50 protein-coding genes and 1 riboswitch are annotated in these 51811 nt (G+C 70.5%); of the genes, 27 read left to right on the forward strand and 23 right to left on the reverse strand.

Going from position 1 to position 51811, the window contains the following annotated elements; genetic code table 11:
- The 3 genes from TSO221_RS12250 to ccmI all read left to right on the forward strand — a co-directional run.
- A partial coding sequence (locus TSO221_RS12250) for a cytochrome c-type biogenesis CcmF C-terminal domain-containing protein (protein ID WP_199229462.1) occupies positions 1-1292 on the forward strand: 1292 nt, incomplete at its 5' end.
- Positions 1293-1295: 3 nt separating this feature from the next.
- Positions 1296-1760: a cytochrome c-type biogenesis protein gene (locus tag TSO221_RS12255; protein ID WP_109118779.1), complete on the forward strand. Its 465-nt coding sequence runs from the start codon at positions 1296-1298 to the stop codon at positions 1758-1760.
- Positions 1757-3133 (forward strand): c-type cytochrome biogenesis protein CcmI, encoded by a 1377-nt coding sequence (gene ccmI, locus TSO221_RS12260; protein ID WP_109118780.1) that lies wholly within the window; start codon positions 1757-1759, stop codon positions 3131-3133. Before TSO221_RS12255 ends, ccmI begins: the two co-directional genes overlap by 4 nt.
- A gap of 58 nt (positions 3134-3191) precedes the next feature.
- Here the strand turns inward: ccmI and bluB are convergent, their stop codons facing one another.
- Both bluB and TSO221_RS12270 read right to left on the reverse strand, forming a co-directional pair.
- The gene (bluB, locus tag TSO221_RS12265) at positions 3192-3902 is read right to left on the reverse strand and encodes a 5,6-dimethylbenzimidazole synthase (RefSeq protein ID WP_109118781.1); all 711 of its coding nucleotides are present in this window, start codon (positions 3900-3902) and stop codon (positions 3192-3194) included.
- Between the two features lie 45 nt (positions 3903-3947).
- Positions 3948-4131, reverse strand: a riboswitch (cobalamin riboswitch).
- A gap of 28 nt (positions 4132-4159) precedes the next feature.
- Positions 4160-4834, reverse strand: a complete 675-nt coding sequence (locus TSO221_RS12270; protein WP_109118782.1) for a hypothetical protein — start codon at positions 4832-4834, stop codon at positions 4160-4162.
- Positions 4835-5223: 389 nt separating this feature from the next.
- On the opposite strand from TSO221_RS12270, the gene TSO221_RS12275 reads away from it, so the two are divergent.
- Both TSO221_RS12275 and TSO221_RS12280 read left to right on the forward strand, forming a co-directional pair.
- Entirely contained in the window at positions 5224-6678 is a 1455-nt protein-coding gene (locus TSO221_RS12275; protein ID WP_247878023.1) for a 4Fe-4S binding protein, read from the forward strand.
- Between the two features lie 41 nt (positions 6679-6719).
- Positions 6720-7283, forward strand: coding sequence for an iron transporter (locus tag TSO221_RS12280; RefSeq protein ID WP_109118783.1), 564 nt, complete (start codon positions 6720-6722; stop codon positions 7281-7283).
- 75 nt (positions 7284-7358) lie between these two features.
- On the opposite strand, the gene TSO221_RS12285 is transcribed toward TSO221_RS12280, so the two are convergent.
- On the reverse strand, positions 7359-7715 hold the full coding sequence (locus TSO221_RS12285) for a hypothetical protein (RefSeq protein ID WP_109118784.1): 357 nt from the start codon (positions 7713-7715) through the stop codon (positions 7359-7361).
- Between the two features lie 177 nt (positions 7716-7892).
- On the reverse strand, positions 7893-8984 hold the full coding sequence (locus tag TSO221_RS12290; RefSeq protein WP_109118785.1) for a M48 family metalloprotease: 1092 nt from the start codon (positions 8982-8984) through the stop codon (positions 7893-7895).
- Positions 8985-9136: 152 nt separating this feature from the next.
- Here TSO221_RS12290 and TSO221_RS12295 point away from each other — a divergent pair, with 152 nt between their 5' ends.
- Positions 9137-9622 (forward strand): hypothetical protein, encoded by a 486-nt coding sequence (locus tag TSO221_RS12295; protein WP_146208787.1) that lies wholly within the window; start codon positions 9137-9139, stop codon positions 9620-9622.
- Here the strand turns inward: TSO221_RS12295 and TSO221_RS12300 are convergent.
- Positions 9619-12921 (reverse strand): PAS domain S-box protein, encoded by a 3303-nt coding sequence (locus TSO221_RS12300; RefSeq protein ID WP_158284066.1) that lies wholly within the window; start codon positions 12919-12921, stop codon positions 9619-9621. The genes TSO221_RS12295 and TSO221_RS12300 overlap by 4 nt on opposite strands.
- Positions 12922-13373: 452 nt before the next feature.
- Here TSO221_RS12300 and TSO221_RS12305 point away from each other — a divergent pair, with 452 nt between their 5' ends.
- On the forward strand, positions 13374-13649 hold the full coding sequence (locus tag TSO221_RS12305; protein WP_109118788.1) for a hypothetical protein: 276 nt from the start codon (positions 13374-13376) through the stop codon (positions 13647-13649).
- A 163-nt stretch (positions 13650-13812) separates the two neighbouring features.
- Here TSO221_RS12305 and TSO221_RS35360 read toward each other — a convergent pair whose 3' ends face one another.
- Positions 13813-13986, reverse strand: coding sequence for a hypothetical protein (locus TSO221_RS35360; protein WP_158284067.1), 174 nt, complete (start codon positions 13984-13986; stop codon positions 13813-13815).
- Between the two features lie 265 nt (positions 13987-14251).
- On the opposite strand from TSO221_RS35360, the gene TSO221_RS35365 reads away from it, so the two are divergent.
- From TSO221_RS35365 to uraH, 7 genes are all read left to right on the forward strand, one after another.
- The gene (locus tag TSO221_RS35365) at positions 14252-14422 is read left to right on the forward strand and encodes a hypothetical protein (protein ID WP_158284068.1); all 171 of its coding nucleotides are present in this window, start codon (positions 14252-14254) and stop codon (positions 14420-14422) included.
- Positions 14423-14437: 15 nt separating this feature from the next.
- Positions 14438-14629 carry a hypothetical protein gene (locus TSO221_RS12310; RefSeq protein ID WP_109118789.1) on the forward strand — a complete coding sequence of 64 codons (192 nt, stop codon included), beginning with the start codon at positions 14438-14440 and terminating at the stop codon, positions 14627-14629.
- 21 nt (positions 14630-14650) lie between these two features.
- Positions 14651-15388, forward strand: a complete 738-nt coding sequence (locus TSO221_RS12315; protein WP_109118790.1) for a helix-turn-helix domain-containing protein — start codon at positions 14651-14653, stop codon at positions 15386-15388.
- The gene (locus tag TSO221_RS12320) at positions 15385-15783 is read left to right on the forward strand and encodes a hypothetical protein (protein WP_109118791.1); all 399 of its coding nucleotides are present in this window, start codon (positions 15385-15387) and stop codon (positions 15781-15783) included. Before TSO221_RS12315 ends, TSO221_RS12320 begins: the two co-directional genes overlap by 4 nt.
- Positions 15784-15966: 183 nt before the next feature.
- Positions 15967-16701 (forward strand): transporter substrate-binding domain-containing protein, encoded by a 735-nt coding sequence (locus tag TSO221_RS12325; RefSeq protein ID WP_109118792.1) that lies wholly within the window; start codon positions 15967-15969, stop codon positions 16699-16701.
- A 67-nt stretch (positions 16702-16768) separates the two neighbouring features.
- Positions 16769-18319 (forward strand): HAMP domain-containing methyl-accepting chemotaxis protein, encoded by a 1551-nt coding sequence (locus TSO221_RS12330; RefSeq protein ID WP_109118793.1) that lies wholly within the window; start codon positions 16769-16771, stop codon positions 18317-18319.
- Between the two features lie 36 nt (positions 18320-18355).
- Positions 18356-18829, forward strand: coding sequence for a hydroxyisourate hydrolase (uraH, locus tag TSO221_RS12335; protein ID WP_247878024.1), 474 nt, complete (start codon positions 18356-18358; stop codon positions 18827-18829).
- Between the two features lie 29 nt (positions 18830-18858).
- On the opposite strand, the gene TSO221_RS12340 is transcribed toward uraH, so the two are convergent.
- The 4 genes from TSO221_RS12340 to TSO221_RS12355 form a co-directional block, all read right to left on the reverse strand.
- Positions 18859-21168 (reverse strand): nucleotidyltransferase family protein, encoded by a 2310-nt coding sequence (locus TSO221_RS12340; protein WP_109118795.1) that lies wholly within the window; start codon positions 21166-21168, stop codon positions 18859-18861.
- Complete coding sequence (locus tag TSO221_RS12345; protein ID WP_146208788.1) at positions 21165-22436, reverse strand: O-antigen ligase family protein; 1272 nt, start codon at positions 22434-22436, stop codon at positions 21165-21167. The genes TSO221_RS12340 and TSO221_RS12345 overlap by 4 nt, the downstream gene beginning before the upstream one ends.
- On the reverse strand, positions 22433-23584 hold the full coding sequence (locus TSO221_RS12350) for a glycosyltransferase family 4 protein (protein ID WP_109118797.1): 1152 nt from the start codon (positions 23582-23584) through the stop codon (positions 22433-22435). The genes TSO221_RS12345 and TSO221_RS12350 overlap by 4 nt, the downstream gene beginning before the upstream one ends.
- A 69-nt stretch (positions 23585-23653) precedes the next feature.
- Positions 23654-24919, reverse strand: coding sequence for an oligosaccharide flippase family protein (locus TSO221_RS12355; protein WP_109118798.1), 1266 nt, complete (start codon positions 24917-24919; stop codon positions 23654-23656).
- Between the two features lie 283 nt (positions 24920-25202).
- On the opposite strand from TSO221_RS12355, the gene TSO221_RS12360 reads away from it, so the two are divergent.
- Positions 25203-26414 carry a glycosyltransferase family 4 protein gene (locus TSO221_RS12360; RefSeq protein WP_158284069.1) on the forward strand — a complete coding sequence of 404 codons (1212 nt, stop codon included), beginning with the start codon at positions 25203-25205 and terminating at the stop codon, positions 26412-26414.
- Here the strand turns inward: TSO221_RS12360 and TSO221_RS12365 are convergent.
- The 5 genes from TSO221_RS12365 to TSO221_RS12385 all read right to left on the reverse strand — a co-directional run bounded on the left by TSO221_RS12365 (position 26411) and on the right by TSO221_RS12385 (position 33001).
- Entirely contained in the window at positions 26411-27604 is a 1194-nt protein-coding gene (locus tag TSO221_RS12365) for an acyltransferase (RefSeq protein ID WP_109118800.1), read from the reverse strand. The two genes, TSO221_RS12360 and TSO221_RS12365, sit on opposite strands and share 4 nt — an antisense overlap.
- 76 nt (positions 27605-27680) lie before the next feature.
- Complete coding sequence (locus TSO221_RS12370) at positions 27681-28403, reverse strand: hypothetical protein (RefSeq protein ID WP_146208789.1); 723 nt, start codon at positions 28401-28403, stop codon at positions 27681-27683.
- On the reverse strand, positions 28393-30621 hold the full coding sequence (locus TSO221_RS12375; RefSeq protein ID WP_109118802.1) for a polysaccharide biosynthesis tyrosine autokinase: 2229 nt from the start codon (positions 30619-30621) through the stop codon (positions 28393-28395). Before TSO221_RS12375 ends, TSO221_RS12370 begins: the two co-directional genes overlap by 11 nt.
- A 50-nt stretch (positions 30622-30671) precedes the next feature.
- Positions 30672-32048 (reverse strand): outer membrane beta-barrel protein, encoded by a 1377-nt coding sequence (locus tag TSO221_RS12380; RefSeq protein ID WP_109118803.1) that lies wholly within the window; start codon positions 32046-32048, stop codon positions 30672-30674.
- Positions 32049-32188: 140 nt separating this feature from the next.
- Complete coding sequence (locus TSO221_RS12385; protein WP_199229463.1) at positions 32189-33001, reverse strand: metallophosphoesterase family protein; 813 nt, start codon at positions 32999-33001, stop codon at positions 32189-32191.
- Between the two features lie 146 nt (positions 33002-33147).
- On the opposite strand from TSO221_RS12385, the gene TSO221_RS12390 reads away from it, so the two are divergent.
- The 8 genes from TSO221_RS12390 (at position 33148) to TSO221_RS12425 (ending at position 42146) form a co-directional block, all read left to right on the forward strand.
- Complete coding sequence (locus tag TSO221_RS12390; protein WP_109118804.1) at positions 33148-33747, forward strand: polysaccharide biosynthesis/export family protein; 600 nt, start codon at positions 33148-33150, stop codon at positions 33745-33747.
- A 142-nt stretch (positions 33748-33889) separates the two neighbouring features.
- Positions 33890-35011 carry a hypothetical protein gene (locus TSO221_RS12395; protein ID WP_109118805.1) on the forward strand — a complete coding sequence of 374 codons (1122 nt, stop codon included), beginning with the start codon at positions 33890-33892 and terminating at the stop codon, positions 35009-35011.
- Between the two features lie 22 nt (positions 35012-35033).
- Positions 35034-36416, forward strand: coding sequence for an O-antigen ligase family protein (locus tag TSO221_RS12400; RefSeq protein ID WP_109118806.1), 1383 nt, complete (start codon positions 35034-35036; stop codon positions 36414-36416).
- Complete coding sequence (locus tag TSO221_RS12405; protein WP_109118807.1) at positions 36413-37888, forward strand: sugar transferase; 1476 nt, start codon at positions 36413-36415, stop codon at positions 37886-37888. The genes TSO221_RS12400 and TSO221_RS12405 overlap by 4 nt, the downstream gene beginning before the upstream one ends.
- A complete protein-coding gene (locus TSO221_RS12410) occupies positions 37885-38748 on the forward strand; it encodes a WecB/TagA/CpsF family glycosyltransferase (protein WP_199229464.1) in 864 nt (287 codons plus the stop codon). Before TSO221_RS12405 ends, TSO221_RS12410 begins: the two co-directional genes overlap by 4 nt.
- A 160-nt stretch (positions 38749-38908) precedes the next feature.
- The gene (locus TSO221_RS12415) at positions 38909-39883 is read left to right on the forward strand and encodes an NAD-dependent epimerase/dehydratase family protein (protein WP_109118809.1); all 975 of its coding nucleotides are present in this window, start codon (positions 38909-38911) and stop codon (positions 39881-39883) included.
- Between the two features lie 100 nt (positions 39884-39983).
- Positions 39984-41711, forward strand: a complete 1728-nt coding sequence (locus tag TSO221_RS12420) for an ABC transporter ATP-binding protein (RefSeq protein ID WP_158284070.1) — start codon at positions 39984-39986, stop codon at positions 41709-41711.
- A 126-nt stretch (positions 41712-41837) separates the two neighbouring features.
- Positions 41838-42146 (forward strand): hypothetical protein, encoded by a 309-nt coding sequence (locus TSO221_RS12425; RefSeq protein WP_109118811.1) that lies wholly within the window; start codon positions 41838-41840, stop codon positions 42144-42146.
- Positions 42147-42198: 52 nt separating this feature from the next.
- On the opposite strand, the gene TSO221_RS12430 is transcribed toward TSO221_RS12425, so the two are convergent.
- Genes TSO221_RS12430 through TSO221_RS12445 form a run of 4 tightly spaced genes read right to left on the reverse strand, consistent with a single transcriptional unit; the run spans position 42199 to position 44439 of the window.
- A complete protein-coding gene (locus tag TSO221_RS12430; protein ID WP_109118812.1) occupies positions 42199-42747 on the reverse strand; it encodes a GNAT family N-acetyltransferase in 549 nt (182 codons plus the stop codon).
- Entirely contained in the window at positions 42747-43277 is a 531-nt protein-coding gene (locus TSO221_RS12435) for a tail fiber protein (RefSeq protein ID WP_109118813.1), read from the reverse strand. The genes TSO221_RS12430 and TSO221_RS12435 overlap by 1 nt, the downstream gene beginning before the upstream one ends.
- A 15-nt stretch (positions 43278-43292) precedes the next feature.
- Entirely contained in the window at positions 43293-43859 is a 567-nt protein-coding gene (locus TSO221_RS12440; RefSeq protein ID WP_109118814.1) for a tail fiber protein, read from the reverse strand.
- Positions 43860-43893: 34 nt separating this feature from the next.
- A complete protein-coding gene (locus TSO221_RS12445; protein ID WP_199229465.1) occupies positions 43894-44439 on the reverse strand; it encodes a tail fiber protein in 546 nt (181 codons plus the stop codon).
- Between the two features lie 350 nt (positions 44440-44789).
- On the opposite strand from TSO221_RS12445, the gene TSO221_RS35370 reads away from it, so the two are divergent.
- Together TSO221_RS35370 and TSO221_RS12450 are read left to right on the forward strand one after the other, a co-directional pair.
- The gene (locus tag TSO221_RS35370; protein WP_158284071.1) at positions 44790-44960 is read left to right on the forward strand and encodes a hypothetical protein; all 171 of its coding nucleotides are present in this window, start codon (positions 44790-44792) and stop codon (positions 44958-44960) included.
- Between the two features lie 70 nt (positions 44961-45030).
- Complete coding sequence (locus TSO221_RS12450; RefSeq protein ID WP_109118816.1) at positions 45031-46977, forward strand: asparagine synthase-related protein; 1947 nt, start codon at positions 45031-45033, stop codon at positions 46975-46977.
- Between the two features lie 15 nt (positions 46978-46992).
- On the opposite strand, the gene TSO221_RS12455 is transcribed toward TSO221_RS12450, so the two are convergent.
- The 3 genes from TSO221_RS12455 to TSO221_RS12465 are packed head-to-tail and all read right to left on the reverse strand — an operon-like array spanning position 46993 to position 48616.
- Positions 46993-47895 (reverse strand): serine kinase, encoded by a 903-nt coding sequence (locus tag TSO221_RS12455; protein WP_109118817.1) that lies wholly within the window; start codon positions 47893-47895, stop codon positions 46993-46995.
- Complete coding sequence (locus TSO221_RS12460; protein ID WP_109118818.1) at positions 47892-48320, reverse strand: lasso peptide biosynthesis B2 protein; 429 nt, start codon at positions 48318-48320, stop codon at positions 47892-47894. The genes TSO221_RS12455 and TSO221_RS12460 overlap by 4 nt, the downstream gene beginning before the upstream one ends.
- Positions 48320-48616, reverse strand: a complete 297-nt coding sequence (locus TSO221_RS12465; protein ID WP_247878025.1) for a PqqD family protein — start codon at positions 48614-48616, stop codon at positions 48320-48322. The genes TSO221_RS12460 and TSO221_RS12465 overlap by 1 nt, the downstream gene beginning before the upstream one ends.
- Positions 48617-48756: 140 nt before the next feature.
- Here TSO221_RS12465 and TSO221_RS12470 point away from each other — a divergent pair, with 140 nt between their 5' ends.
- The gene (locus TSO221_RS12470; protein ID WP_109118820.1) at positions 48757-49176 is read left to right on the forward strand and encodes an OsmC family protein; all 420 of its coding nucleotides are present in this window, start codon (positions 48757-48759) and stop codon (positions 49174-49176) included.
- 3 nt (positions 49177-49179) lie between these two features.
- Here the strand turns inward: TSO221_RS12470 and TSO221_RS12475 are convergent, their stop codons facing one another.
- The gene (locus TSO221_RS12475) at positions 49180-49548 is read right to left on the reverse strand and encodes a hypothetical protein (protein WP_109118821.1); all 369 of its coding nucleotides are present in this window, start codon (positions 49546-49548) and stop codon (positions 49180-49182) included.
- Between the two features lie 276 nt (positions 49549-49824).
- Here TSO221_RS12475 and TSO221_RS12480 point away from each other — a divergent pair, with 276 nt between their 5' ends.
- Entirely contained in the window at positions 49825-51615 is a 1791-nt protein-coding gene (locus TSO221_RS12480; RefSeq protein ID WP_109118822.1) for a GGDEF domain-containing protein, read from the forward strand.
- Positions 51616-51811 lie beyond the last annotated feature (196 nt).

The raw sequence follows: 51811 nt of genomic DNA on the forward strand, positions 1-51811 counted from the left end.
GCTGGGGCGGCTGGTGGTACTGGGACCCGGTCGAGAACGCCTCGTTCATGCCGTGGCTGGCCGGCACCGCGCTGCTGCACTCGGCGATCATCGTCGAGAAGCGCGACACGCTGAAGACCTGGACCATCCTGCTCGCCATCGTCGCCTTCAGCCTCAGCCTGCTCGGCACCTTCCTGGTGCGCTCGGGCGTCATCAGCTCGGTGCACTCCTTCGCCTCCGACCCGGGGCGCGGCCTGTTCATCCTCGGCCTGCTGCTGGCGACGGTCGGCGGCTCGCTGGGCCTCTACGCGGTGCGGGCGCCGGTGCTGAAGTCGGGCGGGCTGTTCTCCGGTGTCAGCCGCGAGGGCTCGCTGGTGCTCAACAACGTGCTGCTGGCCACCGCCGCCGGCACCGTGCTGCTCGGCACGCTGTACCCGCTGTTCGCCGACGCCCTCAACCTCGGCAAGCTGTCGGTGGGGGCGCCCTTCTTCAACGCGGTGTTCGTGCCGCTGTCGGTGCCGCTGGTGCTTGTCATGGCGATCGGCCCGCTGCTGGCGTGGAAGCGCGGCAACCTGATGCGGGCGCTGAAGACGCTGAGCCCGGCGGTGGCGGTCGCGCTGGCCGTCGCGGCGGCGACGCTGCTGTTCGGCGGCTCCAGGTCGCCGTGGTGGGCGGCGCTCGGCACCGGGCTGGCCGCCTACCTCGCGGTCGGTACGCTGGCCGAAACCGTCGAGCGCGTCCGGCTGTTCCAGATCCCCGTGGGCGACAGCCTGCACCGGCTGGTGCACCTGCCGCGCTCGGCCTACGGGCTGTTGCTGTCGCACCTCGGGCTGGCGCTGGTGATCGCCGGCATCACCGGTTCGTCGGCCTGGAAGGTCGAGAGCATCCAGACCCAGCGCATCGGCGAGACGGTGACGGTCGCCGGCTACGGCTACCGCCTCGACGCGGTCGAGGAGGCGCGCGGGCCCAACTACGTCGCCGCGCGCGCCACCTTTACGGTGACCAGGGACGGCAAGCCCTTCACCGTGATGTACCCGGAAAAGCGCATGTACATGCAGCCGCAGCGCCCGACCACCGAGGCGGCCATCGAGACGACCGTCCTCGGCGACCTCTACGCGGTGATCGGCGACAATGAGAAGGGCGCCTTCGTCACCCGGCTGTACTTCAACCCGCTGGTGCCGTGGCTGTGGGCCGGCGGCATCCTGATGGCGCTGGGCGGGCTGGCCAGCCTGTCCGACCGCCGCCACCGCATCGGCGCGCCGGTGCGGGCGCGCGCCGCGTTGCCGTCCGGCAGCGCGGCCGGGAGGGCCTGAGCCATGAAGCGTCTGCTCTTCGCCGCCCTGCTGCTGGTGCTGCCCGCCTCGGCCGGCGCCGTGATGCCCGACGAGGTGCTGAAGGACCCGACGCTGGAGCTGCGGGCCCGCGAGATCAGCAAGGACCTGCGCTGCCTCGTCTGCCAGAACCAGTCCATCGACGATTCCGACGCGCCGCTCGCCCGCGACCTGCGCGTCATCGTCCGCGAGCGGCTGACCGCCGGCGACAGCGATGCCGACGTGGTGCGCTACCTCACCGACCGCTACGGCGATTACGTGCTGCTGAAGCCGCCGGTCAAGGCGACGACGGTGGCGCTGTGGACCGCGCCGGCGGTCCTGCTGCTGCTGGCGCTGCTGGCCGCGCGCCCGCTGCTGCGCCGCCGCGCCGCCGAGGCCGCCCCGGCGCCGCTCAGCGAGGCCGAACAGGCCCGCCTGCACCAGATCCTGTCCAACGGAGGCCAGGCATGATGACCTTCTGGCTCGTTCTCGCCGCGCTGACCGCGGCGGTTCTCGCGCTCCTGCTGCTGCCGCTGCTGCGCCGGGGCGACGCGTCGGCGTCCGACCGCGCCGCGCACGACGTGGCGGTCTACCGCGACCAGCTCGCCGAGGTGGAGCGCGACGTCGAGGCCGGCCTGCTCACGTCCGACCAGGCCGAGGCGACGCGGATCGAGGTCCAACGCCGCATCCTCGGCGTCGGCCGCGACGGCGCCGCCCGGCCGGTGGGGCGCGGCGCGCGCCTTGTGCTGGCCGGCTCGCTGGCGGTGTTCGTGCCGGCGGTGGCGGTCGGGCTTTACGATCACCTCGGCGTGCCGGGCCTGCCCGACAAGCCGTACGACGTGGCGCAGGCCGAGCGCCAGCAGCTCGGCGGCGACCAGGACCCGACCATCCTGGCGATGATCGAGGGGCTGTCGGCCAAGCTGACCGGGAACCCGAACGACGTCGAGGGCTGGCAGCTGCTCGGCCGCTCCTACCGCGCGCTGAACCGGCTGGACGAAGCCGCGGCGTCGCTGCGGCAGGCGGCCAAGCTCGGCAGCACCGACCCGGAGACCTACGCGACGCTCGGCGAATCCATCACGCTGGCCGGCGGCGGCGCGGTGACGGCGGAGGCCGGCAACGCCTTCCGCAACGCGCTGCGCCTGCACCCGGGCGACCCGCGCTCGCGTTTCTACCTGGGGATGGAGGCGATGCAGCTGGGTGACGCCGTGCAGGCGGTGGCGATCTGGCGCGACCTGGAGAAGGACTCCGCCCCCGAGGCGCCCTGGCTGCCGTTCCTGCGCGAGCGCATGCGCGAGGCCGCCGCCTCGGCCGGCGTCGCTCCGGAGAGCGTGCCGCCGCAGTCGCCGGTCACCGCGTCGGTGGGCGACGCCCGCCACGAGCGCGCCGCCCCGGCCCAGCGCGACACGCCGGAAATGGTCAAGGCGATGGTCGCGCAACTCGCCGACAAGCTGGCGCAGGACGGCGGCGACGTGGAGGGCTGGGTGAAGCTCGGCCGTTCCTACCGGGTGCTCGGCGACATGGAGAAGGCGCGCGACGCCTACGCCAAGGCCGTGGCGCTGAAGCCAACGGACGTGCAGACCAGGATGGACTACGCCGACGTCCTGCTGCTGATGGCCGGCGAGCCGGAGCAGTTGCCGGACGCGTATGTCGCGGTGATGCGCGAGATCCTGGCGCTCGATCCGGCGAACGCCGACGCGCAGTACTTCGTCGGGCTGGCCGAGCTGCAGGCCGGCCGCTACCGGCTGGCGCGGACGCACTGGTCGAAGCTGCTCGGCGGGCTGGATCCGAAGTCGGCCGAGTTCAAGGAGCTGAAGAAGCAGATCGAGGAGTTGCCGGAGGGCTGAGCGGGCGTTCGGGGTTTTCGGGACGGGGCCGCGCGGGTGTCGCGCGGCCCCCTTTCCGTTACGGCTGGAGATGCTCCAGCAGCGGCTCCGCTCCGGAGCGCTCCTGCCAGCGGTCGAACCAGACGGCATCCCGCAGCGGCGTGCGCGGCAGCCAGCCGGCGGTTTCCAGCTCGGGCTTCTCGAAGAAGTGCGAGACGCGGCCGACGCACAGGTAGGCGATCGGCCGGATCGACGGCGGAATGCCCAGCGCCTTGCGCAGGTCGGCGTGCCGCATGATGCTCACCCAGCCGACGCCGAGGTTCTCCGCCCGCGCCGCCAGCCACAGGTTCTGGACGGCGCAGACGGCGCTGTAGAGGTCCATCTCCTTCTGGTGCGTCCGTCCGACAACGACCGGGCCGGTGCGGCGGCGGTCGCAGGTGACGCAGATGCCCACCGGCGCCTCGAGAATGCCTTCCAGCTTGAGCGTGCGGTAGGTCCGCTGCCGGTCGCCCTCGAACATCGTCGCGGCTTCGGCGTTGGCGGCGGCGAAGGCGTCGTGCACCCGCCGCTTGGCCTCGGGATCGCGCACGACAATGAAGTCCCAGGGCTGCATGAAGCCGACCGAGGGGGCGTGGTGCGCGGCCCGCAGCAGGCGTGCCAGCGTCGCGTCCGGGATCGGATCGGCTAGGAACTGGCCGCGGACGTCGCGCCGCTGGCGGATGCACCGGTAGACGCTGTCGCGCTCGGCGGCGGAAAAGTCGGGATTGCTCTGGATCAGACTGGCTTCCATGGTGTCCCCTGCATGGGAAAGCGCGAGCCGCCGCCCGTCCATGGCGGGGCCCTATGGCTTTCAGGCCGGTCTTCTGACTCGGGTTCATCCCGTTCGGACGCCTTCCCAGCGCGGGCCAGTGGCGTGTGTCCGGACGGTCCCCCTCACAGCGTTGGGCACGTGGCGGAGTCGCACCGCCTTCCCGATTCTCCCGGGGAAAGCCCCGGGCACCTGAAGCGCGGCCATTCCTACACCGAAGGCGCGGCGCGATCCAGCCCTCAGCTCGGCTTCGGCGCGTCGCCGGCCTGGGCCGGTTCGGCCGGCTTGCCCTCCGCCGGCGCGTCCGCCTTGCGCTCCTGCTGCTGCGGGGCCTTCTTGTCGCGCTTGGCCGTCTTGGCTTGCCAGGACTTTTCGGCCGGGGTGGCGTTCTGCGGGATCGACTTGGCGGGCGAGGGCAGGGGCATCATCGGCTTGGTGCCCGCGGCGTCGGCCGAGGCGTCCACCTTCACCGCCGGGCGCGGCACCGCGGGTGGTGCCTTCTGCTCGGGGTACTGCGGCTTGGCGACGACCTGGGTGTCCTCCGGCTTGGCGTCGGCGGGCGGCGTCGGCTTGCTCTCCGCCGGCTTGGACTCGACCGGCTTGGGCTCGGTCGGGGCCTTGTCCTTGTTATCGACGCGCTCCTGCGCCTTCTTCAGGATGGCGACGTCCGAATCCTCTCCGGGCTTGCCGTCGCCGCCCTTCTTGCCCTTCTCCGCCTCCGCCTCGGCCTTGGTCTTGACGATGACCTTGCGGCGGCGCGCGCCGTCGCGTTCCTCGGCGTAGGTCGGCTTCTTGGCGACCTCCAGCTTGGCGCCGGTCACGAACTGGATCAGCGTCTGGTTCGTGTCCCACAGGCCATAGCATCCGCAGAGCGGAAGGCTGAGCATGGCGGCGAGGACGAGACGGCGGGACATGGTTCCGAACCACGGCTGCGGGAGGGGCGCCGCACGGACGCCCGCCGGGTTCCATGCCAAAGCCGGGCCACTGCGGCACGGTCGCAAAAAATTGTGGGCTGCCCGCCGCCGCTGGCACGCGCCTTGCGGATGTCAGCGTGCACAGCGCGGCTTCACGATCTCTCCCAACGCCGCTTCCTCGACGCACCGCCCGTTTCCACGGCCGGTGCGTTTTCTTTTACGGGGTGCCCCGCCCGCCGGCTTCCCCACGCCGGGAAGCGATTCCCGGAAATGGAAACGCCGGAACGGACTCCCAACCTTGGGAACGCCGCGCACACCGGGCGCCGCGTTGGTCCGGATCTTGCTGCCGTGTCCGCGGGCGTCGAGCCCGATGCAACCGGACACCTGCCATGAGCGGCAACACCTCCCAAGCCCGGACCGTGGAGTCCACCCCCTGCGCGATGCGCCGCGCGCCGGCGCGGCCGTCGGCCGTCGCCGCGCTGGCCCGCGCCGTCGAGGGCTTCTTCGTCCGCCACCGCCGCCGGCTGGCCGCCGTGCACGCGGCGATGTTCGTCGTCTTCATGACGATCATCTTCGGCCCGCTGTTCACGCCGGAAGCGCCTCCGGGCGCCGGGGCGTTCGACCACATCACGCCGTTCGCCTCCTACGTGCTGTGGGGGCTGTGGTTTCCGCTGGTGTTCCTGTCCGTCATTTTTACCGGGCGCTCCTGGTGCGGCATCCTCTGCCCGATGGGCGCGGCGGCCGAGTGGGGCAACCGCTTCGGCCCGCAGTGGGGCATTCCCGCCTGGATGCGCTGGGAAGGCCTGCCGGTGGTCAGCTTCCTGGTCATCACCATCCTCGGCCAGACCGTCGGCGTGCGCGACCACCCGGAAGCCGCGGCCGGCGTGTTCGGCGGCACCATGGCGGCGGCCATCGCCGTCGGCTTCCTGTACGGCCGGCGCCGGCGCGCGTGGTGCCGGCACATGTGCCCGATCGGCCTGCTGCTCGGCGTGTTCTCGCGCCTCGGCGCGGTGGAGTTCCAGCCGAAGCTGCGGCTGCCCGGCGGCGAGGCCTACACCGAGCACGGCGTCTGCCCGACCATGATCGACGTGACGCGCAAACAGGAATCGCGCCACTGCATCGAGTGCTTCCGCTGCGTCAACCCCGAGGCCAAGGGCGGCGTCGCACTGCGCCTGCGCCGGCCGGGCGAGGAGGTGGAGGAGATCCGCCGCCACCACGCCAGCCCGATGGAGGTATGGTTCCTGTTCATCGGCACCGGCATCGCGCTGGGCGGCTTCCTGTGGCAGATCCTGCCGGTGTGGCAGGACCTCCGGCAGGCGTTCGGCGAATGGGCCATCGAGCGCGACCTGCTCTGGCTCGCCGAGCCGGGGCCGGCGTGGCTGATGAGCGTCCACCCGGAGCGCCGCGAGGTCCTGGTCTGGCTCGACTTCTTCCTGATCGTCGCGGCGATGCTGGCGGTGATGGCGCTGTACGCCGCGCTGCTGGGCGCCACCACGGCCGCCGCGGCGCGCCTCGCCGGCCGGGCCGGGGCGGATTCCGGCTTCGCCCGCCGCTTCACCGAGCTGGGCTACCAGTACGCGCCGGTGGCCATGGTGTCGCTGGCCGTCGGGCTCGGCACCGCGCTGTTCGCGCCGCTGCAACTGCTCGGCTTCGGGCCGGAGGCGGTGCGCGCCGCCAAGGGCCTGCTGTTCGCCGCCAGCCTGGTGTGGAGCGGCTGGCTCGGCTGGCGCATCCTGGCCGGCCAGGGCGTGGCGGCGCCGCGGCGCTGGCTGCCGCTGCTGCCCGGCGCGCTGGGCAGCGCCGCCATCGCGTTCGGCTGGTGGCCGGCGCTGTTCGGCCTGTGATCCGGACTTTGACGACCTTCCGTTTGCCTGAGGATTTCCCGATGAAGACCCTGTACGCCCTTCCGCTCGCCGCCCTGCTGCTGGGCGCCGCCGCCCCGGCGGCGCTCGCCGCCGGCCGCGACATCGGCGCCGCCGAGCGCGAGGGCATGAGCATCGTCACCCGCTACATCCAGGCCGTCGAGGTGGAGACCGGCGACGAGTCCGGCAAGCCGGCCGCCAACCCGCACGCCGGCCACGGCGGCCCGGCTGACGCCCACCTGGAAGCGGTGATCACCGCCACCAGGGACAACGCCTACGGCTTCTTCCCCGGCGCCTTCGTGCCCTACCTGCAGGTCGAGTACATCGTGCGCAAGCAGGGCACCGACTGGGTCGGCGACGGCGTGCTGAAGCCGATGATCGCCTCGGACGGCCCGCACTACGCGGCCAACCTGCTGCTGAACGGGCCGGGCAAGTACACGGTCGAGCTGATCGTCGCCCCGCCGTCGGCCAAGGTGTTCCCGCGCCACCTCGACAAGGAGACCGGCGCGAAGCCCTGGTGGCAGCCGGTGTCGCTGGAGTGGGCGTTCACCTTCGTCGGCAGCACCGGGAAGAAGGGCGGGTATTGAGCTGCCCTCCCGGCACCGCGCCGAACAAAAAAGGCCGGGCGTTTTGCCCGGCCTTTTCCGTGGGGTGTCCCCCGTTCATTCCGCCTGGATGGCGGCGATGACGTAGACGCCCGCGAAGGTGCGGTTCAGGTCGGCGGCGTGGAGGTTGCGTTGCAGCGTGCCGTCGGAATGGCGCACCGCCATGCCCGGCTTCACCGCGGCGCGCGGGGCGGCCAGCCAGCGGCGGCCGTCCTCGTCCTCGACCAGGGCGTAGGTGTGGTCGGCGGTGTCGTAGGCCTCGATCACCGTCGCGGTGAAGGGCATCTCGACCGCGAGGGAGAGGGCGGTGCCGGCGCGGTGCAGCGGTGCGGCGTCGCGCGGGGTGGCGGAGGACAGGGCGGCCGGAGCGGCGATGGCCAGCAGGGCGGCGAGGGCGGTCAGAGTGCGCGTCATGGCGGTCTCCCTTGTCCGGTGCGCGGGTCCGGGGGCCGGTGCCGCGCACCCTGGTCTTCGCAAGGGGCGTGCCAGGGGCGGGGACCCGTGATTCCGCGGAATCGCCCCGCCGGGATTCCCCGTTCCCGGAAAACCGCGCCGCGGCATTCCCGCAGCGGAGACGGAGCCGTTCCGTGGTCAGCGCGGACGGATCTCCGGGCGCAGCTCGGTGCCGGCGCGGCGCTTCGCGTCGATCTCGCGGGCGGCGGACTCCAGGGCGACGAAGCGGGCGGGGTTGGTCGGGTGGCTGGTGGACATGGTGATGGTGCGCGGGTTGACCGCCGCCAGGCGGCGCCAGACGCCGGCCGCCGCCGCCACGTCGACGCCGGCGCGCGCCGCGTAGTAGGCGCCGACGTAGTCGGCCTCCGCCTCGAAGTCGCGGCCGTAGGCGCCGCGCGCCACGTCGGCCCAGTAGCCGCCGAGATGCTCCGCCCCGGTGAGCAGGTCGAGGACGGCGCCGACCGTCGAGCCGGCACGCGCGTTCTCCTCGCGCTTGTCCATGTGCTCCATGGCGTTGTGGCCCAGCTCGTGGCCGAAGATCAGCCCCAGCTCGTCGTCGCCGGCGAAGTCGATCATGCCGGTGGTGAAGCGCACCGAGCGGCCGTCGGCGAAGGCGTTGACCACGCTTGCGCGCTCCAGCAGCACGTCGTAGTCGCACCGCGGCGTGGGCGTCAGCCGAAGCTCCAGCGGTTTGCCGGCCCGGTTCAGCGACAGCGCGACCGGCCGGCCGCCCTCGGCCGCGCGCTTCAGCAGCGCCTGGACCTGCGGGAGCGTGTCGCGGCCGGTCGGCATCGGCTCGCCGTCCACCGCCAGCAGCCGGTCGCCGGCGCGTGGCCGGTCCGGCCCGGCGGGGCCGGTGTCGGCGAGCACCACGACGGCCGGATCGTTCTCGAAGTGGCGCAGGAAGTTGGCGGCGAACGGGCTGTCGGAGCGGTTCATCGGCACCACGCCGAGGTCGTGGCGCACCCGCCGGCCGCACAGCGGTGCGTTGGCCTCCAGCACGCGGGCGCCGATGGCGTGCAGGCGTTGCAACTGGGTGATGCCGTCGGCGCCGCCGGGCGCGGCGGGCGGGGCGAACAGGCCGGCGAGGCCGCGTTCGGCGGCGAGGCGGAACTGCAGGTCGGCCTCGGCGCGCTGGCGGTCCTCGTTGATCCTCGGCACCTCGGCCACCGGGCGGCTGCACGCCGCCAGGACGGTCAGCGCCGCCAGCACACCCCACCGCATCCGCATCGGCTTCCTCCACATCCAGGCCGCCGCGCGGCCGCAAGAAGCGTGCCGGGCGCCGGCTTTGTCACGTGTTCCCCGGCGGGGGAGGGACTATGCTGTTGCGAGGTCCGGATGGCCTGGGTAGAAGCGGAACGGTCTGTCGCGGAGCGGTGGTGGTGAGAAGACGCGCGTCCTTCCTGGCGGTCCTGGCGACGGTGCCGGCCCTGCTGTGCGCCGCCCCGGCGCGGGCGGGCAACGCGGACGACGCCGCGGCCCTGTGGGACTGGGTCGCCCGCACCATCGCCGTGGTGGCGCGCTGCGCCGACCACGACGCCGAGCGGCGCGAGGAGCACCTCGACATCCTGGAGCAGTACTTCGATGACGTGAAGGACGCCCAGGCCAAGATCGAGGCGGTGCTGGCGCAGGAGGCCGCGCGCGCCGGCTCCCGCAACCCGGCGCGCGACACCGCGCGGCGCATGGACGAGGTGCTGGTCAGGGCGCGTGCCGCCCTGGACGAGCAGAACCAGGGCCACGACATCCGCTTCGTCAAGAACGTCTGCAAGGGCCTGCCCACCGAGTACCGCGCCGGCAAGGCGCAGTTCGCCCCGCTGGCTGAACGGTTTCCTGGGGAGAGCCGGGCGATCGGGATCGCGGCGCGCTAGATGATCGGGATCGGCACCCGGTCCCGGTAGGCCTGCAGCGCCGCCAGCCCTTCCTGCGCCGCCGCCTCGACGAGGGCATGCAGGGCGCGCACGGCGGCGAGGTCGCCTTCGTGCGCGGCGGCGCAGAGCTGGCGGCAGCGCGCCGGCAGCACGCGCAGGCCGACGTTGCCGGCGTAGGACACCATCGCGTGCGCCCGGCGGTCGACCGCCGCCAGATCGTCGCCGGCGGCGCGCAGGGCGGCCAGCCGCCCGGGCGCCGAGTGCAGGAAATCGTCGATCAGTTCGGCGCAGGAGCCGTTGCTGAGCGATTCCCGCAGCTCATCCAGGATGAACTCGTCCAGCACCGGCAGGTCGGCCTCGTCGGGGTCGAGGGCGTAGGCCATGCGGGCGGCGGCGTTCTGCACGGCGGCCAGCAGGGCGGCGCGCTCGATGGGCTTCAGCACGTGGCCGTCCATCCCGGCGTCGCGGCACTCCTCGATCTGGCGGGGCAGGGCGCCGGCGGTCAGCGCCAGGATCGGCAGCCGCCCGACCGGCGGCGGCAGGGCACGGATGGCGCGCGCCGCCGCCAGACCGTCCATCACCGGCATCTGCACGTCCATCAGCACGAGGTCGTAGCGGGCATGCTGCACGGCGTCCAGCGCCTCGGCGCCGGTCTCCACGGCGTCCACCACGTGCCCGGCGAGGCGCAGGATGGCCGAGGCCACGGTGCGGTTGCTGTCGAGGTCGTCGGCCACCAGGATGCGCAGCGGGTGCGGTGCGGCGGCCGGTGCCGGCTGCGGCGCGCATGGCGCGGTGTGGGGCGCGGCGGCGAGCAGCGCGTCGATCTTCGCCTTCAGCTCCAGCGCCGCGAACGGCTTGGGCAGCATTTCGTAGACCGGCCGCGCGTCGTCGCCGTTGGCCACCGCGTGCGTCGCGAAGCCGGAGGTGACGATGATGCCCGTCGCCGGCCACAGACGCTTCACCTGCTGCGCCAGCTCGATCCCGCTCATGCCCGGCGGCATGATGACGTCGGTGACCAGCAGGTCGATCGCCTCGCCGCCGTTCAGCACCGCCAGCGCCTCGTTGGCGTTGCCGGCCTGCAGCACGCGGTGGCCGTAGCCCTCCAGCACCAGCACGGTGGCCTGGCGCAGCAGCGCGTCGTCGTCCACCACCAGGATGCTGGCGACGCCCGGCGCCTGCGCGGCGGCGGCGCACGGGGCGGGCAGGCGGACCAGCCGTTCCGCCGGGAGGCGCGCGGTGATGGTCGAGCCCTGGCCGACACGGCTGCTCAGCGTCAGCGTGCCGCCGTGCAGTTCCACCAGGTGCCGGGTCAGCGGCAGGCCGAGGCCGGTGCCGGTGAGCTGGCGGTTGGCGGTGTTCTCCACCTGCTCGAACGCCTGGAGGACGCGCGGCATGTCCTTCTCGTCGATGCCGATGCCGGTGTCGGAGACGGTGACCGCCGGCGCCCCGTCCTGGAGATCCACCGTCACCGTGACCCGCCCGCCCGAGGGGGTGTACTTCACCGCGTTGGCCAGCAGGTTCAGCAGGATCTGCCGGATGCGCTTCTCGTCGGCGCGGATGAACTGCGCCTCGGGTGCCACGCTGGCGCCGAGCGCGACGCCGGAGCGTTCGGCGCGCGCGGTGATCATGCGGGTGCAGAAGCGCACGGCGGCCGACAGGTCCACCGTGTCCTCGTCCAGGCGCAGGCGGCCGGCCTCGGCCTTGGCGTGGTCGAGGATCTCGTTGATCAGGCCCAGCAGGTGCTGGCCGCTGTCGCGGATGTCGGAGCCGAACTGCACGTACTGCCGGTCGCCGGCCGGGCCGAACGCCTCGCGCGCGATCAGGTCGGCGAAGCCGATGATGGCGTTCAAGGGCGTGCGCAGCTCATGGCTGAGGCCGGCGAGGAAGTTGCTCTTGGACTGGTTGGCGCGCTCCGCGGTGCGGCGGGCCTCCTCCAGGTCCTCCTCCATGCGCCGACGGTCGGAGATGTCGCGGATGACGAAGACGAACTCCTCCGCCTCGCCGGTGCGCGGGTCGGTGAGCAGGCGGGCCGACGCCTCCGTCCACACCCAACTGCCGTCGCGGTGCTGCATGCGGAAGCTGCCGGTGCCGCGTGGGCTGCCGGGCGTCAGCCGGGTGAACAGGGCGCCGGCCGTGTCCCGGTCGTCGGGGTGGACGTGCGCCGTGAAGCTCTGGCCAGTCAGCTCTCCCGGCCGGTAGCCGAACAGGTCGTGCACCGCCCCGGAGCAATAGGTGCGCACCCCGTCCAGCGACACCCGCACGATCACGTCGGAGACGTTCTCGGCCAGCAGGCGGTAGCGCGCCTCGCTCTCGCGCAGCGCCGCGTCGGACTCGACCCGCTCGGAGATGTCGCGGATCACCATGACGTAGGCCGGCGCCTTGCCGGCGGTGCGGCCGGCGAAGGCGCTCACCCCCACCTCGACCCACACCCAGCGCCCGTCGGCGTGGCGGATGCGGCCGGTGAAACGCGATTCCGGCGCGGGCGGGGTGTGCCCGCCGCCGGGCAGCGCCCCGGCGGCCAGCCGGTCGGCCGGGTGCAGCAGGTCGATGAAGCGCTGGCCGATCAGGTCGGACGGCGCGCAGCCCACGATCTCGCGCACGGCGCCGGAGGCGAAGGTCAGCACGCCGTCCGGCCCGACCTTGCCGATCACGTCGGACACGGCGTCGGCGATCAGGCGGTAGCGGGCCTCGTTGTCACGCAGGGCGCGCTCGCTCTCGACGCGGCGGCGCTCGCGCAGCAGCAGCGTGCCGAGAAACGCGGTGCCGAGCGTCGAGATGGTGATCAGCATCGCGCTGTCGTCGCGCAGCCGCGCACCGCGCAGGTCCGCCGGCAGCAGGAACGCACAGGCCACGTAGGCGAGGCCGGTGCACAGGCCGAGCAGCACCATGTGCCGGCTGCCCAGCCGCACCCGGCGGGCCGCGGCGATGCGGGCGAAGCCGACGCCGATCAGCGCGGACGACACGATGGTGCCCAGGCCGGCGTACATCCCGGCGCCGCCGAGCCACACCCGGTAGGCGGCGGCCATCGCGGCGGCCAGGGCGGCGGCGACCGGCCCGCAGATCGGGCCGGCGAGCCCCAGCATCACCGAGCGCGCGTCGATGATGACGCCCGCCGCCACCGGAACCGGCTGCACCATCGAGATCAGCGTGCCGGCGCCGAACAGCGCGCCGCACACCAGCGGCCACAGCCGGGGGCGGCTGGCGAGCCGGTGCTCCAGGTCGCCGTAGAGGATGGCGACGAGCGCAAGCAGGCCGACTCCCTTCAGGAGCTCGACCAGCGCTTCCGCCCAAGACAACATCCCCAATTGCATCGCCGACGCTTTCCTTCACGCCGCAAGGCGCCGCTACGGTAGCCAATGGTCTCCACACGCCACGGAATGGACATTATACCAAAGGCTTGGTGGTTAAGTTTCTGTCAAACCACGTCCGTATGGACGCTTCATAAGGCCGATTTATTCGGCGATCCGAGATCGGGCTCCGTCCGGCGCCAAGGCGGTGCCGCCACCATCCAGCGCCGGACGCGTTCGACGGCCGCCGCAAGCAGCCATCCCAGGAGCGCCGCGACGCCCCGGACCAGCTTTTGACATTGGTCAAGCGGCAGGCGGTGCGCCGCAGAACGCTCGTCCCGTTTCATGACGAGGCAGCAACAGAAATCGATCCCGTGTGTCGTCATCGAGATCAATGCGTGGTTCTCTTCTCTTTCGAGGTATGGCACTGTTGATACCGGGCGGTGTATCTTCGGGCGGTCAAAATGAAGCGGGTGCTTTTCGGCGCCGCGTTGCTGCTGGGCGGCTGCAGCGCGCACGACGGGGCCTCTCTCAACGAGCGGCTCTACGAGTTCGCCAACGCCGGCATGGTGCGGGTGGGCGACCATGGCGCGCTGAACGCGTCGCAGGTCCATTCCCCGCGCGAGTGCGCCGCGCTGACGCGGCCGGGCGCCCAGATGACGCAGACCAGCTACGAAGCGCTGCGCGCGCTGTGCATCAAGGACGACGCCTTCAGCGCCGAGGTCTCGGCCCTCAACTGAGGTTCAGGGGCATCGGCGGCCTCCTGCCGGCGATGCCGGTCGATGGGGTTCCCACGGCGCAGGTGCGGGCGGCGGCGCGCCGTGCCATCGAGCAGACTCTCCATCGGAAATACTGCCAGTCGCTGTTCTCCCTGTCGGCGGCACGCTGAGGGGGGCGGGCGGATCAGGCCAGGGCGCGGGCCTCATCCAGGTGGCGGCGCGCGAGCGCCAGCGTCTGGCGGTTGCTGTCCAGCCGTTCGCGCAGCGTCCCGCCGGTCGGGTACAGCCGCACATCGCCAAGCGTCCGTTCGGCCTTGTCGAGGAACGCCATGATGGTGAAGGCGGTGTCGGTGGTCATCGGCTGTCCTTCTTCTTCGCGGGCTGCGGGCGTCGGGCGACGTGGGAGGGCGCATCCCCCTAAGCAACCGCCGTGCCGCAGCGCGAAAGACGGCGGATCAACGGGAATCCCCTATCTGAAAAGGGCCATTCTCCCATCCGAGGGAACGTCCGTGTCAAAAGCGGGAGCGAACGGAGGCCGCGCGGCGCGACTCCGGCGGGCGGCGGATGTGGCACGCGCCATGCACTGCTCCCCGCGACACACCGCACCACGACATGAGGTCGCCATGCGCGACGACTATGAATTCCTCCTGGCCCTGAGCAACGAGGCCGACGAGGAGGTCCGCTCCCAGATCCGCCTGATCTGCGAGAAGCCGATGATTGCCGCCCCGGCCAAGCCGCCGCGCCACGGCGCCTTGCCCCGCCGCCCCGAAACCAGCCGGCACGACGCCCGCTAACGCACGAGGCCTCCCATGCAAGGCCGCATCGCCATCAGCGCCTACTGCCACGCCCTGATCCTCGGCTTCGCCGACGGCCGTGCCCGCGACTTCGCCGACAAGGTGTTCCTGGAACTGTTCCCCGACGTCCCCGCCGAGAAGCGCAAGGCCATCCTCGACGCCGAGATCGACGCCGTGGAATCGCGCGGCATGCCCATCGCCCACTGATTCCTTCAACCGGACCCCGCCATGAAGAAGATCCGCACCCGCCGCCAGGCCGAAGCCGCCAAGGCGCTGTCGTCCATCGCCCCCTTCGACCGCCTGTCGCTGCTGCGCTTCTGCGGCGTGACCGAGATGATCGAGGTGCAGAGCCTGCCGCGCGGCACCGTCCTGTTCGCCCGCGGCTCGGTGCCGGACCAGCTGCTCATCCTGCTCGGCGGCACCGTGTCGCTGGAGGCGGCGGTGCGCGAGGGGCAGCCGACGGTGGTCGAGGTGGTGGCGCAGCCCGGCCCGCTCAACGCCATCGCCGCGCTGGCCGGCGGGCCGTGCCCGGTGCAGGCGGTCGCCACCCGCCCGGTGCGGGTCGCCACGCTGCCGGTGGCGGTGGTCCGCTCGCTGACCATGCTGGAGCCGGCCTTCGCCGAGGCGCTGTTCGGCATGATCGCCCAGCAGTACCGCGCCGTGGTCGAGCAGATCGGCGACCTGAAGGCGATGTCGGCGGCCGAGCGGCTGGGCTCCTACCTGCTCCAGCAGGCCTCCGCGGCGGAGCCGGCCGACGGCGGCGGCGTGCGCATGCGCCTGCCCATCGCCAAGAACCAGATCGCGCAGAAGATCGGCATGGTGCCGGAGAGCCTGTCGCGCGCCTTCGTCGGCCTGCGCCGGCTGGGCGTCACCACCGCCGGGCGCGACGTCGCCATCGCCGACGTGGCGCGGCTGCGCGCCTTCTGCGCCAACCGCAACGCCGAACCGGCGCGGGCCGCGTCGTGACCGTCCGGCGCGGCATGCTGCTGGCGGTGCTCCTGCTGACGCCGGCCGTCGCCGCGGCGGACCCGGCGGACGAGATCCGCGCGCTCGATCCGGCCATGGCCGCTGGGCTGGAGCGCGTCGCCACCGCCTGCGCCGAGCCCGACGCCGTCGCCGACTGCCAGACGGCGATCCGCGCCTGGTTCGCCACGCACGACGCGCGCAAGACCGGCTGGCAGCTCGACCGCCTGATCGAGGAGCTGCGCTTCGACATCGAGGTCGCCGCCGTGCTCGGCCGCATGCGGCACGCCGAGGCCGCCGACGCGCTGCAGAGCTTCCGCACCCGGCACGAGGCGCTGCAGGCCGCCCGCCGCGCCGCCGCGAAGCCCCCGCCCGCGGACAATTCCTCGAACCGGTAATGGTCGCCGCGCCATTCCCGCAAGTGGGAGTGGCGGAACGGCGACGGCAGCGACAATGGCGGTGGTGCACGGCTTTCGGGGCGGCATGCCCATTGCTTTACCACCCGTGACACGCCCGAGCCCCGCCTGACCCGCGCTCCCGCCGTGCCGCAACCGTGTCACAGCGCACAAGGAACCCATTCCATGATCCGTCCCGTCCTCGCCGGCCTCCTCCTGGTCTCCACCGCCTCGGGCGCCTACGCCGCCGACGTGCCGGTCATGACCTATCATGAATTCCCGCCCTTCGTGACCGAGCAGGGCAAGGGCCTGACCTACGCGCTGGCCGACTACATGACGAAGAAGTCGGGCGGCAAGTACACCTTCGTGGTCGAGGCGATGCCGCGCAAGCGCCTGGACACCGCGCTGGCCGAAGGCAAGCCGGTGGTGGTGCCGTGGGCGACGCCGGCGTTCTTCGGCGACCAGGAGCAGACCAGGTACAAGTGGTCGGCCACCCTCATCCAGGACGCCAACGCCGTGGTGTCGCCGAAGGCGGCCCCGGTCGAGTACGCCGGCCCGGACAGCCTGTCCGGCAAGACCCTGGGCGGCGTCGCCGGCCACCGCTACGGCCCGGTCGATGCGCTGGTGGACGGCGGCACGATCAAGCGCGACGACGCCAACTCCGAGCTGACCAACCTGAAGAAGGCGGCGCAGGCGCGCATCGACGTGACCATCCTGGCCGACACCGCCGCGCGCTACCTGATCAAGAGCGAGAACCTCGCCGACAAGCTGCACGTCTCGGCGACGCCGCACAGCAAGTACGAGCGCCGCCTGTTCGTCGCCGGCCCGGACGCCGAGCTGGCCGGCTTCATCGCCAGGACGGTCGAGGGCATGGCCGGCGACGCCGACTGGAAGGCGATCAGCGAGCCGTACCTGAAGTAAGCCGACGACCCCGGGGAAGGGGGCGCACACCCTTCCCCTGTTCCACGCCCCGACAGGAAGCCCCGCCATGTCCGCCGCCAGCCGCCGCAAGAGCCTGAAGGTCACGTTCCTCGCCTGGACCGCCGCGCTGCTCGTCCTCGTCTTCGCCGGGTTCAGCGCGTGGCAGCTGCGCAACGAGGCGGCCGCCCAGCGCGCGCTGGTCGAGGCGCGCGGGGCGCTCATCGCCTCCCTGCAGGCCGAGGCGGTGGTGGCGCCGCTGTGGAACATGGAGGACGACACCGTCACCAAGATCCTGGCGAGCTTCGCCCGCGATCCGGACTACCAGGGCTCGCGCGTGCTCGACGCCGCCGGCAAGCCGACGCACACGCACGGCGCCGCCCCCAGCGCGGACGCCATGCTGTTCACCCAGGACGTCGCCCGCGGCGGCAAGAAGATCGGCGTGCTGGAGCTGCGCCTGTCGCGCGCCTCGCTGGAGGCGGCGCAGAGCGCGGCGACGATCCGCACCGTGCTGACGCTGAGCGCGGTGGCGGCGGTGATCCTGGCCGGCTTCTTCGTGATGCTGCGCCACATCCTGCGCCCGCTCGACCGCATCCGCGAGGCGATGTACGCGCTGTCGCACGGCGACCTCACGGCCGACGTCCCCGGCCTGGACCGCGGCGACGAGATCGGCTCGATGGCCGACGCGGTGCAGACCTTCAGGAAGAACGGGCTGGACATGCAGCGCATCGAGGCCGAGCGCGCCGCCGAGAAGCAGGCCGCCGAGGCCGAGAAGCGCCGCGCGCTGGCACAGATGGTCAGCACCTTCGAGGCGTCGGTGCAGACCGTGGTGCAGTCGGTGGCCTCCGCCGCCACCGACCTCCAGGGCTCGGCCGAGACCATGAGCCGCGTCGCCCAGGAGACCCGCCGCCAGTCCAGCGTCGTCAGCACGGCGTCCGAGCAGACCTCGGCCAACGTGCAGACCGTCGCCGCCGCCACCGAGGAGCTGTCCGCCTCCATCGGCGAGATCAGCAAGCAGGTCGGCCACGCCGCCCACGTCGCCAGCCAGGCGGTGGAGGAGGCCAACCACGCCAACACCATCGTCCAGGGCCTCGCCACCGCCGCCGCGCGCATCGGCGAGGTGGTCAACCTGATCAACGACATCGCCAGCCAGACCAACCTGCTCGCCCTCAACGCCACCATCGAGGCGGCGCGGGCCGGCGAGATGGGCAAGGGCTTCGCGGTGGTGGCGAGCGAGGTGAAGGCCCTGGCCACCCAGACCTCGCGCGCCACCGACGACATCCGCAGCCAGATCACCGGCGTGCAGCAGGCCACCAACGAGGCGGTGCAGGCCATCCAGGCCATCACCGGCACCATCGGCGACATCAGCCAAGTGTCCGCCGCCATCGCCTCGGCGGTCGAGCAGCAGGGCGCCTCCACCAGCGAGATCGCCCGCAACGTCGAGCAGGCAGCCGTCGGCACCCAGAACGTGTCGGACAACATCGCCAACGTCAGCGAAGCGGCCGGCGAGGCCGGCACGGTGGCCGACACGGTGCTGACCGCCGCCGTCGCCCTGTCGCAGCAGGCCGGCGCGCTGCGCCGCGAGGTGGATCAGTTCATCAGCAACGTCCGGGCGGCGTGATCCGCCCCTCATCCACCCCTCCCGAGGAGAACGAGCATGTCGATGTCGAGACGAGACGTCATGGCCGCCGGTGCCGTGCTGGCCGCCGCCGTCGTTCCCACCGCAGCCGCCGCGCAGGGCGCCCCGCCCACCCCGACGGCGAGCGCCAACACCAAGCCGAAGCTGAGCACGCACGTGCTCGACACCTATCATGGCCGCCCGGGCGCCGGCGTGACGATCGACTTCTCGCGCGTCGGGAAGGACGGCTCGAAGACCCTGATCAAGACCGTCACCACCAACGCCGACGGCCGCACCGACCAACTGCTGTTCACCGCCGAGGAGATGGTGGTGGGCACCTACGAGCTGGCCTTCCACGTCGCCAACTACTACCGCGCCCAGGGACTGACGCTGCCCGAGCCGGCGTTCCTCGACGTCGTGCCGGTGCGCTTCGGCATCTTCGACGCCAAGCAGGGCTATCACGTGCCGCTGCTGTGCACGCCGTGGACATACACCACGTACCGGGGGAGCTGAGGCGCACGGCCCCCGCTCCGGCACCGCGCTCACTCCGGCGGCGTGCGCCGGTGCGCCGACCGCCAGCGTCGGGCGTTGCGCACCAGCCATCCGACGGGGCGCAGCAGCGGATACAGCCACAACAGCCGGTCGGGCAGCGGGAAGAGGTCCCAGTCGACGGGGTTGACGAGATCCGCCCGCAGTTCGCTCCAGCCGTGCTGCCAGCCCCCCTTCATGGAATACAGGTAATGGCGGCGCCACACCTCGCGGCGCAGCCAGGGCGCGGTGCCCTTCGTGGACGAGTCCAGCCACCGCTTCCCCGCGAAGAAGCGCACGGCGAAGCGCTTGGCCTCCCGTGCCTCCCGGGCGTCGGCCGGCAGGCCGTCGGGAAGCGGCAGGCCCAGCCAGTCGTGCCCCAGCGCCAGCGCCAGGCGCATGGCCGGTCCCAGGCCGGCCGCCTCGGCGTCCGCCAGGGCCGCCGCGGCGCCGTTTCCGTCCTTCAGCAGCACCGCCAGGTCGGCCAGCCAGCACAGACGCTCCCAGCAATGGTGGGCGCCGTGGACGCACAGGTAGAGCGGCAGGACACGCCGGGGAAGGGTGGTGATGGCCGCACCGCCCAGGCCCACCTCCACGCGGTCACGCCATAAGGTCTCGAAATCCGCGGCCATGCGGTTCGGGTTGCTGGTCAGCCGCTGGTGCAGTTCGACCAGCGCACCGCTTTCGCGGTGGCGGTAGGTCAGGTCGCGGATGAACCGCTGGCCCGCGGTGCGGCGGGCGGAGGAGATCGGTGGCCCTTCCCGCTGGTAGCCGGCGGCGGCCAGGACGCCGTCCGCATCCCAGAACCGGGCAGGATCGACCAGCAGGTCGATGTCGCCCGCTCCACGTTGCGCGAGGTTCCCGTAGAGCTGCAGCGAGAGGACCACGCCCTTCAGCACCATGACCCGGATGCCGGCGGCTTCGAAGAGACCGGCGAGTCGGATCACCTCGGCGGCCTGGGCGAGGCAGCGCGCGCCGTTCAGGTCGGCGAGGCGCCGCAGGCGCGAGAGCACCTCGGACGGCACCGCCGCCTTGTCCGCGCGGCGGAGCCCGGCGAGCACGAGGGCCACGGCGCGATGCCGCCCGGCCCCTTCGATCACCGCCGCCCAGTCCGGCGCCCAGCCGGACATGGCATCGGCGAACGGCGCGCCGCCGTTCCCCAGCGCCGAGCGCGCCGCCCGGCACAGCAGCCGGAATTCCGGCGCCAGCGTCCCCAGGGTTCCCAGCACCTCGTCGAACAGCGCCTCGACCGGAGGCACGGTGTGGCGCGGCGCGTAGCGTTCGGCTGCCGCCGGGGCGTTCCGTGCGAGCGCCGCGTGCCAGGCGTCCTCGGTCAGCAGACGGCCCATGGCCGAAGCCAGGGCATCGACGTCATCGACCGGAACGAGTGGCCCGTACGCTCCGTCGGCGAGGATCTCGTCGGGCCCGGCGACGCGCGTGGAAACGACCGGCGTCCCCAGCGCGAGGGCCTCGGCGACCACCAGCGCGAAGCCCTCCAGGCGGGAGGCCAGCACGAGTCCGCGCGCCCGCGCCATCACCGGGTAGGGGTTCTTCAGGTAGCCGAGAAACCGCACGCTGTCCGCCACCCCGAGGCGGTCCGCGAGCGCGCGCAAGTCGTTCGCGAGACTGCCGTCCCCTGCGATGGCCAGCGTGTGGTCGATGCCCGCGGCGCGCAGCTTGGCGTGTGCGGCGATCAGGACATCATAGCCCTTTTGCCATTCCAGCAGGGCGACGGAGAGCAGAACGGGCTTGGCAAACAGGTCGGCTGCCGTCTCCGGCAGGGCATCCGCCGCCCGGGCGCGCACCGCGTCGGTATCGACGGCGTTCGGGATGCACGCGACGTTGGACAGGCCGAACGCCGCTTCGAGGTCGCGGGAGACCGTCCGTCCGACGCCGACCACCCGCGTGAGCCGAGGGTACACGGCCCGGAATACCGGGCGGTGCGCCCACTCGGGACGGAGGCGATGGCGGAAGATCTCGGACTGGTGGATGTGCATCCAACCGATGACCGGCCGTCCGACGATCCAGCCCGCAAGCGCCGTCAGGTAGGTCGGCGTCAACTCCGCATAGGCGACGATCAGGTCGTGCCGGCGCGCCAGGCGGATGATCGCGGGCAGGGCGGCGAAACGGCTGGCGAAGCTCGAGTCACCGTCGAGAATGTGGAATTCGACGTCGTCCGGAAACTCCTCCCTCAAGATGGTGCGGCTGCCGAGCGCGAGGATCGTTGCCGAGAAGCGGGTCCGGTCCATGTGCCGAAGCACCGTCGCGAGAAGGCGCATGGAGCCGAAGAGATGCGGCACCACGAAGAGCACGCACCGTTTCATGCGTTGTCCTTTTTCACGGACCGGGCCTCGATGACGGCGGCGCCGTAGGCCATGCCCATGCCGAGATAATACGGGACGGTGACGAAGGGGGTCTCAAGGGCGTTTCCGAACATGGCCAGCGTCCAGACGGAGGCGAACTGCCCCAGAAGGAACGAGCGGTACGGGGAGCGGGGAAGCCGGTAGAAGGCCCCAAGCAGAGCTCCGGAGAAGCTGAGATAGATCGCCAACCCGATGAGCCCGGTGTATCCAAGAAGGTACAGGATGAAATTGTGCGGAGAGCGCAGGTTCTCCGCTCCGATGATCAGGCTTGGGAGTTCAAGTCCGTAGCCGTGCCCGAGGAACCAGAGTTCGGCGGAGTCGAGGCTGTCGATGATGAATTCCCAGATCGTGTAGCGCCAATTGATGGTGCCGAAGCGCGAATACACCGTTGAGGCTTCGACGCCCTCGTCGCTTTCGATCAACAGATCGTGCGCCATTTCGGGATCGAAGGTCGACAGCACTTGGGCCACGACCCACATCGGCGAAAGCGATCCGCCGCGGCCCTCCGCCGCAGGAATCAGGCTGCCGACGGAGTACACGACGGCGACGACCACCAGAACGCTGATGACCACCTTGACGACCATGCGCCGGTCGGGGCGGAGGGCGAAGACCACGCCGCACCCGAGCAGCATCGACAGCCACAGCGCGCGTCCAGGATTGGTCAGGGACGCCACGAGGTCGACAATGATCGCGACGACGCCGGCGACGCCTGTGTAGGGCGCAAACGCGGTGAGCCCGACCAGGGGATAGGACAGCATCGCCGGCACGTCGAAGGCCGGAACCTCGGGCGCCCACGGCAGGAACAGCTCGATTCTGGACGTGTAGAGCGCATAGATGATGCAGTTGATGCCCGCGAGCAGACCGCTGATCACGAAGAACAGTGCCGCCCGGCGTCGATGGAAATGATGGCTGACAGCCCGGCCGACGAAGAAGTACAGCACGTAGTAGTGGGCGCTGAATTCCTTGAGCGCGATCTCGGGGTCGTAGCCGGCCTCCAGCCCGCGGGCGACCGAGACGACGCCCCACGCGATGACAAGGGCCGAGAGCAGCGCGACCGGCCGCAGGGCGAGCAGATCTCCGATCATGGCGCCAAGCCATCGCCGGGGCAGGAAAAGCGCGGCCAGAAGCAGATAGAGTTCGGCGGGGTAGAATGGCGTCACCCCGAGATAGGCGAAGGGACGACCAAAGATCAGGTAGCCTGACGACAGGCACAGGGCGAGCAGCATCATGCCGAGGCCCCCCACTGCCGGTACAGGCTGCGCCAACGTTCGGCGAACGGCTCCTCGCCGCAGCCCGTGACCGTGCGTGCCGCAGCCTCCCCCATGGACCTGCGCTCGGCCGGCGACAAGGCGAGAAAACGGCCGAGCGCCCGCGCGAGGCCGTCCGTGGTCGGTTCGAGCAGCAGGCCGTTCTCGCCGTCGCGCAGGACTTCTTCCAGGCCGTACACCGCGGTAACGATCAGCGGCAGCTTGGCGGCGGCCGCCTGGAGGCCGGCCAGGGGATAAACTTCGTAGAAGGAGGGCAGGACGAAGGCGTCGGCGCTCCACAGGCAGGGGCGCACGTCCTTCTGCATGCCGGCGAAGCGCACGGCGTGGGCGAGTCCGGCCGCTGCGACCCGTCGCGTCCAGTCCCGCACCGTCGCGTCCGTTCCGCCCACCACGAGCAGCCGGAGGCGCCGGTCGGCCAGACGCGCCATCGCATCGATCAGCGGCGGCAAACCCTTGCGTTCGAAATGGCCGAGCGCGACGAAGCAGAGCACCACGTCGTCCTCCGTGTACCCGTGCCCGCTACGCGCCCGTTGGCGGTCGAAGTCCGCCGGCGGGGTGAAGTGCCCGGTGTCCACGGGGTTCGCGAGGATCCGGAGCTTGGAGTCCACCCACGGGTACTGCCGGGAGAGTTCCGCCGCCAGACCGCGCGACGGCACGACCACCAGTTTGGCCCGGCGGAAGGCGGATGGCTCGGCCACCGCGTGCAGCCAGTGGTCCAGCCATCGCGCCATGCGCCGCAGGCCGCTGGGGCGCGCCGCTTTCCAGTGCGCGTTCAGGTAGGCGCGGTGGCAGAAATGCGCGTACGCGATTCCCGGAAAGCCGAAATTGCTTTCCACGGACTGGATGCAGTCGAAGCGAGGAGTTCCCCGCAGCCGGGCGACCAGGAGCGCGAGCGGGGCGAGGAGGTGGAAGGCGACGAAGAGCAGCGCCAGGGGGCGGGGCGGGGCCGGAACCCGGACGAATCGGATGCGGTCCGGACGCGGGTTGTCGAACGCCACCGCGAAGACGACGAACTCGTGCTCGTCGCACAGGCGGCGCAACAGCGTCAGATGGCAGCGCCCGACCGGGTTGGTCTCGGTCACCAGATAATCAAAAATGGCGATGCGCATATCGACCGTTCCACGACGCCCGGGATTCCGCTGGCGGAGCCATGATCACCGCATTTGGCGAAGCCATGATCACCGCATTGAGAACGGGTCGAGGCGCCGTGCCCGGAGCAGCAGCGCCATGACCGCGAGGCAGAACGCCTCGGCAAGGATGACCGTCGTCGCCATGCCGATGTCGCCGAACGACGGCGTGAGCACGGACGCCAGCGCCATGTACGCGGCACCGGAGGAGAACGCGACGACGACGAACGCGCGATCGAGCCCGAGCGGCACCATCCATTGGAATCCGATGGCCTGCGTCACCGCCGACAGGACGGGCAGCAGCGCCAGGATCTCCAGGTCGGCGACCGAGGGGCGGAACCCGGGACCGAGCAGCAGATCGACGGCGACCGGCGCCAGCAGCCAGAGGGTGAGGCTGATCATCAGGCCGACGGCGGCGAACAGCGTGATGGTGAGCCGTCCGGTGGCCGCAGCCGCCGACCGCGACCGCCGGGCAAGATGGCTCATGTGCGGGAACACGGCTCCGCCGAGCGGCCCTGTCAGCCGGACGGCGGCGCGGGCGATCCGTTCCGCGCCGGCGAAGTAGCCGACCACCTGTGGCGGCGCCATCAATCCGAGAAGGAACGGCGCGCCGACGGTGTACAGCCCTTCCGATACGCGGAACAGGAACATGGCGAACCCTTCACGCATGGTGCGCGCGACGGCCGCCGCCGAGGGAACGGCCGGCGGCGTCGTGCGGCGGGCGAGGCCCAGGCCGATCGCGGCCGCGGCCAGCGCCGCGGCACCGTGCAGGGCGAGGTAGAGCCAGCCGTCCTCCGGCTGCCTGACCACGAGCATGGTCGCGGCGGCGGCGGCGGCCTTGCAGGTCACCTCGGCAGCAACGACCGTCCAGAGCCGTTCGATGCCCTGGAAGAACCACACCATGCTGAGCGACTGTCCCAGCCCCCACAGGAACCCCGACCAGAAAACGGCGTGATGCGCGTGGAACGCCGGGATCAGAAGGAACGCCAGCCCGGCCGCGGTGGCCGCCACGGCCAGGAGGATGAGTTTGGCCGTCAGGACGCACCCGAGGATGTCCGACAGCGACGCCGGATCGTCGCGGTGCCGGGCGATGTTCCGCGCGGCGGACAAGTCGAACCCGAACTCGACGATCCGGGTGACGTAAAAGCCGAAGGATTGCGAGAAGGCGACCAGCCCCAGGCTTTCCGCTCCCAACACCCGGGCGAGGTAGGGGATCATCAGCAGCGGCAGCAGAACGTTCACCGCATGGGCCACGGAAAACGAGGAGACGCTGCCGATGAACGACAGGCCGAACGAGGCGCGCAGCCAGCTCAGCATACGGAAAAATGTCCGATGTTCCGCGGGACGCGACGCGCGGCTGCGATGAACTCGGCCGGCGTACCGCCACAATGACCAGTTTCGTTCCGCATCGCGTCTGGAAGGAAAGAAAGACCACGCTTGTGCTTGGCCCGGGTTCGGCAACTCTAAGGGGGAGGGCTGCGAGGGCTCAACATATTTCTGCGGGTGGAGGATGGGCCTCCATTATGATTGTGCTAACGCTTTTGAGGTAGATCCGCAAGGCGCCGGCCGAGCGGCAGCCCGGCGGCGATGGGAGAGGGCGATGCGCATCCTGCTGGTCCATGAGCGCTACCGTTTGCGCGGCGGTGAGGACGTGGCGGTCGAGACCGAGGAGGGGCTTCTCGCCGCGCACGGCGTCGACGTGGCCACGCTGGTCGAGGACAACGCGCGTATCGGCGGCGGTTCGCTTGGGCTGGCGCTGCGCGCCATTTGGTCGCGCGCCGGCTATGAGGCGGTGTCCAAGGCGATCGCCGCGCAGCGCCCCGACATCGTCCACGTCCACAACACGTTTCCGCTGCTCTCTCCGGCCGTCTACCACGCCGCGCGGGCGCACGGGGTGCCGGTCGTGCAGACGCTGCACAATTTCCGCCTGCTGTGCGCCAACGGATTCATGCTGCGTGACGGCCGGGCGTGCGCCGACTGCGTCGAGCGCACCATCAAATGGCCGGCGGTCGCGCACGCCTGCTATCGGGGCAGCCGCAGGGCGAGCGCGGCGGTGGCCGCGATGACCGGCATCCATCACGTGGCCGGAACGTGGCGGCACGCGGTCGATCTGTTCCTGGCGCTCAATCCCCACGCGCGCGAGGTGTTCGTCCGCGGTGGCCTGCCCGCGGACCGCATCGTCGTCTGTCCGCCCGCGGTGCGCGATCCCGGCCCGGGGCCCGCCCGCAACGGGGAGCGGCGGGGGGCGTTGTTCGTCGGCCGGCTCAGCCCGGAGAAGGGCCTCGAAACACTGATCGAGGCTTGGCGGGGCCTCGACGCACCGCTCGACATCATCGGCGATGGGCCGCTCAGGGAAGGGTTGGCAGGCGCCGCCCCGGACACCGTGCGCTTTCTCGGCGCGATGCCTGCGGACGCCGTGTCGGCGGCGATGACGCGGGCGTCGCTCCTGGTGTTTCCGTCGCTCTGGAACGAGACCTTCGGGCTCGTGGTCGCCGAGGCGATGGCGCATGGCCTGCCGGTTCTGGCCTCCGCCGACGGCGCCGCGGTCCACATGTTGGATGACGGCATCTCCGGCGCCTTCGCACGACCGGGCGACATCGCCGACTGGCGACGGCAGGCAGCGGCGTTGCTGGAACGGCCCGAAGCGCTTCGTCGCATGGGGCAAGCTGCGCGAACGACGTTCATGGCCCGCTTCTCCGACCGGCCGGCCTATGAACGGCGCATGGACGTGTACGGCCGTGTTCTGAACGCTCCTGTGCGCCCTGCACCGTACGCCCCGGGCAACGCACCCGTGCGGGAGCGGGCCGACTAAATCCGGCGGTCCGCCGGGAGGGCGGGGGGCGGGACCGGCCCAGCCGGCGCCATGTCGTGGGGGCGGTTGCCGCGCCGGATCCGGGTGGCGATGCGACGCCCCAGCGCCATGCTGGGGACCTCGACCCAGCGATGCATCCCCTCGGCGGCCAGCAGCGACAGCGCTATGACCGCGGCGACCAGTAGCGCCGGCGTTGCCGTGCCGTGAAGAAAGTGCCCCGCGCCGAGCAGGATCGGCATGTGGACGAGGTACAGGCTGTAGGAAACACGACCGAGCCATAAGGGCAGCGGGCGTTGCAGAACCCGGTCGGCGGGTGGCGAGCCGGCGCAGAGCGCCACCGCAAGGCCCGCCCCCGCGATGCCGGCGGCATCTTCCCGCACCAGCAACAGGACGATCGCAGCCGTCCAAGCCGCGGGCGCCGTTCCGTTCGTCGCCCGCGCGAAGAAGGCCCGGATCCGCTCCCGGCCGTGTGCCAGCACGGCGCCCAGGGCGAAACACCCCAGGAAATGGACGGTCGAGAACAGATCGCGGCCAACGTCGGAGGCGGTCCCGGGGCGCAGCGGGCGCCCGAGGACGACGTGGGACACGATCAGTTCGGCCAGATAGAAGGCCAGCGCTGCGCTGGCCACGGCTCGCGGGCGTCGGCGCGCCAGCACGGCCAGGAACGGGAAAAGAAGGGAAATGCGCAGTTCGTAGACGAGGCTCCACATCGGCGTATTGAAACTGGTGTGGTCGGGCCGGCCCGTCATGAGGGCATGCCCGAGGAGCACCGCAGGGGTCGGAGCGGAATACCAGCCCGCCTGATGCTGGAACCATGCGCTCAAGTTGCCGGCGGGGTGTGGTCCGATCGCCAGATAGAGACCAACGGACAGTGCCACCGAAAGCAGAAGCGGTATCCAGATCCGGCACACCCGCTTCGATACGAACGAGAGGTATGTCCCGTTCTGCTTTTCGACGGAAATGCACAGGACGTAGCCGCTGAGGACGAAGAACACGATGACGGCTGCCCGTCCGTTCTCCAGCACCAACCCCAGGGCCTGCCGTATGCTCCACGGAACATCGAACGGGTTTCCGGCGCCCGCATCAAACCCAATCACCGCCAGCCAGCAGTGGTGCGCCAGGATGAAGGCGGCCGCAATCCCCCTCAAGGAATCCAGGGCTGCGATTCGCGTCTCCGGCCTGCTTCCCACGGCTTGCTCCGTTGTCGTAAGTCGTCTCCCGCCGCCTGCGAGATTGCGCGGGCCGCTGCGCGACCGTTCCGGAACGCTACTTCTGCCCTCCGTGCCGCCGGACGTACTGCGCCATTTCCGCTTCGCTCAGTCCGTCCATGGCGTCGCGCACCAGGGGGGCGAGACCGGGCCGCGCGCTCAGCTTGGCGACGAAGTCCGGATCGAGCGTCCAGGTCAGGCGGATCTGCCGCTGCAGCAGCCCGACGGTTTCCGGATCCATGACCGGCAGAAGTCTCAGGCCCAGTTCGATGCGCGACGCCATCAGCGCTGGAACGAACGAACCGGAGAGCATGGACATGCGCAGCGCGGCCACCGCGGCCGCCGTATCGCCCTTGTGCAGGTGGAGATAGGCGAGGTTCGCCCAGGCGTTCGGCTGTCCCGGAGCGACGGCGAGCGCCGCGCCGAAGGCTGCCGCGGAGGCCGCGAAACGCTCTTCCCGTTCGGCGTCGGTCGGTGCCGCTTGTCCGGCGCGCAGGAGCAGCAGGCCCGCGTCGCCTTCCAGTTCGCCGTCACGCCCCCAGCGCTGCAGGACCCCCAGGTCCGCAATGGCGTCAAGGCGCGCCTTTTCGGGCACCGCCGCCCCGGTGTAGGTCGCCCAGATCACCCCCCGGGCATCGAGCGTGCGCACGGCGGTGACCAGGCTCGGGACGCCGAGCCCGAGCAGGACGCAGCCCATCACCCCTGCGATCACCGCGGCGCCGACGCTGGATGTCTGCCGGGCTTCGCGGTGGGCGGGAGCCTGCGCCGTCTCACTCACCATAGTACTCACGGTAGCGCCCGTAATACTGGCCGTAGTCGCCGTAACCATAGCGGGCGTGCTTGCGCTGGTTCACCTGCGACAGGACGCTTCCGTACAGGTTCACGCCGGCGGCACGCAGAAGCTTCACGCCGTTGCGGACGGCGTCGCGCGCGGTGGAATTCCAGCGGACGAGGTAGATGACACGGTCGGCGAAGCGGGCCAGGAGGCGGGCGTCGGCAACGGCCAGCACCGGCGGCGAGTCGATGACGATCCGCGTGTACCGCTCCGACAGCGCGTTGATCAACGCTTCGATCTGCGGCGCCTGGATGATCTCGGCGACGTTCGCGTAACGGCCGGCCGGCAGGAAGTCGAGGCTGCCGCCGACCCCTCTCTGCACGACGTCGTCGAAGGTCGCCTCGTTCGCCAGGACCTGTGTCAGGCCACGCTCGCCGTCGAGCCCGAGCGCGGTGTGCAGGCGCGGCCGGTGGACGTCGCCGTCGATCAGCAGCACGCGGTCGTCGCTCTTCGAGAACAGCAGAGCCAAGCAAAGCGAGACGAAGGTCTTGCCCTCCTTGGGCACCGACGACGTGACCAGGATGATGCGGTTCTCCTGACCATCCTCGCTCAGGTGGAGCGCGGTGCGCAGGCTGCGCACGCTGTCGGCCAGCGCCGACCTCGGGCGTTGCAGGACCTCGTCGACCGGACGCTCGACGCCGCCGCGCTGCAGCGGGATCATGGCGAGCGTTGGCATGCCGGTGATCTCCTCGGCCTCGTCGGCCGAACGGATGGCGTTGTCGAGGCGGTCGATCAGGAACACGAGGGCGACGCCGCCGAGCGCCGATAGCAGGAGCAGCACCGCCAGCGCCGACCGTGTGGGCGGGAACGAGGCCCCCACCGGAATGCTGGCGGGCGACACGATGCGGGCGTTGGCGCGCTGCATGCGCTCCTGCTCCGCCTCCCGCTTGAAGCGGCTGAGGAACGCCTCGTAGAGGCCCTTCGTCGCATCGGCCTGGCGTTCCAGTTCGCGCAGCCGGACCTCGGCCTCGCCGGCCACGTTGGTCTGCCGGCGCAGCGTGTCGAGTTCCTTCTCCAGCGAGCGCACGCCGGCCGCCGCCACCTCGACGTCGTTGGCGATGGAGGCGCTGATCTTCTCGATCTCCGCCGCGATCTTGCTGCGGAGATCGTCGAGGTCGGCCCGGAAGCCGACCATCCGCGGATGCCTCTCGCCGTAGGTCTTCAGCGCTTCCGACATCTCGCGCGATTTGGCGGCTTCCTGCTCGCGCAGGCGTTGGATCAGCGGCGACTGCAGCACGTCGGACGCGGTATCGACGCTGCCGCGGGTGCGGAGCAGCGAGCGCACCTGGCCGAGCCGGGCCTGCCTCTGCGCCAGGTCCGAGCGCGCGATGACGAGGCGGGAGTTCAGTTCCGAGAGCTGCTGGTCTCCGACGGTCGCCTGGCGTTCGTTCTTGCGGCGCAGTCCATTGACGGCGCGGAACTCCTCCACCGCGGATTCGGCCGCCACCACCTCGCGCTGCAGCGACTCCAGCCGTTCGCCCAGCCATCCGGTGACGCGCCTGGCCTCGTCGAAGCTGGCTTCCAGGCGGTCGAGGACATACAGCTCGCTCACCGTGTTGACGATGAGCGCCGCCTTTTCGCGGTCTTCCGAGGTGAACTGCACGGATATGATGAAGGAGCGGCGCTGAGGACGCACCGTCAGGCGCGATGAGAACGCTCCGACGACGCGGGCCAGTTCGATGTCGTCACGGGCTCCGGGGCTGAGCGCCTGCGGCTCGTCCTGTCGCGCGGTCCAGGATGCGGGGATCCAGGACAGCGGGTTGAGCGACCGCAGGAACACGTCCAGCGGCTTGGGCGCGCGCAGCTTGGCGTTGAATTCCGGATCGCGCTCCAGCTGGAGCTTGGCGACCGCGCGGCGCGCCAGCATGGTCGAGGCGATGAGATCGGCCTCCGTCTGCACCACCGTTTCGCTGAGCCGCTGGCGCCCGACCATCACCGCGCGATCCGACAGCACGTCGTTGGTTTCCGGCGCCTCGATCATGATCTTGGCTTCGGCCGTGTAACGCGGCGTCAGTTGCTGGAAGAACAGGACCGAGGGCACCATCACCAGCGCCATGCAGGCAAGCACGAAGTACTTGCCCCGCCAAACCGTTCTCCAGGCCCAGCGGACCTGCTGGCGGACGTCGATTGTCGGCGCGATGGAGGGCAGGTCGATTTCAGTCATGGTCTCAGTCGAGGCGCGTCTTCAACGCGCGATCCGGAACGGGGGAGACATCATAGCTGCAGTCCTGCGCGCAGCGTAACGATGCTTTGCTTGAAACTCGCCCCGACCGCCTGTGATCTTTTCTGGCGGTGTCCGATTTCGCTGCCCACGAAGAATTCCGGAGTGAAGGCGTAGGTGATGCGGCCCCGGGCCTCGTACGTCCAGGCGTTCTGGTCGTCGACGCCCTGGAATTCGTCATAGAAGACGGCGGTGTAGCCGCTCAGCACGATGTTGCGCTCGAGTTCGTGGCGCACGGTGAGGCTGAGGGCGTTGCGCACCATGGACGAGGAGCGGCTGATGGTGGTCTCGTTCACCGAGCGCTCAAGCGACGGCACGACGATCGTGAGAGTCGTCGGCGTCCAGTTGAACGTGGCACGGAGCGAAAGGCCCTTGGGGTCGTGGAAGCGGGGATCCCGGTAATCCTGCGCCAGATAGCCGACCAGGAAGTCACCGCGGATCAGCTTGCTGAGGTCGAGCCCGATGCCGCTCTCGACCCGGTAACCGTGGCTGCTCCGGTCATAGCCGTTGCGATCGAGGGAACTGTCGTAGAGACGGCGGTTCGCCGTCAGTTCGGTGACGGCGGCGTATCCCGGGAACATCTCGTACGAGCCGCGGCCGCGGACCAGCATTTCCCAACGGTCGCGGTCGTCGTTGCGGACGGTGCTGCCCAGGGCCGTCATGACGTTGCCGTAGGTCCGGCGGTCGAGACCGCCCTCGCCGACCACGGTGAACCGGCCGAACTGGTGCTTGATGCTGCCGCGGTTGACGAAGCCTTGCGTCGGCGTCGGCTCCAGGCCGCGCGCGTCGTCGGGGCTGCCGCGCTCCTCGTGCCGCGAGAAGACCTGGCCGAAATAGTTGGCCTGCGTTTCGCTGGTGAAGTCGTAGCGGCCATCGACGTCCAACTGCAGGTCGAGCCGGTTGTCCTTGGTGAACCGCCGGTGCACGTACTGTTCCGCGAGTGCCGAGAGGTTGATTGCGTGCTCCTTGAAGCGGGAGCGCAGCTTCACTTCGGGGCGTATCGTGGTGACGAAGTCCGAACGGCCGCCCGATTCGACGGCGTGCAGGTTGCTGTTGTACGTTTCGTCGAATTCGATCTTGGGCAGCAGCAGGAACTCGCCGAGTTCGATGCCCTTCGGTTGGAACGCCTCGTGCACCCGCTCCTCGTCCCCGGAGGGGCCCGAGCGTTCCTCCGGATTCATTTCGCCGGTGACCTTGGCGCCGGCCCGTGCACGGCGGGGATCCTGTTCGGGGGCGGTGGTCTGGGCCATCGCCGGCACCGTAAGCGCGGCGCTGATCACCAAGGCTCCGGCCCATGCGGCCACTCCGGAGTTCAGGATGGCCTCAAGTGCACGGCGGCGCGGCCGGGAGGTGGCGGCAGGGTTCGGCATCGGGTCCCAGAAGTTGCATGGCGAGGCGCTACCTTCTTATAGCGAACATCCTGTCTTTTGAACAGATTCAGATGCGTGAAGCAAATTGATGCATACTGTCGCGATTTGTCTCTAAACAGTATGCACGCATGCGATGTATATCAGGGGGCGGTCGCGAGGATCCGGCGCTCGACACCGTGCAGGGCCACCGCGGTCAGCACGCCGGTGGCGTACGCCCCGGTGTCGATGCCGATGCGGTTGTCGAGGATCTCCGGCCGTTCGACGACGGTGTGGCCGTGGACGATGACTTTCTCGTGCCGCCGCGGCGACGACAGGAAGGGTTCGCGGATCCACAGGAGATCGTCAGGATGCTGCCGTTCCAGCGCCACACCGGGCCGGATGCCGGCGTGCACGAAGGCGTAGTCGCCGAACGCGACCATGAGCTCCAGCGTCTCCAGGAACCTCCTGTGTTCATCCGGCAGCCGCTCGTCCAGCGCGTCGCGCAACGCCCGGCAACGCGCCGGTTCGGTCGTGCCGGCGGAGGCGCGCACGCCATAGCTGCCCAGCGTCTCGACGCCGCCGAAGCTCAACCATTGGGAATTGGCCGCAGGCTCTTTCAGGAAGTCCAGCATCGCCGCCTCGTGATTGCCCAGCAGGAAGCGGCAGGCGATGCCGGACCCGTCGGCGGAGCGCTTCGCGAGCGCGCACAGGGAGTCGAGGACGCCGCGGCTGTCCGGCCCGCGGTCGACATAGTCGCCGAGGAAGACGATCCGCGTGTTCAGCCCGTCCGCCCGCATGCGCGCGGCATCCGCTTCCACGCGCGCCAGCAGCGCCTCCAGCTCCTTGCGCTGGCCGTGAACGTCGCCGACCGCGTAGACGCAAAGACCTTCCGTCGGCTTCGGGGGTGCCGTCGAGGAGGCGCTCCGGTTGGTTGCGGACGCAAAGAAATCACGAAGAAGGGATCTGATCATCATGGACCACCATCGCCGGACGGTGTAACCCGTTGTGGGATGTCGGGAAAGTCGTTTATCCACCCTCCGTGTGCATTCTGGCCTTCCGGATGCGTTCTGGTGACGGCAAGGCCGGCAACCGTATCCGTTTCCTTGGGAGCGTCCGTTCCATGAGCCGTGAATTCCCGGGGCGCGCGGCCCGCGCCCTCCTTTGCGTCGCGATGCTCGCTGCCGCGCTGTTGGCGGGCTGCTCCTCGCAGCAGAGCTTTCCGACCGAAGAGGCGCCGATGAAGATCGGCAACCCCGCCGATGCCTACGTGCTGGAACCCGGCAACAGGGTGCGCCTCATCGTCTTCGGCGAGAACAACCTGTCGGGCGACTTCGTCGTCGATCCGGTCGGCAACGTTTCGCTGCCGCTGGTCGGCAACGTGGTGGCGAGCGGCGTGACCGCGAAGACGCTGGCCAAGCGCATCGAGGATCTGCTGCGCAAGGACGCCTACCTCCAGGACCCCAAGGTCGCCGTCGAGGTGCAGACGTTCCGCCCGTTCTATGTGCTCGGCGAGGTGCGCCAGCCCGGCGAGTTCCCCTACACCACCGGCATGACGGTGCTGAGCGCCATCGCCAAGGCCGGCGGCTACGACTACCGCGCCCGTGAGGGCGAGGTGGTGCTGGTCCGCGTGATCGAGGGCGAGCAGAAGGAGTACCGCGCGGTGGAGCGGGCGCCGATCCTGCCCGGCGACATCGTCAGGGTCCTGCAGCGGCGCTTCTGAGGCGCCGCCCCTGTCGCGTGATTAAATGAAAGCATAATCAACTCTGATTTGCACAATCCTAGACCAAGCGGTACCGAGTGTAGTATTTATTGCGTCAGGTCGCCCGTCGGGCGTCGGGACGGTCCTCAAGGAGGGTGACGGCATGAAGATTCACGGCATCTTGGCTGCGACGCTGGTGGTTGCCGGCATCGGGCTGTCTCCGGTGGCCGACGCCCAGTCCCTCCAAGGACAGAATCGCGGCCAAGGTCAGGGCCAAGGCCAAGGCCAGGGGCAGGGCCAAGGCCAGGGGCCAGCCAGCAACGCGGGGGAGGTCCGGCTTCCTCCAGCCCTGCAGGCAGCGGTGCTCACGGGCAACCCGCAGGCGATCCAGCAGGCCATCAACACGCTGGGCGGCGGCAACCCGCAACAGGCGGGGGCGCTGGCCAGCCAGGTGGTGCGTGCGGCCGAGCAGATGCTGAACACCAACCCGCAAGCGGCCGTCCAGATCGCCGCGGCGGCGGTGGAGACGGTGCGCGCCACCACCGTCGTGCAGTCGGCGCCGCAGCAGACGGAGTCGGTGGTGACGGCCGCCGCGCGAATCTTCGTGTCTCCGGCCGCGCAACGCGTCGCGCCGGAGAGCGTCGGGGCGCTGGCGAACGCGGCGGTCCAGGTGGCGGCCAGCACCGGAAACCCCACGTTGACCGCGAACGTCGCGAATCAGGCGGTCAGCGCCGCGGAGAAGATTCTCGCCACGGCGCCGGCGGCGGCGGTGCAGGTCGCCGCCACCGCGGTGCAGTCGGTGAAGGACCTCCCGGTGATGCAGAACGCCCCGCAGACGACCATGCAGGTCGTCACCACGGCGGCGCGCATCATTGTGCAGCCGGAAGCGCAGCGCATTGCGCCCCAACTGGTGGCCAGCATCGCCACCGCCAGCGTGCAGGTGATCGCCAACCCGGTCGTCTACCAGACCGCGCCGAACGCAGCGGTTCTGGTGATGACGAACGCCTATGTCGCGTCGACCAGCGCCCCGGTCGCCACGGTCGTGCCGAACGTGGTGACTGTGGTGCGGAGCGAACTGACGCAGATATCGCAGACGGGCCTCATCAACCAGGCCAATCCGACGAACCCGGTGGTCATCAACGACATCCTGGCCGGCAAAAATCCGGACACGGGCCAACCCTTCAATAACGGCGGGACGACGCCCCCGACGCAGACGAACACCCCCAACCCTCCCAACAACGCGCCGGTCATCGAGGTCAAGCCCATCGCCGCCAGCCAGACCTGAGGCGGCGATCACGGAGAGTGGCGTGCCCACCAGAACCAACGCGGTGATCTTCCGTCTGCTGCTGGCCGTGGTGCTTCTGGCCCCGCTGCCGCTCGGCGGCTATCGCCCGTGGGCGTGGAGTCTGCTTGCGCTGCTGGTGGGGCTCCTGGCGATCGGCTGGAGCCAGGGGGTGCTGCGCGGCCGCGCGCGGGCGCCGGTTCCGTTCGGCCGGCTGTGGCCGGTGGCGCTTCCCTTCGCCGTGGTGCTCGGCTGGGCCTTCGTGCAGACGCTGGACGTCGTGCCGCGCGCGTGGTGGCATCCGCTGTGGGGAGAGGCCGCGGCGGCGCTGGAGGCGCCGGTGGCCGGCGGGATCACCGTCGATCCGGCGATGACGCGCGCCGCCCTCCTGCGCCTGCTCACCTATGGGGGGGTGTTCTGGCTGGCCGTGCAGCTCGGCCGCGACCGGTCGCGGGCCCGTGAGGCGATCGTCGCGACGGCGCTCGCGGGCGTCGTCTACGCCGCGTACGGCCTCGCCGTCCACTTCGCCGGGTGGGAGCGCATCCTGTGGCTCGAGAAATGGGCCTACCTCGGCGATCTCACGGCCACCTTCGTGAACCGCAACGCCTACGGTGCCTACGCCGGCCTGGGCGTGCTCTGCTGCACCGTGCTTTTCATGCACGCCCTGCGGCCGCCGCGCCCCGGCGCGGCGCGGCGCGCCTACGAGGTGACGGAGACCGTGCTGCTGCGGGCCGCGCCGTTCCTGGTCGGTGCGATGGTGATCGGATCGGCGTTGCTGCTGTCGCATTCCCGAGGGGCTTTCCTGGCCACCGGCCTTGCGCTTCTCGTCCTCCTGGCGGCGGCGGTGGCGGGGCGGCTGGCCCGGCCGCGCACGGCGCTGCTCCTCGGCGTCGTGATGGCGGCGGTCGGCCTGTGGGTGGTCGGCACCAGCGGCGGGCAGACCATCGGCCGGCTCGCCGATACGGTCGCGCTCGGCACCGACCGCGACCGCGAGGAACTCTATCGGCTGACGGCCGCGGCGATTGCCGACGCGCCGTGGACCGGACACGGTTTCGGGGCCTTCCTGCCGGCGTTCCGGATGTACCGCGACCCCACGCTCTTCGCCCCGACGGTCTGGGACTTCGCGCACAACGTCTATCTTGAGCTGGCCATGGACTTGGGGCTCCCGGCGGCGGCGCTGTTCTGCCTGTCGCTGGCGATCGTGCTGGCGGTCTGCGCGCGCGGCCTGGTGAGCCGCCGGCGCGACCAGATGTACCCGGCGCTGGCCATCGCGGGCGCCGCGCTGATCGGGCTGCACGGCATGGTCGACTTCAGCGCCCAGATGCCCGCCGTCGCGCTCACGCTGGCGCTTCTGTTGGGGGTTGGCTTCGCGCAATCCTGGCGAACCGCCGAGGGGGGGGCGCCGTGACCCGCCTTCTGCCGAAGACGCCGGTTTTCGACCCCCTCGCCGCCGGCCAGGGGAGGGCCGACGCCTCCGTGCGCGAGCGCAGCCCGGCTGCGCCGGACGGGATGGCCACCCGGGTACCGCGTCGCGGCGTCGCGGCGGCGGTGCTGGTGCTGGGCGATCTCGTGCTGCTCGAAGCGACCGTCCTGCTGGGGATCCTGGTGCGCCTGCACGCCGCCCACTGGTTCGCCATCGACGTCCGTCCGGGAAACTTCGCCGGCGTTGCCGTGGCCGTGGTCTTCCTGCCCTTGGCGTACGCCTTGGCGGGCCTCTATCCCGGCTACGGGCAGACCGGCGTGGAGCGTCTGCGCAAGCGCGTCACCGTCACGGCGCTGTGCTTCGGCGCGATGATCCTGTTCGACCGGCTGGCGCTGGACGGGCTGTGGTCGCGTGGAATCCTGCTGATGGCTGGAGCCGTCGCGGTCGTGGCCATTCCCTTGTGGGACGCGGTCGCGCAGCACCTGCTGATCCGTTGGGGCGGCTGGGGCGAGGGGGTCGTCGTCTTCGGGCCGGAGGACCGGCGCCGCGCGCTGGCCGACACACTGACCCGGCATCGCGAGTTGGGCTGGATTCCGGTGGCCTGGGCCGAGCGGCCGTCGTCGGGAGAGCCGCCGGTGCCGGGTGTCGGCCTTGCCCTCGTGGCGCTTTCGGGGCCGGGCATCGTCCCGCCGTCCTCGGCCGACGACCTGCCGTACCGGCGCGTCGTGATCGTGCCCGACATCGGCCCCGAAATGGGTGACGTGCAGAGCCTGTGGATCTCCGTGCGCGATCTGGGCGCCGAACTGGGCCTGGAGATGCGGCGCAATCTGCTCGACCCGGTCAACCAGGCGGTCAAGCGGGCGCTCGACGTCGTGTTCGCCGCGGGGGCGCTGGTCCTGGCCGCACCGGTGATCGCCGTCTGTGCCGCCGTGGTCGCCGTCGTGTCGCCGGGTCCGTTCTTCTACGTCCAGATCCGAACCGGTCTGCACGGGCGGCCTTTCCGCATGTGGAAACTGCGCACGATGGTGCCGGACGCCGCTCGCCGGCTCGACCGGGTCATCGCGCAGTCGGACGAGGTGCGGGCCGAGTGGGAACGTTCCATGAAGCTCCGCAACGATCCGCGTGTCGTGCCGGTCGTCGGCGGCTTCATGCGCCGCTTCAGCATCGATGAACTGCCACAGCTGTGGAACGTGCTGTGCGGCGAGATGAGCCTGGTGGGGCCGCGGCCGCTGCCGAACTATCACCTGGTGCGTCTGGAGCCGTGCGCCCAACGGATGCGGCGGCGCGTTCGCCCGGGGATCACCGGCCTGTGGCAGGTGTCGGGCCGCAGCACGACGTCGTTGAGCGAGCAGCAGCGCCTGGACACCTATTACGTGCGCAACTGGTCGCTCTGGCTGGACATCCACATTCTCTGCCGCACGCTCCTGGTCGTGGTTACCGGCCGGGGGGCGTGGTGACGAAGACGATGGCGCCTCTGCTCGCCGAACGGCCCGGCGTCCGCCCGGCGGAGGCGGTGTCCCCCGCGCTTGCCGCCGTTCCGGCTCCGCGCGTCGACATCCTGGGCGTTCGCGTGTGGGCGCAGCGCCTGGACCAGGCCGTGGCCACCCTCGGCGGGTGGATTGCCGAACGCCGTCAGGGCTATGTCTGCGTCACCGGCGTGCACGGCGTCATCGAAAGCCACCGCGACCCCGCGCTCAAGGCGATTCACAATGCCGCAGGCATGGTCACGACGGACGGCATGCCGCTGGTGTGGCTCTGCCGCCGTGCCGGCCACCACCGTGCCGAGCGCGTCTATGGTCCGGACCTGATGCTGGCGATGTGCGCCGCTTCGGAGGAGCGCGGCTGGCGGCATTTCCTCTACGGCGCGACCGACGACGTGCTGGAGAAGCTGCGCGGCAACTTGACCCGGCGCTTCCCCGGCCTGTGCATCGCCGGCGCATACGCTCCCCCGTTCCGGGCGCTGAGCGAGGAGGAGGACCGTGCCGTGGCCGAGCGCATCGACGCGGCCCAGCCCGACATCGTGTGGGTCGGCCTCAGCACGCCGAAGCAGGAGCGTTGGATGGCGGCCCATCTGGGCCGCATCGAGGCGCCGGTCATGATCGGCGTCGGTGCCGCCTTCGACTTCCATGCCGGCACCAAGCGTCAGGCCCCGGTCTGGATGCGGCGCAACGGCTTGGAATGGCTGTTCCGCATGGCCTCGGAACCGAGACGGCTGGCACGGCGCTATTGCGTGTCGAACAGCGTGTTCCTTTGGCTGCTGGGAAAGCAGGCCTTGGGGTTGGGCGGCGCGAGGCGGAGCGACCGGCGCGCCGGCTGACGTTCGCGCGTCCCGGCTGTGTCGTGTGCCAGCATGGCGTCTGTTCGCCGGGCAAGGCGGCAGCAGTCGTTGAAAAGCTCGGCCGCTGTTGCCTGCATAGGTGGGGTTGCCCTACAGTCCTGTCGAGGTTTCGGACGGTGCATCGGGTGGAAGTGGTCCAGTGAAGAAAGCTTTGGTCCTGGGTGCGGGTGGCTTCATTGGCGGCCATCTGGTCGAGCGCCTGAAGCGCGAGGGCTTCTGGGTGCGCGGGGTGGATCTTGCGCGGCCTTCCTACGAGGCCAGTGCCGCCGATGATTTCGTTGTCGCGGACCTCCGCGATCCGGGCGTGTGCGGCAGCGTGGTCGATGCGCCGTTCGACGAGGTCTACCAACTCGCCGCCGACATGGGCGGTGCCGGCTACATCTTCACCGGGCGCAACGACGCCGACATCCTGCACAACTCGGCGGTCGTCAATCTGAACGTTGTCGAGGCCTGCCACAGGCGCGGGGTCGGGCGGCTCTTCTACTCGTCCTCGGCCTGCGTCTACCCACAGGAAAATCAGACCGACACGGCCAACCCGCTTTGCCGCGAGGACACGGCGTACCCGGCCAATCCCGACAGCGATTACGGCTGGGAGAAGCTGTTCAGCGAGCGGCTTTACCTGGCGTACGCGCGCAATCACGGGGTGCCCGTCCGCATCGCCCGCTATCACAACATCTTCGGCCCGCTTGGCGCCTGGGACAACGGCCGCGAGAAGGCGCCGGCCGCCATCTGCCGCAAGGTCGCCCAGGCGGAGGACGGCGGCGAGATTGAGATCTGGGGCGACGGCCAGCAGACGCGGACCTTCCTGTACATCGACGAGTGCCTGGAGGGAACGCTGAGGTTGGCCCGCTCCGACGTCACCGGCCCGGTCAACATCGGTTCCGAGGAGATGGTCAGCATCAACGACCTGGTCGATCTGGTCGCCGGCATCGCGGGCAAGCGCCTGCGCAAGCGCCACGTTCCCGGGCCGCAGGGGGTGCGCGGACGCCGCTCCGACAACACGCTGATACGCCGGGAACTCGGATGGGCGCCGGAGCGGCCCCTGCGCCACGGGCTTGAGCGTACCTACCGCTGGATCGCCGAGCAGGTCGCGGCCGGCCGCAAGGATGCCTGATCCCATGCGGCCGCCGCCGGGCTCGCCGCGGCCGTCGGATCGGCCGGCGTCTCCGGCGCCATCCGCGACCGCGTGCTTCGCCGCCCTGATTCGTGATGTCATGGCGTTCGCTCCCCTGCGTGTGGCGAGGGTGGCGGCGCTCACCATCGTGGCCGTGTGCGCCGAGGGTGCCGGTCTGCTGCTGCTGGTGCCGATCCTCGGCCTCGTTGGCGTGGACGGGCCGGTGCGGACCGCCGGCAGCCTCCTGGACGGCCTGGGCATCGGGGCGTTCGGACTGGAACCGGCGCTGGCCCTGTATGTGCTGCTGGTGGGGATCGCCGCCGCGGTCGTTCAGGCGCGCTGGCTGGCGGTGTTGCGGTTGCGGCTGGACTACGTGGACGACCTTCGCCAGCGCCTGCACGCCGCGCTCATGGGGATGGAATGGCGCGCGTTCGCGCGGCTGCGCGGTGCCGAGGTGGCGCACGTCCTGACGACCGAGGCCGACCGCTCCGCGGTCGGGGTGGAGTTTCTGCTGCGCATGGCCGGCTGGGCGGTCGAGGTGCCGGTGCTGCTTCTGGTCACCGCCAGTCTGTCCCCGGCGATGACGGCGGCGGGGCTGCTGCTGGCCGGCCTCTCCGCGGTGCTGATGAGGCCGCTGAACCGCCGCACCTTCGCCCTCGGCCGCGCGGTGGGCGAGGCCTCGCGCGCATGGCAGGCCGATCTGGCGGACGATCTCGCGGGCATGCGGGTGGTGCGCAGCTTCGCTCTGGAAACCACGCGGCGGGAGCGGTTCAGCGGCGGCGTCGGGACGCTGCGGGAAAGGCAACTGGCGTACCAGCGCGCGGCCGGCATCGCGCGAACCTCGACCCAGATCGGCGCGGCGGCGATCGCGGCGGTGGCCGTTCTCGTCGCCATGCGCGGGTTCGGCGTCGCGCTCGCCGACACGCTGGTGCTCATTGCCGCCTTCGCCCGGATGGCGGCGGCGGCCGTGCGCATCCAGGACGGCTGGCGGATGGTCCTGCACGCCCTGCCGGCGCACGCGGCGACGCAGGAGCGGATGGCCGCATGGCGCGCCGCGGCCGAGGCGGCGCAAACCGAAGCGGAGGCGCCATCGATGCCGCTGCTTCGGGAGATCCGCCTGGAAGGGGTGTCCTACCGTCACGCCGAGGGCGGAGCACCGGCGCTCGACGGCGTGACTGTCGTCATCCCCGCGCGCGCCGTCACCGCGGTGGTCGGCCCGTCCGGGGCGGGGAAATCGACGTTGGGGGACCTGCTGCTTGGCCTCCTGGTGCCGATGGAAGGCCATATCCTGGTGGACGGCCGGCCGCTGGACGGCGCGGCGCGGCGCGCCTGGCGGGCACGGGTCGGCTATGTGCCGCAAGACGGCTTCCTGTTCCATGACACCATCCGGGCAAACCTCGCGCTGGCTGCGCCGGAGGCCGGGGAGGAGGCGATGTGGGCCGCCCTGGAGCAGGCCGCGGCGGCGGACTTCGTGCGGGGGCTGCCGCGTGGGCTGGACACGGTGGTCGGCGATCGCGGCACCGCGCTTTCCGGCGGCGAGCGTCAGCGCCTGTCGCTCGCCCGGGCGCTGCTGCGCGCGCCCGATCTTCTGATCCTCGACGAGGCGACCAGCGCGCTCGACGGCGAGAGCGAGCGGCGCGTTCTTGCCTCGCTGGACGCGCTGCGCGGGAAAGTCACGCTGGTGGTGGTGGCGCATCGCGCCTCCACGGTGCGCGGGGCCGACCGAGTCGTCGTGCTGGACGGCGGGCGGGTCGCGACGGCGGGCGACTGGCAGGCGGTCGAGCGCGCGGCCGGCCCGCTGCTGTCGCGGCTGCACCTGACGGCGTGACCTCGGGCATACGGGGGTATGAAGCCGGGGCGCGAGCGGCGGGTCGGACGTTCAACCATTTGCAGTGGAAGCGGGTGGCGTGGCACACTCGGCAGCATTCCCACCATGCCCTTCCGGACAGGCAGCATGACCGATCTCTCGACGCTGGTTCTCGATTCCTTCGCGCCGCACGTCGGCACCGCCTTCGTGCTGGAACACCCCGAGGTGCAGGAGACGTTCACGCTGGTGGACGCGACGGCGCTGTCCTCGCACGACCACCCGATGAAGAAGCGCGACCCGTTCTCGCTGTTCTTCCACGGCAGCCGCACGGACATCCAGTTCAACCAGCAGATCCTGCCGCTGAAGCACGAGGTCATGGGCGAACTGGAGATCTTCGTGGTGCCCATCGCCCGCAACGACGACGGCACGATCCGCTACCAGGCGGTGTTCAACTGAAAAGGGAAGGGGGCCGCAAGGCCCCCTTCACCGTTTCCGCGGACGCGGCGGCTTACGCCGGCGCCCACTCCATGAGCCAGTACGGGCCGGTCTGGCTGATGTCCCGGAAGCCCAGGCGCGCGTAGAGGCGCTTGGCCGGGTTCTCCTGCTCGACGTGGATGCTGACCTTCTTGCCCTCGGCGAGCGCCTCCTCCTGCACGGCGGTGAGGAAGGCGGTGCCGAAGCTCTTGCCGCGCGCTTCGGGCAGGAAGGCGATGTCGACCACGCGCAGGTCCGAGTGGTGGCCGCGGTCGAGCAGCAGGCGGCCGACCGGTTCGCCGTTCCGCTCGACGATGAAGAAGTCGGAGCGGGTGTAGTGGGTGGTGTAGTGGTGGTGCTGCTTGCTGTACTGGTCCTCCAGGAAGGCGAGGCGGATCTCGTCGTTCCACTGCGGAACGCGCTGCACCTCTTCCCAGCGCAGGGAGACGTAGAGGCGGCACAGGAACGGCACGTCCTCCTCCGTCTGGCGACGGAGGGTGATGCCCTGGCCAACGAGAACGGCCGGAACGGCGAAGGGTCGCCGTTCCGGCATGCCGGAAGCTGCGGTCGCGCCGTCGGCCATCAGGCTTTCACCGGGTACTCGCCGTACGTGCAGATGCAGAAGTTCATCACCAGGTACGGCTGGCGGTCCTCATGCGGCGCGCTGCCGCCTACGACGCCGACCATCTGGACCGACATGGTGGTGTCGTAGGTGTCGGTGGAGGTGTAGTCGAACTGCTTGTACGTGCGCCCCAGATACGAGGTGCTCGTCGGGATGTTCGTCGCCTGCGTCGAATTCGCCACAAACATGGCGTTGAACTGGTGCTGGTGGACCGGCATCTGGCTCTGCACCAGCGTCACCGCGGTGGCGCCGAAGCTCTTGCTGAACGTGCGGGGAGTCAGCCCAGGGCCCGTGCCCTGGTTGCACACCGCGCTGCCCATGAGGTTCGGCAGCTGGAATGTGGTCTGGCCGTTGCCGCCGAACTGGGCTCCGAGGATGGTGAAAAGCACCTGGAACTGGTTGATCTGCAGCATCTGGCCGTTGCACTGCGCCCAGTTTTGCGGCGGGAAGCTGAAGCCGAAGATCCGGATCTCTCCGTAGAAGGCATCCATTGTCCGGGTCTCCCCTCAGTTCGGCCGGGTGGGGTAGTTCCCCAGGATGGCCATGATGAAACTGATCGTGGTGGTGATCATGCAGTTGTTGTGTGGCAGGCCGCCGCCGGAATAGGTGACTGTCTTGGTGTCGAACTGGACCGCGGTCACGGCGGGGGGCAGGGTGGTGGTGTAGAGGCCGGTGATGCCCAGCGCGGTGTCGGGTACCACCTGCGCGTACAGCATGGTCGATCCGACGGTCTGCGAGGTTGCGTTCGCCGTGGTGGCGTAAACCGGGTGGGTGTGCGCCGGCATCTCGGCCTGGGTGAGCGTGTGGTTCTCTTCGCCACCGTTCTGACCGATGACGCGGGCGGTCAGCGGGGGGTTCGTCGTCGTGTTGGTGCCCTGGCCGATCGGAAGGCGGCCGCGCAGGTCGGGCGCGTTGAAGGTGTTCACGCCGTCGCCGCCGTAGGTCACGCCGATCAGCGAGAACAGCGCCTGGTTCTGCTGAACGCTCAGCGACTGGCCGTTGCAGAAGATCCAGTCCTGCGGGTTGTAATTGCCGGCGAACAGGCGGATTTCGCCGAGAAAGCAGTCGGACATGTGTGTTCCTCCGAATCTCCGGGTGCGCCGGGGATCACTGACGCGGCGGGAAGAGGCCCAGGGTGGCGATGCAGAAGTTCATGACCAGGAACGGCTGCACGTTGTTGTGCGGGGAACTGCTGCCTTCGGTCGAGAAGGTGTCGTTCGCCAGGGCAACAGCCGACCCGGATGTCGGCGGAGCGTAGATGTTGATCGAGGTGGTCATGCCCGTGCCGAGGCCGACGGTTGCCGGCAGGGCGCTCTTCGGGGTGCTGGCGTTGGCCTTGGTGCCGCCCAGCGCGTTCACCGCGTGATTGTGCGCCGGCATGTTGGAGACCGACAGCGTCACCGCCTCCGCTCCGCCCGTCTGGCCGATTTGATAGGCAAACCCGTCCTGGCCCACGCCAAGGTGCAGCGGCGTCCGGCCGCGCAGGTCGGGCAGATTGAACGTGGTGCTGCCGTTGCCGCCGAAAGTCTGGCCGAGCAAGGCGTTCAGCGCCGCGTTCTGCTGTACCGGCAGCGACGCGCCGTTGCACAGCGCCCAACCCGTCGGAGCCCAGCTCCATGGAAAAATGCGCACTTCACCCAAGAAGGGATCCACTATAGCCTCCCTCGATCATGCCGACACAAATCGGCGGCGGAGCTCCCGTCGCTGATCTGTGGTTGAAGCAAATCAGAGAAATTGCGAGCGGTCCACACCACACACACGTGGTGGTTTGTTTTTGATCTAGGCGCATACCGCCATATGCGAATGGGCCGCACCAGAACGCGCAATTATGATTGTATGCGACAGATTATTCGCTTGTTCAGACCAAATGCGACATCCCCAGTTCCACGAATCGGGCGGGTATGCCATTGCTGGCAAGACGCGGCTGCCGGGCCGTTTACAAGCATGTGTGTTCGTGTTATGCATGCACCATGGGTTGTAAAGATCCCGTGGGAGATTGTGCGGTGGCCGAGCGCATGGTGGAGCAGAGCGGAGCGGAGCAATCACCCGTGGAGGGAGTGCGCAAGCCCTGGTTCGCGCCTGTTTTGTCGGTGTCGGCCGTCCAGGACGTCACGCTCATGCCGGACGATGCCGGAGAAGTCAACGAGGGCGGTTGGCCCGTCGCGAATTCGTAACCGGCCCAGTTGTGCAGGGTCCCGTTCGGCTTGAGAGTTGGGCCTGCGGGCCGGCAGTTAGACGGTTTTCATGAGCGCATTCGCTGGGTTTGTTTCGTTCGGCCCGGCAGGAATGCCGCCCGGGACCGTTGAGCGCTTTTGCGCCGGCCTGGATGGCAAAGGCCTCGGCAAACACGCGGTTCATTGTTTCGATCAGGGGGTTTTCGTCGTCCGTCAGCGCATCGTTGCGCCGGAGGACCGCCGTGAACGCCAGCCGTCCGCGGGGGCTGGTGGACGGGTGCTGTCGGTGTTCGATGGTCGTCTCGACAATCGGGACGAACTGCTGGACGCCCTGAATCTGCACAGCCTGCCCGACGCACCCCTCCCGGACGGAGAGATCGTCCGGGCCGCCTACGAACGGTGGGAGGAGGACGCCGTCCCCCGCCTGCTCGGCGACTTTGCGTGGGCGGTGTGGAACGGCCGTGACCGGCGGCTGATGCTGGCCCGGGATCACAGCGCGCTGCGCGCTCTGTTCTTCAGCCGCGGCGACGGCTTTGCCGCCTTCGCCACCGGCTACCGACCGCTGCTGGCCTTGCCCGAGATTTCGCGCGACGTGGACGAGTTGGCGGTCGCCGATCTGCTGCTGAGCAGTTCGGACGACAGCGGACGCAGCTTCTACAAATCCATATCGTGGGTCGGGCCGGCGACGCGGGTGGTGGTCGCCGCCGACGGCGTGCGCCAGGAGCGTCTCTGGGAGCCGGCGCTGCGCCCGACGCTGCGGCTGCCGCGCGACGAAGACTATGTCGAGGCGGCGCGAGCCGTCTTCGACGAGGCGGTGGCCTGCCGGCTGCGCATCGCCGGGCCGCTGGTGTCGGCGGTCAGCGGGGGACTGGATTGCAGCGCCGTCGCCGCCACGGCGGCCCGGCAGAGGGCGCCGGACACCGTGCATGGGCTGTGCGCGGTGCCGGTCGGCGGGGCGCCGCTGTTGGCAGGAGCGTCGCGCTACGCCGACGAGCGCCCCTTTGCCATGGCCCTGGCGGCCTGCCACCCGAATCTCAGCGTCGAATGCCTGGCGTCCGCCGAGCCGGCGCCTTTCGAGCTGGACCCCGTGCCGGTCTTTCTGAATGGCGCCGTGCCTTTCTCGGGGCCAACCAACCTCGGCTGGTTCATGGGCGTCTACCAGCGTGCCGGGGAACTGGGAGCGACGACGCTGCTGCAAGGCCATTGCGGCAACATCACCTTGAGCGCCGACGGCTTCGACCGCCTGTCGGTGCTGCGGCGGGACGGGGCGTGGCTGATGCTGCTGCGCGAGTTTGCCGCGCTGCGGCGCACGATGCCGGAGCCCCTTTGGAGAGGCCTGCTGCGCTATCATGCGCTCAAGCCGTTGCCGGGGCGACTGCGGGCGGGCCTGCGGTGGCTGCGGCACGGCGGCATGGTGCCATCGAGGCTCCCGCCCCTGATCCGCCCTGATTTCGTCCGCGACGCGAGCCTCGCAGAACGCTTCGCACGGGACAGCGCGGTGTTCCTGGATACGCGGGCCGCCAATGGGCGCCTGGCTTTCCTGCGCTATCTCGTGCTTCGGTCGCGCCCGGTGGTCGAGGGGATCGGGGCGCTCAGGATCGTCACCGGGATCACCCTATCCGATCCGTTTGGCGATCGCCGGGTGATCGACTTCTGCCTGTCGCTGCCGCCGGAGCAGTTCCAGTACGGCGGGGTGTGGCGGCGGCTGGCGCGCCGCGCCTTCGCCGACCGGCTGCCGCCCGAGATCACCGGGAATCGTCGGCGCGGTGCCCAGAACCCCGACTGGCACCTGCGCCTCACCCCCCACCGTGAGCACTTCGCGGCGGAACTGGAACGGCTGGACGGGTCACAACTGGCCGGCCGCATTCTCGACCTGCCGCGCATGAAGCGGATCCTGGCCGGTTGGCCGGACGATCCGCACGCCGTGGAGGGGAGCGGCGTCCTGTATCACTCAACGCTGATGCGCGCGCTTCACCTCGGCCGGTATCTGCGCTGGGTGGAGGGCGGCAACCAGTAGCGCCCGTGCGGTGCGTCAGCCGCCGTGCCGTGCGGCGATGGCGGCGACGGTGGCGTCGATGGCGCCGAGGTCGCGCAGGCGGACGAGCCGGAAGGACGGCAGCGCCACCAGCCGCATCATCGCCTCCAGCAACGGGGCCCGGCGGCCCATGTGCAGCGCCAGCGGGCGGCGATACACCGCTTCCAGCAGCGCGTCCATGGCCGCCACGCCACGCAGCCGTTCGATGCCGGTGCGATCGGCGTCGTCCGTCGTGGAGAGGTGGTAGACGGCGGCCAGGGGCAACGGACCCGTCCGGAACCGTTCGCCGACCGGAAGATGCAGCTTCTCCGTTTCGGCCCATCCGGGGTTCGGTACGGCAGCGGACAGGCCCAGTCCCGCGGCGGCATCCCGCTTCAGCTTGATCCGCGGGATCGACGGCAGCACCTGTGGTCCGCCGACGGCACAGGCGTCCAGCACGGTGATGTCGTCGGCCAGCACCGGGTGGCCGCCGCGCAGGAACGCGGCGGTCAGCGTCGACTTCCCTTCACCGGACTCGCCGGTGAAGGCCACCGCGCGTCCGCCGATCGCCACGCAGCCGGCGTGCAGCGGCAGCAGGCCGCGCTGGTGGCAGAGAATGCCGAACGTCGTGCCCAGCAGGAACACGCGGACGTCCGCCGCTTCCGCGTGCGGACACGGCTGCACGATGACGCTTCGCCCGGCCTCGACCAGATAGACGGCCACGTCCGCCACGGCGAACCGGCAGCGGCCATCGCCCCCGACCTGGAGCCACGGGCGTTCGTACACCGGCCGCGCCAGACGCTCGGGCACCTCGCCCAGCCGGACCTCGACATCCGGCGCGCGGTCGCCGCCGGCCCAGGGCGGCAGTTCGGGCAACGGCAGGTCGGAGCCGACCCTCAGCCCGCACAGCGCGTAGGTCATGCCCGGAACACCGCGATCGGGGAGTAGGCCGCGCTTTCGGCCCCGCCGCTCACCAGCACGTCGCCGCAGCGGCTCCAGGCGTGCGCCTCGATGCCGCCGCCGCGCCGGGCCACGCCGAAATGCACCTCCGCCGCCAGTCCGCGCCGCCGCAGCATCAGCGCCGCCGCGGTGGCTTGCGGCAGGCACACCGCCGCGAATGGCAGGTTCCGGCCGGCCCGCGCGACGGCCCGCGCGACGGCCCGCGCCGCCGCGGCATCGACGCGGCCGGCCGCCGGTCCGTTCGCATTGAGGCCGAAGAGGCGCATCACCCGCGCGAACGGCAGCGCCTTCAGAAGCGCGCAGACCATGGTGAGCGTCACGACGGCTTCGGTCGTCAGCCGCCGCTCCACCGCCGGAAGCCGCAGGAAACGCACGGCGCGCCGCATCAGCCGATCTCCACGAGCCCCTGCTCGGCCATGCCCGACAGCAGCGCCAGCACATCGCGCTCGATGGTCGCGGCCTCGGCGTCGTAGTGCCGGGACAGGTCGGACGCCAGGGCCGCTGCGGTCGTCGGCGTTTCCAGGCGCTTCCAGATGTCGGTGCCGATGGCGTCCAGGCCGAAATACACGCCCTTCTCGACGTCCATCATCACCACCTCGCCGTCCACCTCGGTGGCGAGCACGTCGACGACGCGCCGAACGCGCGTGTTGCGGTCGAGGGAAGGAATGCCGGACGTAGGCAAGGCAGGCTCGGCTGATCGTTTCGCGCGAGCAACCATGTTTGCAATCATCGCCGCATGCTGTCAAGGAACGGGGGCGGGACATCTTGCGTCCGGGGGGCGGCCTCGGCTAGCGTCGGGGCCGTTTTTCCTGGGAGGGTGGCATGAAGGCGCGCGTGAAGTGGGTGGACGGCATGATGTTCGTCGGCGAGTCCGGCAGCGGCCACGCCGTGGTCATGGACGCCGCCCCCGCGGTCGGCGGCCGCGACCTCGGCATCCGGCCCATGGAGATGCTGCTGCTGGGCATGGGCGGCTGCTCGTCCATCGACGTGCTGATGATCCTGAAGAAGGGCCGGCAGACCGTCACGGATTGCTGGGTCGAGCTGGAGGCCGAGCGCGCCGAGACCGACCCCAAGGTGTTCACGAAGATCCACGCCCACTTCGTGGTGACCGGCAGCAAGCTCGACCCGGCGAAGGTGGAGCGCGCCATCGCGCTGTCGGCGGAGAAGTACTGCTCGGCCTCGGTGATGCTGGGCGCCATGGCCCGGATCACCCACGACTTCGAGGTGCGCGAGGACGCCTGAGGCTCAGTGCGGCAGCGCCAGCAACCCGGCGATGCCGTCCAGCGTGCCGCGGTGCCGGCGCCAGCGCAGGCCGCGCTCGTCCACCTCGAACAAGCGGACGAAGGGGGTGCGCGGCAGGATCGGGTCCAGGTGAACCTCGACGATGTCGGCGCCCGACGGGCAGGTGTCGATCAGCGGGTCGGCGGATTCGAAGTCCCGCCCGCTGCGCAGGCAGCGCTCGGCGAAGCGCTCCAGCAACTCCGACGCGGAGTCGGAATCGCGCAGCGGCCGAAGCTCGGAGATCACCTGCGGCATGTCGCAGAATCCCGCCAGGAACAGGCCGGCGGCGTGCTGGTGGTCGTGCACCACCAGCTTGATGGGGCTGCGTCGCATGGGTGCGGTCCTCACAAGCGGATGTCGACCGAGAACAGGGCCAGGTCCACCGCCGCGTAGGTGGGCCGCCGGGCCAGCGCCGCGCGCAGCAGGCCGGTGAGGGGGGTGAAGAGGTGACGCATCGCCGTGTCCTCCGCCGAACAGGTGTGTCGCCGCCGCTTATGCCCCACGCATTGTGACAGTTTCCATCGCGCCCCCGACGGTCATGGGCCGTCACAAAACCGCAAGACGCGTCTGCTATAGGTTGCGTTCCCCGCCCCCACGCCGGAGCCGACGATGGGCTTGTCGATCCTGGACGCCCTGGAAGATGACGACGACGCGCCGTCGCTCCCGGTGATGGAGCGGTGGCGGGGGGTGCTGGCCGAGGTCGAGTACGCCTTCCAGCCCATCGTGCAGATGCGTTCCGGCCGCTGCCACGGCTACGAGGCGCTGATGCGCGGGCTGGAGCGCACGCCCTACGCCGATCCCGGCGCGCTGCTCGACGCCGCCTGCGCGCAGGGCGTGCTGGTGGAGGTGGAGGCGGCGCTGCACGCCAAGGCCATCGAGACCTACTGCGCGCTGGACGGCTGGCTGAGCGCCAAGCTGTTCCTCAACGTCGACGCCCGCGCGGTGGGGGTGAGCCCGCTCATGTGGCTGCCGGTGCTGGAGCGCTTTCCCGGCCTCGCCGTCACCTTCGAGATCTCCGAGCGCAAGGAGCTGCGGCCCGAGATCGGCATCGAGGCGATGATCGAGCAGTACCGGCGCGGCGGGCTGGGCGTGGCGCTCGACGATTTCGGGGTCGGCTACGCCGGGCTGAAGCTGCTGTACGAGGCGAAGCCAGACTACGTGAAGGTGGACCGCTTCTTCGTCGCCGGCATCGACCGCGACATGCGCAAGCGGGCCATCGCCAACGCGCTGATCAGCTACGCGCACGCGCTGGGCATCCTGACGCTGGCCGAGGGCATCGAGACGGAGTCCGAGTTCTACGCCTGCCGCGACCTGGGCTTCGACTTCGCCCAGGGCTACCTGATCGCCCGGCCGCGCACCGGATTGGCGGAGCTGCCGCTGTCCAGCCAGGTGGTCGAGTCCCTCAACCGCAACGACCGCCGCCGCGGCGCCGACAGCCGCCAGCGCGTCTACGAGGTGATGGAGCGGCTGGCGCCGCTGCCGGTCGGTTCGCCGAAGACGGCGCTGCTCGACTATTTCAGCGGCAGCGGCGCGCCGCTGGTCGCCCCGGTGGTGGACGACCACCGCCGCCCGCTCGGGCTGGTGCGCGAGCGCGACCTGAAGCGCTTCGTCTACTCCCGCTTCGGCGGCGAACTGCTGCGCAACAAGGGGGTGGGCGGCAACCTCGCGGACCTCGTGCTGCGCAGCCCGGTGTGCGACATCGCCACGCCGCTCGACCAGGTGATCGAGGCCTTCTCGGCGGAAGAGGCGACGGACGGGATCATCATCATCGAGGGCGGGGAGTACGCCGGTTTCCTGTCGTCGGGCGCGCTGATCCGGCTGGTGCACGAACGCAACCTCGCGGTCGCCGCCGACCAGAACCCGCTGACCCGCCTGCCCGGCAACACCGCCATCGTCCGCCACATCGAATCCGTGCTGGAGGACCGCGAGCGGCCGCACGTGCTGGCCTACCTCGACTTCGACAACTTCAAGCCGTTCAACGACACCTACGGCTTCCGCCAGGGCGACCGCGCCATCCTGATGTTCAGCGAGCGCCTGAAGGCCCTGGCCGGCGCCGGCGGCGCCTTCGCCGGGCACGTCGGCGGCGACGACTTCTTCCTGGCGGTCAGCGGCCTGGAGGAGGCGGAGGTGTGCGCCCGGCTGGCCGAGCTGGTGACCCGCTTCCGCTCCGACGCCGAGAGCCTGTACGACCCCGACACCCGGCGGGCCGGCCGGCTGGTCGCCAACGACCGCTTCGGCTATCCGCGCGAGTTCCCGCTGCTGTCGGTGAGCGGCGTGGCGGTGGTGCTGCCGCCCGGCGCGCAGGGCCTGACCCCGGATGCCATCAACGCCACCATCGCCGCCAACAAGGAACACGCCAAGAGCAGCGCCGAGAAGCTGCGTGTGGTGCGGCTGGGGTGATGGAATGCGCCCTCTCCCGGCCGGGTCGGGAGAGGGAGGGGACCCAGGCGCAGCCTGAGGAGGGTGAGGGCATCGGCTTCGCGGGAACAACTTGCCCCCACCCCGACCACCGGTCGCCCGCAAGTCGGGCGACCGCGCTCCGCCTACGATCGCCTTCGGCGCTCGTTGCCTTCGGCACCGGCTCCACGCCCCCGCC

It is taken from the genome of Azospirillum sp. TSO22-1, assembly GCF_003116015.1.
In the GTDB taxonomy this organism is placed as follows: Bacteria; Pseudomonadota; Alphaproteobacteria; order Azospirillales; family Azospirillaceae; genus Azospirillum.

Excerpts from the sequence above, each read along its gene's own strand:
- TSO221_RS12450 (WP_109118816.1), top strand. The coding sequence starts at position 45,031 with ATGAGCGCATTCGCTGGGTTTGTTTCGTTCGGCCCGGCAGGAATGCCG.
- TSO221_RS35360 (WP_158284067.1), bottom strand. The coding sequence starts at position 13,986 with ATGACCACCGACACCGCCTTCACCATCATGGCGTTCCTCGACAAGGCC.
- TSO221_RS12285 (WP_109118784.1), bottom strand. The coding sequence starts at position 7,715 with ATGACGCGCACTCTGACCGCCCTCGCCGCCCTGCTGGCCATCGCCGCT.
- TSO221_RS12390 (WP_109118804.1), top strand. The coding sequence starts at position 33,148 with ATGAGCCGTGAATTCCCGGGGCGCGCGGCCCGCGCCCTCCTTTGCGTC.
- TSO221_RS12290 (WP_109118785.1), bottom strand. The coding sequence starts at position 8,984 with ATGCGGATGCGGTGGGGTGTGCTGGCGGCGCTGACCGTCCTGGCGGCG.
- TSO221_RS12330 (WP_109118793.1), top strand. The coding sequence starts at position 16,769 with ATGTCCGCCGCCAGCCGCCGCAAGAGCCTGAAGGTCACGTTCCTCGCC.
- TSO221_RS12455 (WP_109118817.1), bottom strand. The coding sequence starts at position 47,895 with ATGACCTACGCGCTGTGCGGGCTGAGGGTCGGCTCCGACCTGCCGTTG.
- ccmI (WP_109118780.1), top strand. The coding sequence starts at position 1,757 with ATGATGACCTTCTGGCTCGTTCTCGCCGCGCTGACCGCGGCGGTTCTC.
- TSO221_RS12310 (WP_109118789.1), top strand. The coding sequence starts at position 14,438 with ATGCAAGGCCGCATCGCCATCAGCGCCTACTGCCACGCCCTGATCCTC.
- TSO221_RS12340 (WP_109118795.1), bottom strand. The coding sequence starts at position 21,168 with ATGAAACGGTGCGTGCTCTTCGTGGTGCCGCATCTCTTCGGCTCCATG.
- TSO221_RS12380 (WP_109118803.1), bottom strand. The coding sequence starts at position 32,048 with ATGCCGAACCCTGCCGCCACCTCCCGGCCGCGCCGCCGTGCACTTGAG.
- uraH (WP_247878024.1), top strand. The coding sequence starts at position 18,356 with ATGTCGATGTCGAGACGAGACGTCATGGCCGCCGGTGCCGTGCTGGCC.
- TSO221_RS12300 (WP_158284066.1), bottom strand. The coding sequence starts at position 12,921 with ATGTTGTCTTGGGCGGAAGCGCTGGTCGAGCTCCTGAAGGGAGTCGGC.
- TSO221_RS12470 (WP_109118820.1), top strand. The coding sequence starts at position 48,757 with ATGAAGGCGCGCGTGAAGTGGGTGGACGGCATGATGTTCGTCGGCGAG.
- TSO221_RS12315 (WP_109118790.1), top strand. The coding sequence starts at position 14,651 with ATGAAGAAGATCCGCACCCGCCGCCAGGCCGAAGCCGCCAAGGCGCTG.
- TSO221_RS12430 (WP_109118812.1), bottom strand. The coding sequence starts at position 42,747 with ATGGCCGACGGCGCGACCGCAGCTTCCGGCATGCCGGAACGGCGACCC.
- TSO221_RS12435 (WP_109118813.1), bottom strand. The coding sequence starts at position 43,277 with ATGGATGCCTTCTACGGAGAGATCCGGATCTTCGGCTTCAGCTTCCCG.
- TSO221_RS12360 (WP_158284069.1), top strand. The coding sequence starts at position 25,203 with ATGCGCATCCTGCTGGTCCATGAGCGCTACCGTTTGCGCGGCGGTGAG.
- TSO221_RS35365 (WP_158284068.1), top strand. The coding sequence starts at position 14,252 with ATGCGCGACGACTATGAATTCCTCCTGGCCCTGAGCAACGAGGCCGAC.
- TSO221_RS12325 (WP_109118792.1), top strand. The coding sequence starts at position 15,967 with ATGATCCGTCCCGTCCTCGCCGGCCTCCTCCTGGTCTCCACCGCCTCG.
- TSO221_RS12370 (WP_146208789.1), bottom strand. The coding sequence starts at position 28,403 with ATGGTGAGTGAGACGGCGCAGGCTCCCGCCCACCGCGAAGCCCGGCAG.
- bluB (WP_109118781.1), bottom strand. The coding sequence starts at position 3,902 with ATGGAAGCCAGTCTGATCCAGAGCAATCCCGACTTTTCCGCCGCCGAG.
- TSO221_RS12270 (WP_109118782.1), bottom strand. The coding sequence starts at position 4,834 with ATGTCCCGCCGTCTCGTCCTCGCCGCCATGCTCAGCCTTCCGCTCTGC.
- TSO221_RS12350 (WP_109118797.1), bottom strand. The coding sequence starts at position 23,584 with ATGCGCATCGCCATTTTTGATTATCTGGTGACCGAGACCAACCCGGTC.
- TSO221_RS12440 (WP_109118814.1), bottom strand. The coding sequence starts at position 43,859 with ATGTCCGACTGCTTTCTCGGCGAAATCCGCCTGTTCGCCGGCAATTAC.
- TSO221_RS12305 (WP_109118788.1), top strand. The coding sequence starts at position 13,374 with ATGAAGCGGGTGCTTTTCGGCGCCGCGTTGCTGCTGGGCGGCTGCAGC.
- TSO221_RS12425 (WP_109118811.1), top strand. The coding sequence starts at position 41,838 with ATGACCGATCTCTCGACGCTGGTTCTCGATTCCTTCGCGCCGCACGTC.
- TSO221_RS12460 (WP_109118818.1), bottom strand. The coding sequence starts at position 48,320 with ATGCGGCGCGCCGTGCGTTTCCTGCGGCTTCCGGCGGTGGAGCGGCGG.
- TSO221_RS12395 (WP_109118805.1), top strand. The coding sequence starts at position 33,890 with ATGAAGATTCACGGCATCTTGGCTGCGACGCTGGTGGTTGCCGGCATC.
- TSO221_RS12345 (WP_146208788.1), bottom strand. The coding sequence starts at position 22,436 with ATGATGCTGCTCGCCCTGTGCCTGTCGTCAGGCTACCTGATCTTTGGT.
- TSO221_RS12385 (WP_199229463.1), bottom strand. The coding sequence starts at position 33,001 with ATGATGATCAGATCCCTTCTTCGTGATTTCTTTGCGTCCGCAACCAAC.
- TSO221_RS12375 (WP_109118802.1), bottom strand. The coding sequence starts at position 30,621 with ATGACTGAAATCGACCTGCCCTCCATCGCGCCGACAATCGACGTCCGC.
- TSO221_RS12475 (WP_109118821.1), bottom strand. The coding sequence starts at position 49,548 with ATGCGACGCAGCCCCATCAAGCTGGTGGTGCACGACCACCAGCACGCC.
- TSO221_RS12480 (WP_109118822.1), top strand. The coding sequence starts at position 49,825 with ATGGGCTTGTCGATCCTGGACGCCCTGGAAGATGACGACGACGCGCCG.
- TSO221_RS12355 (WP_109118798.1), bottom strand. The coding sequence starts at position 24,919 with ATGCTGAGCTGGCTGCGCGCCTCGTTCGGCCTGTCGTTCATCGGCAGC.
- TSO221_RS12280 (WP_109118783.1), top strand. The coding sequence starts at position 6,720 with ATGAAGACCCTGTACGCCCTTCCGCTCGCCGCCCTGCTGCTGGGCGCC.
- TSO221_RS12275 (WP_247878023.1), top strand. The coding sequence starts at position 5,224 with ATGAGCGGCAACACCTCCCAAGCCCGGACCGTGGAGTCCACCCCCTGC.
- TSO221_RS12255 (WP_109118779.1), top strand. The coding sequence starts at position 1,296 with ATGAAGCGTCTGCTCTTCGCCGCCCTGCTGCTGGTGCTGCCCGCCTCG.
- TSO221_RS12420 (WP_158284070.1), top strand. The coding sequence starts at position 39,984 with ATGGCGTTCGCTCCCCTGCGTGTGGCGAGGGTGGCGGCGCTCACCATC.